This window comes from uncultured Arthrobacter sp., assembly GCF_964021775.1.
GTDB lineage: Bacteria > Actinomycetota > Actinomycetes > Actinomycetales > Micrococcaceae > Arthrobacter.
The window spans coordinates 1-56,850 of sequence record NZ_CAXHZI010000021.1; the positions used below are offsets into that span (position 1 = coordinate 1).

Annotated in this window: 46 protein-coding genes, 3 tRNA genes, 1 pseudogene and 1 riboswitch (1 of these 51 only partly in view); of the genes and pseudogenes, 26 read left to right on the forward strand and 24 right to left on the reverse strand. The window is 69.1% G+C overall.

Translation table 11 applies throughout. From position 1 onward, the window contains the following. Positions 1 to 96: 96 nt before the first annotated feature. The 7 genes from ABIN76_RS14545 to ABIN76_RS14575 form a co-directional block, all read right to left on the reverse strand. On the reverse strand, positions 97 to 942 hold the full coding sequence (locus ABIN76_RS14545; protein ID WP_346960395.1) for an aldo/keto reductase: 846 nt from the start codon (positions 940 to 942) through the stop codon (positions 97 to 99). A gap of 95 nt (positions 943 to 1,037) precedes the next feature. Continuing rightward, entirely contained in the window at positions 1,038 to 1,493 is a 456-nt protein-coding gene (locus tag ABIN76_RS14550) for a hypothetical protein (protein WP_346960396.1), read from the reverse strand. 7 nt (positions 1,494 to 1,500) lie between these two features. Continuing rightward, positions 1,501 to 2,157: a bacterial proteasome activator family protein gene (locus tag ABIN76_RS14555; protein ID WP_346960397.1), complete on the reverse strand. Its 657-nt coding sequence runs from the start codon at positions 2,155 to 2,157 to the stop codon at positions 1,501 to 1,503. A gap of 153 nt (positions 2,158 to 2,310) precedes the next feature. After that, positions 2,311 to 2,502: a YbdD/YjiX family protein gene (locus tag ABIN76_RS14560; RefSeq protein WP_346960398.1), complete on the reverse strand. Its 192-nt coding sequence runs from the start codon at positions 2,500 to 2,502 to the stop codon at positions 2,311 to 2,313. 11 nt (positions 2,503 to 2,513) lie between these two features. Next, positions 2,514 to 4,805, reverse strand: a complete 2,292-nt coding sequence (locus tag ABIN76_RS14565; RefSeq protein ID WP_346960443.1) for a carbon starvation CstA family protein — start codon at positions 4,803 to 4,805, stop codon at positions 2,514 to 2,516. Positions 4,806 to 5,011: 206 nt separating this feature from the next. Then, positions 5,012 to 5,545, reverse strand: coding sequence for a PadR family transcriptional regulator (locus tag ABIN76_RS14570; RefSeq protein WP_346960399.1), 534 nt, complete (start codon positions 5,543 to 5,545; stop codon positions 5,012 to 5,014). Between the two features lie 141 nt (positions 5,546 to 5,686). After that, the gene (locus ABIN76_RS14575) at positions 5,687 to 6,670 is read right to left on the reverse strand and encodes an NAD(P)H-quinone oxidoreductase (protein WP_346960400.1); all 984 of its coding nucleotides are present in this window, start codon (positions 6,668 to 6,670) and stop codon (positions 5,687 to 5,689) included. 160 nt (positions 6,671 to 6,830) lie between these two features. Here ABIN76_RS14575 and ABIN76_RS14580 point away from each other — a divergent pair. After that, positions 6,831 to 6,918 (forward strand) — tRNA-Ser (locus ABIN76_RS14580). Between the two features lie 308 nt (positions 6,919 to 7,226). On the opposite strand, the gene ABIN76_RS14585 is transcribed toward ABIN76_RS14580, so the two are convergent. After that, on the reverse strand, positions 7,227 to 7,484 hold the full coding sequence (locus ABIN76_RS14585) for a hypothetical protein (protein ID WP_346960401.1): 258 nt from the start codon (positions 7,482 to 7,484) through the stop codon (positions 7,227 to 7,229). A 230-nt stretch (positions 7,485 to 7,714) separates the two neighbouring features. Here ABIN76_RS14585 and ABIN76_RS14590 point away from each other — a divergent pair, with 230 nt between their 5' ends. From ABIN76_RS14590 to ABIN76_RS14620, 7 genes are all read left to right on the forward strand, one after another. After that, on the forward strand, positions 7,715 to 8,413 hold the full coding sequence (locus tag ABIN76_RS14590) for a TetR/AcrR family transcriptional regulator C-terminal domain-containing protein (protein ID WP_346960402.1): 699 nt from the start codon (positions 7,715 to 7,717) through the stop codon (positions 8,411 to 8,413). A gap of 22 nt (positions 8,414 to 8,435) precedes the next feature. After that, on the forward strand, positions 8,436 to 8,666 hold the full coding sequence (locus ABIN76_RS14595) for a zinc-ribbon domain-containing protein (protein WP_346960403.1): 231 nt from the start codon (positions 8,436 to 8,438) through the stop codon (positions 8,664 to 8,666). A gap of 118 nt (positions 8,667 to 8,784) precedes the next feature. After that, complete coding sequence (locus tag ABIN76_RS14600; RefSeq protein WP_346960404.1) at positions 8,785 to 9,237, forward strand: universal stress protein; 453 nt, start codon at positions 8,785 to 8,787, stop codon at positions 9,235 to 9,237. A gap of 51 nt (positions 9,238 to 9,288) precedes the next feature. After that, entirely contained in the window at positions 9,289 to 9,726 is a 438-nt protein-coding gene (locus ABIN76_RS14605) for a helix-turn-helix transcriptional regulator (RefSeq protein ID WP_346960405.1), read from the forward strand. Positions 9,727 to 9,736: 10 nt separating this feature from the next. Continuing rightward, complete coding sequence (locus ABIN76_RS14610) at positions 9,737 to 10,138, forward strand: VOC family protein (protein WP_346960406.1); 402 nt, start codon at positions 9,737 to 9,739, stop codon at positions 10,136 to 10,138. Between the two features lie 145 nt (positions 10,139 to 10,283). Then, positions 10,284 to 11,087 (forward strand): VOC family protein, encoded by an 804-nt coding sequence (locus tag ABIN76_RS14615; protein ID WP_346960407.1) that lies wholly within the window; start codon positions 10,284 to 10,286, stop codon positions 11,085 to 11,087. A 360-nt stretch (positions 11,088 to 11,447) separates the two neighbouring features. Then, positions 11,448 to 15,974: an ExeM/NucH family extracellular endonuclease gene (locus ABIN76_RS14620; protein ID WP_346960408.1), complete on the forward strand. Its 4,527-nt coding sequence runs from the start codon at positions 11,448 to 11,450 to the stop codon at positions 15,972 to 15,974. 150 nt (positions 15,975 to 16,124) lie between these two features. On the opposite strand, the gene ABIN76_RS14625 is transcribed toward ABIN76_RS14620, so the two are convergent. Then, positions 16,125 to 18,119, reverse strand: a complete 1,995-nt coding sequence (locus tag ABIN76_RS14625) for an FAD/NAD(P)-binding protein (protein ID WP_346960409.1) — start codon at positions 18,117 to 18,119, stop codon at positions 16,125 to 16,127. 74 nt (positions 18,120 to 18,193) lie between these two features. Here ABIN76_RS14625 and ABIN76_RS14630 point away from each other — a divergent pair, with 74 nt between their 5' ends. The 3 genes from ABIN76_RS14630 (at position 18,194) to ABIN76_RS14640 (ending at position 22,379) form a co-directional block, all read left to right on the forward strand. After that, entirely contained in the window at positions 18,194 to 20,446 is a 2,253-nt protein-coding gene (locus ABIN76_RS14630; protein ID WP_346960410.1) for a prolyl oligopeptidase family serine peptidase, read from the forward strand. Between the two features lie 83 nt (positions 20,447 to 20,529). Further along, positions 20,530 to 20,617 (forward strand) — tRNA-Ser (locus tag ABIN76_RS14635). 142 nt (positions 20,618 to 20,759) lie between these two features. Then, positions 20,760 to 22,379 carry an NAD(P)/FAD-dependent oxidoreductase gene (locus ABIN76_RS14640; protein ID WP_346960411.1) on the forward strand — a complete coding sequence of 540 codons (1,620 nt, stop codon included), beginning with the start codon at positions 20,760 to 20,762 and terminating at the stop codon, positions 22,377 to 22,379. A 79-nt stretch (positions 22,380 to 22,458) separates the two neighbouring features. Here ABIN76_RS14640 and ABIN76_RS14645 read toward each other — a convergent pair whose 3' ends face one another. Further along, positions 22,459 to 24,648, reverse strand: coding sequence for a RecQ family ATP-dependent DNA helicase (locus ABIN76_RS14645; RefSeq protein WP_346960412.1), 2,190 nt, complete (start codon positions 24,646 to 24,648; stop codon positions 22,459 to 22,461). A gap of 125 nt (positions 24,649 to 24,773) precedes the next feature. On the opposite strand from ABIN76_RS14645, the gene ABIN76_RS14650 reads away from it, so the two are divergent. From ABIN76_RS14650 to ABIN76_RS14665, 4 genes are all read left to right on the forward strand, one after another. Next, positions 24,774 to 26,192, forward strand: a complete 1,419-nt coding sequence (locus tag ABIN76_RS14650; RefSeq protein WP_346960413.1) for a phosphomannomutase/phosphoglucomutase — start codon at positions 24,774 to 24,776, stop codon at positions 26,190 to 26,192. A gap of 5 nt (positions 26,193 to 26,197) precedes the next feature. Then, on the forward strand, positions 26,198 to 26,707 hold the full coding sequence (locus ABIN76_RS14655; RefSeq protein ID WP_346960414.1) for a hypothetical protein: 510 nt from the start codon (positions 26,198 to 26,200) through the stop codon (positions 26,705 to 26,707). A gap of 14 nt (positions 26,708 to 26,721) precedes the next feature. After that, positions 26,722 to 27,171: an Rrf2 family transcriptional regulator gene (locus tag ABIN76_RS14660; RefSeq protein ID WP_346960415.1), complete on the forward strand. Its 450-nt coding sequence runs from the start codon at positions 26,722 to 26,724 to the stop codon at positions 27,169 to 27,171. 184 nt (positions 27,172 to 27,355) lie between these two features. Beyond that, positions 27,356 to 28,516 carry a globin domain-containing protein gene (locus tag ABIN76_RS14665; RefSeq protein WP_346960416.1) on the forward strand — a complete coding sequence of 387 codons (1,161 nt, stop codon included), beginning with the start codon at positions 27,356 to 27,358 and terminating at the stop codon, positions 28,514 to 28,516. A gap of 127 nt (positions 28,517 to 28,643) precedes the next feature. On the opposite strand, the gene ABIN76_RS14670 is transcribed toward ABIN76_RS14665, so the two are convergent. After that, a complete protein-coding gene (locus ABIN76_RS14670; RefSeq protein WP_346960417.1) occupies positions 28,644 to 30,023 on the reverse strand; it encodes an FAD-binding oxidoreductase in 1,380 nt (459 codons plus the stop codon). A 248-nt stretch (positions 30,024 to 30,271) separates the two neighbouring features. Continuing rightward, positions 30,272 to 32,104 carry a phosphoenolpyruvate carboxykinase (GTP) gene (locus tag ABIN76_RS14675; RefSeq protein WP_346960418.1) on the reverse strand — a complete coding sequence of 611 codons (1,833 nt, stop codon included), beginning with the start codon at positions 32,102 to 32,104 and terminating at the stop codon, positions 30,272 to 30,274. Positions 32,105 to 32,383: 279 nt separating this feature from the next. On the opposite strand from ABIN76_RS14675, the gene ABIN76_RS14680 reads away from it, so the two are divergent. Then, positions 32,384 to 32,457 (forward strand) — tRNA-Arg (locus ABIN76_RS14680). A gap of 150 nt (positions 32,458 to 32,607) precedes the next feature. On the opposite strand, the gene ABIN76_RS14685 is transcribed toward ABIN76_RS14680, so the two are convergent. Further along, positions 32,608 to 33,339: an FCD domain-containing protein gene (locus tag ABIN76_RS14685; protein WP_346960419.1), complete on the reverse strand. Its 732-nt coding sequence runs from the start codon at positions 33,337 to 33,339 to the stop codon at positions 32,608 to 32,610. Between the two features lie 113 nt (positions 33,340 to 33,452). Between ABIN76_RS14685 and ABIN76_RS14690 the strand changes: the two genes are divergently transcribed. The 4 genes from ABIN76_RS14690 (at position 33,453) to ABIN76_RS14705 (ending at position 38,462) form a co-directional block, all read left to right on the forward strand. Beyond that, complete coding sequence (locus ABIN76_RS14690; protein ID WP_346960420.1) at positions 33,453 to 34,910, forward strand: NAD(P)/FAD-dependent oxidoreductase; 1,458 nt, start codon at positions 33,453 to 33,455, stop codon at positions 34,908 to 34,910. 194 nt (positions 34,911 to 35,104) lie between these two features. Next, positions 35,105 to 35,782 carry an ABC transporter ATP-binding protein gene (locus ABIN76_RS14695; RefSeq protein WP_346960421.1) on the forward strand — a complete coding sequence of 226 codons (678 nt, stop codon included), beginning with the start codon at positions 35,105 to 35,107 and terminating at the stop codon, positions 35,780 to 35,782. Then, positions 35,779 to 37,824: a YhgE/Pip family protein gene (locus tag ABIN76_RS14700; RefSeq protein ID WP_346960422.1), complete on the forward strand. Its 2,046-nt coding sequence runs from the start codon at positions 35,779 to 35,781 to the stop codon at positions 37,822 to 37,824. The genes ABIN76_RS14695 and ABIN76_RS14700 overlap by 4 nt, the downstream gene beginning before the upstream one ends. After that, on the forward strand, positions 37,821 to 38,462 hold the full coding sequence (locus tag ABIN76_RS14705) for a TetR/AcrR family transcriptional regulator (RefSeq protein WP_346960423.1): 642 nt from the start codon (positions 37,821 to 37,823) through the stop codon (positions 38,460 to 38,462). The genes ABIN76_RS14700 and ABIN76_RS14705 overlap by 4 nt, the downstream gene beginning before the upstream one ends. A 773-nt stretch (positions 38,463 to 39,235) precedes the next feature. Here ABIN76_RS14705 and ABIN76_RS14710 read toward each other — a convergent pair. From ABIN76_RS14710 to ABIN76_RS14735, 6 genes and pseudogenes are all read right to left on the reverse strand, one after another. After that, positions 39,236 to 40,102: pseudogene (locus tag ABIN76_RS14710) on the reverse strand (EamA family transporter); the annotation flags it as partial. 27 nt (positions 40,103 to 40,129) lie between these two features. After that, positions 40,130 to 40,744, reverse strand: coding sequence for a hypothetical protein (locus tag ABIN76_RS14715; protein ID WP_346960424.1), 615 nt, complete (start codon positions 40,742 to 40,744; stop codon positions 40,130 to 40,132). 112 nt (positions 40,745 to 40,856) lie between these two features. Continuing rightward, entirely contained in the window at positions 40,857 to 41,384 is a 528-nt protein-coding gene (locus ABIN76_RS14720) for a histidine phosphatase family protein (protein WP_346960425.1), read from the reverse strand. 57 nt (positions 41,385 to 41,441) lie between these two features. Further along, on the reverse strand, positions 41,442 to 41,645 hold the full coding sequence (locus tag ABIN76_RS14725; RefSeq protein WP_146335814.1) for a dodecin family protein: 204 nt from the start codon (positions 41,643 to 41,645) through the stop codon (positions 41,442 to 41,444). Between the two features lie 456 nt (positions 41,646 to 42,101). Continuing rightward, positions 42,102 to 42,971 (reverse strand): winged helix-turn-helix domain-containing protein, encoded by an 870-nt coding sequence (locus ABIN76_RS14730; protein ID WP_346960426.1) that lies wholly within the window; start codon positions 42,969 to 42,971, stop codon positions 42,102 to 42,104. 551 nt (positions 42,972 to 43,522) lie between these two features. Continuing rightward, entirely contained in the window at positions 43,523 to 44,428 is a 906-nt protein-coding gene (locus ABIN76_RS14735; protein ID WP_346960427.1) for a hypothetical protein, read from the reverse strand. Between the two features lie 263 nt (positions 44,429 to 44,691). On the opposite strand from ABIN76_RS14735, the gene ABIN76_RS14740 reads away from it, so the two are divergent. The 5 genes from ABIN76_RS14740 (at position 44,692) to ABIN76_RS14760 (ending at position 51,894) form a co-directional block, all read left to right on the forward strand. Then, positions 44,692 to 45,432 carry a response regulator transcription factor gene (locus ABIN76_RS14740; RefSeq protein WP_346960428.1) on the forward strand — a complete coding sequence of 247 codons (741 nt, stop codon included), beginning with the start codon at positions 44,692 to 44,694 and terminating at the stop codon, positions 45,430 to 45,432. Positions 45,433 to 45,453: 21 nt separating this feature from the next. After that, a complete protein-coding gene (locus ABIN76_RS14745) occupies positions 45,454 to 46,983 on the forward strand; it encodes a HAMP domain-containing sensor histidine kinase (RefSeq protein WP_346960429.1) in 1,530 nt (509 codons plus the stop codon). A 125-nt stretch (positions 46,984 to 47,108) separates the two neighbouring features. Then, positions 47,109 to 48,623 carry a bifunctional glycosyltransferase family 2/GtrA family protein gene (locus ABIN76_RS14750; protein WP_346960430.1) on the forward strand — a complete coding sequence of 505 codons (1,515 nt, stop codon included), beginning with the start codon at positions 47,109 to 47,111 and terminating at the stop codon, positions 48,621 to 48,623. Continuing rightward, positions 48,620 to 50,662: a glycosyltransferase family 39 protein gene (locus tag ABIN76_RS14755; protein ID WP_346960431.1), complete on the forward strand. Its 2,043-nt coding sequence runs from the start codon at positions 48,620 to 48,622 to the stop codon at positions 50,660 to 50,662. The genes ABIN76_RS14750 and ABIN76_RS14755 overlap by 4 nt, the downstream gene beginning before the upstream one ends. Before the next feature lie 293 nt (positions 50,663 to 50,955). Continuing rightward, positions 50,956 to 51,143: riboswitch (cyclic di-AMP (ydaO/yuaA leader) on the forward strand. Then, positions 51,142 to 51,894 carry a hypothetical protein gene (locus ABIN76_RS14760; protein WP_346960432.1) on the forward strand — a complete coding sequence of 251 codons (753 nt, stop codon included), beginning with the start codon at positions 51,142 to 51,144 and terminating at the stop codon, positions 51,892 to 51,894. Its footprint overlaps the riboswitch before it by 2 nt. A 115-nt stretch (positions 51,895 to 52,009) precedes the next feature. Here the strand turns inward: ABIN76_RS14760 and ABIN76_RS14765 are convergent, their stop codons facing one another. The 3 genes from ABIN76_RS14765 to ABIN76_RS14775 form a co-directional block, all read right to left on the reverse strand. Continuing rightward, positions 52,010 to 52,387 carry a glyoxalase superfamily protein gene (locus tag ABIN76_RS14765; protein ID WP_346960433.1) on the reverse strand — a complete coding sequence of 126 codons (378 nt, stop codon included), beginning with the start codon at positions 52,385 to 52,387 and terminating at the stop codon, positions 52,010 to 52,012. Between the two features lie 92 nt (positions 52,388 to 52,479). Then, positions 52,480 to 53,115 carry a uracil phosphoribosyltransferase gene (gene upp, locus ABIN76_RS14770; RefSeq protein ID WP_346960434.1) on the reverse strand — a complete coding sequence of 212 codons (636 nt, stop codon included), beginning with the start codon at positions 53,113 to 53,115 and terminating at the stop codon, positions 52,480 to 52,482. Positions 53,116 to 53,127: 12 nt separating this feature from the next. Next, positions 53,128 to 53,943 (reverse strand): phosphatase PAP2 family protein, encoded by an 816-nt coding sequence (locus ABIN76_RS14775; RefSeq protein ID WP_346960444.1) that lies wholly within the window; start codon positions 53,941 to 53,943, stop codon positions 53,128 to 53,130. 98 nt (positions 53,944 to 54,041) lie between these two features. Here ABIN76_RS14775 and ABIN76_RS14780 point away from each other — a divergent pair, with 98 nt between their 5' ends. After that, positions 54,042 to 54,545, forward strand: a complete 504-nt coding sequence (locus ABIN76_RS14780; protein WP_346960435.1) for a nucleoside deaminase — start codon at positions 54,042 to 54,044, stop codon at positions 54,543 to 54,545. Between the two features lie 54 nt (positions 54,546 to 54,599). On the opposite strand, the gene ABIN76_RS14785 is transcribed toward ABIN76_RS14780, so the two are convergent. Both ABIN76_RS14785 and ABIN76_RS14790 read right to left on the reverse strand, forming a co-directional pair. After that, complete coding sequence (locus ABIN76_RS14785; RefSeq protein ID WP_346960436.1) at positions 54,600 to 55,841, reverse strand: DNA glycosylase AlkZ-like family protein; 1,242 nt, start codon at positions 55,839 to 55,841, stop codon at positions 54,600 to 54,602. A gap of 61 nt (positions 55,842 to 55,902) precedes the next feature. Further along, positions 55,903 to 56,850 carry the 3' portion of a glycosyltransferase gene (locus ABIN76_RS14790; protein ID WP_346960437.1) on the reverse strand. The gene runs 132 nt beyond the window's last position, so 948 of the gene's 1,080 nt are visible here — the last part of the coding sequence; its start codon lies beyond the right edge, outside the window — the gene reads right to left on this strand; the stop codon is at positions 55,903 to 55,905.

A 56,850-nucleotide genomic window follows, 5' to 3' on the forward strand; every position in this document is an offset into this window, starting at 1 on the left:
GGCCCTCGCGGCTTAGGATCTTACTTGGCCAGTCCAACTTTCGGGGACCAGTTCACCAAGGCCCTGGACCGCTCTTTTAGTTACCGACTGGACCGATTAGGCGAAGTCGGAGACCGCCGGGTCTGCACCGATGCGGCCGGCGCCCTCGGCGGAGCGGTCCAGGCCGTTGATCGCCTCGACATCGGTCTGGTCGAGGGTTACGTCCAGTGCCGCGTAGTTCTCGCGGATGCGTGATTCGGTCACCGACTTGGGGATCACAACGTTGCCGATCGCGAGGTGCCAGGCGATGACCACCTGCGCCGGGGTGGCATTGTGCTTGGCCGCGATCTGGGCGATGACCGGGCTTTCCAGCAGCTCGCCGCCCTGGCCCAACGGCGACCAGGCCTCGGTGAGGATGCCATGGGAAGCGTTGAATTCACGCAGCTCCGCCTGGTTGAAGAAGGGGTGCAGCTCGATCTGGTGAATCGCCGGGACCACGCCGGTTTCGTCGATCAGGCGCTGCAGCCCTTCCTTGGTGAAGTTGGAGACGCCGATGGTCTTGACGCGCCCCTGCTTCTGCAGTTCGATGAGCGCCTTCCAGGTGTCCACGTACTTGTCCTGCTTCGGCTGCATCCAGTGGATGAGGTAGAGGTCCAGGGTCTCGAGGCCGAGGCGTTCCATGGATTCCTCGAACGCCTTCAGCGTGGAGTCATAGCCCTGGTCCGCGTTCCACAGCTTCGTGGTGATGAAGATTTCCTCCGGCTTGAGCCCGGAACGGGCGATGGCGCGGCCCACGCCGGCTTCGTTCCCGTAGATCTTGGCGGTGTCGATGTGCCGGTAGCCGGCCTCGAACGCCTGGACGACGACCTTTTCGGCCACGTCGTCCTCAACCTGCCATACCCCGTAGCCGAGCTGCGGGATGGTGTTACCGTCGTTGAATGTCAGTTCAGGAGAAGAAGTCATCTTTTTATCCTGCCAAGTCACACCGGCTGATGCCAGTGTTTTGCCCCCGCTAAGCTAGGCGCTTAACCCGGAATATCCGGCCCCGGTGCCCGCCGTCAGGGTTCTGTGGGCGCCTCGGCGAGGCGGCGTTCGGCGTCGTCAATGTGTTCCACGACCGTCTCCGCGCGGCGCCGCACCGATGCGGCGCCCACCGGCACCGGCCCGACGGCGAGGCGGAGCATGGCCGCCGCTTCCGCCGTCATGGCCAGTGAGTTCCCCGCCGTCGACAGCGAGCGGTGCACGCCGGCCAACGCCCCGGGGATGTCGAGGCCGTCGCTGGGCGAGCGGCGCTGCGCTTCCATGCAAATCTGCCGGACCCGGACGGCAAGTTCGGAGAGCTCGTTGGCGATCTCGACCAGTTCTGCGTAGAGCGCCTCATCCTCGACGCCTTCGAGCACCTGGTGGTACCGGTCCAGTCCCCGGACGAACCGGTCGTGGGCGCGCCGCCACAGGCCCTTCCCGAGTTCCGCGTCGTCCTTGCGTCCCTGCCGCGCGGCGCTGAAGAATCCCAATTGTGGCCTAGAGGTACTGGCCGGGACCGTGGTCCGGATCGGCCGGGCGGGCGGGTTGCGTCGGATCCGCGCCGGGCTGTGGCTCGGCGGCCCGCTGGGGTTCACCGTTTTCCCCGATGATGACGCCGGGCGCGATCATGGTGCCCGGCGGCAGCTGGCGGAGCTGGAGCTGCGCGGCCGCGTGCTCCCGGGCGGCGTGCTGGGCAGCGATCGCCGTCTGGATCCCGTGGAAGAGGCCTTCGAGCCAGCCGACCAGCTGGGCCTGGGCGATGCGCAGTTCAGCGTCGGAGGGGGTGCCGTCCTCGGTAAACGGCAGGTGGATCCGTTCAAGCTCCCGGACCAGCTCGGGGGCCAGCCCGTCTTCGAGTTCCTTGATGGAGCGTTCGTGGATTTCGGCCAGCCGGATCCGGGCCGCATCGTCCAGCGGGGCGGACTTCACTTCGTCCAGCAGTTGCTTGAGCATGGTGCCGATGCGCATGACCTTCGCCGGTTCGTCCACCAAGTCCTGCAGGTGGCTTGCGCGGCCGCGCGGGCCCGGCCCGGCTGAATCGGAAAGGCGCGGGGCCGGTGCGCCGGCCGCGGAGGCATCCTGCGCTGCCGCGGGCGTGGTGACGCCCTCCATCGGGTTGTCGTCGCCGGACTGAGTGTCGATCGGATCGCTCATGGCTTCATACTCTCACGCGCGGAGGCAGAGGGCCGAGGCACATGACGATCGGTTCCGGGTCCGGCGTCGTACCCGGAACCGGCGCCGAAAACGGGCGAAGGCGCCGCCGGGAACGGGTGTTCCCAGCGGCGCCTTCGGCAGGCAGAGGCCCACTTAGCAGCAGCGGCCCTGCGGGTTGCTGTCCTGGCGGTCCGTGTGGTCCCGCCAGAAGTCGCGCTCACACATCGGCGGACCGTCGTGGCCAGAGGCCTGGTGGTGCTCCAGGTACTTCTTGTAGGCATCGGCTCCGAGGACACCGCTGAAGTACTCGGCGAAGCCGCGGAATCCCGCTACGAGGGCATTCATGGCCGCAACCGTCAGTGCCGTGCGGAGTGTTCGAGCCGCTGGTCTGCCGGCAGCTTCTTCCACTCCGCGTCCAGTTCGCGCTCCGCCGCGGTCGGGAACAGCCCGGCCGGCGCGAAAACGCGGGACGGCTGCGCCGGATCCTCGTACTCAACGTTGGCAATACCGGCCGAGGCGTTGCGGAAGGCCTTGGCGGTGGCGATCAGGGCCGTGACGATGACGATGATGCTCAGCACCACAAAGATGATCGAGAGCCAGCCCTGGATCATCGTGTTGCGGACCACGGCTTCCATGGCAGCCTGCGTCTTGGCCGTGCCGAAGGAGGTCTTCCCGTCGGCAAGTGCCTTGGCGAACGCTGCGTTGTTGGCGAAGTACCCGACGGCCGGGACCGGCGAGAAGATCTTGTAGAAGCTCGCGGTGATGGTGACGACGGCCGCGAAGGCCAGCGGGAGCGCCACGATCCAGAGGTACTTGAAGGTGCCGCGCTTGGCCACAATGGCCAGGACCACCGACAGGGCGATGGCTGCGAGCAGCTGGTTGGCGATGCCGAACAGCGGGAACAGCGTGTTGATGCCGCCCAGCGGGTCGGTGACGCCCATCAGCAGCACGGCGCCCCATGCGGCGACCATCACCGCGGTGGCGAGCCAGGCCCCCGGCCGCCAGGAGTGGTCCTTGAACTTCGGGACGAAGTTGCCGATCGAGTCCTGCAGCATAAAGCGCGCGACGCGGGTGCCGGCGTCGACCGCCGTCAGGATGAAGAGCGCTTCGAACATGATCGCGAAGTGGTACCAGAACGCCATCATGGCGGTGCCGCCGATGAACTGCTGCATGATGTGGGCCAGGCCGACGGCGAGGGTGGGGGCGCCGCCGGAGCGGGAGATGATGCTCTGCTCGCCGACGTCCTTGGCGGTCTGGGCGAGGACGTCGGGGGTCATGTTGACCCCGGCCAGACCCAGGCTGTTGACCCACTGCGCAGCCGATTCGACCGTGCCGCCGGTCAGGGCGAGCGGCGCGTTCATGGCGAAGTAGATGCCGCGGTCGATCGAGATCGCTGCGACGAGCGCCATGATGGCGACGAAGGATTCCATCAGCATGCCGCCGTAGCCGATGAGGCGGGTCTGGCGTTCCTTCTCGATGAGCTTCGGCGTCGTGCCGGAGGAGATCAGGGCGTGGAAGCCGGAGAGTGCGCCGCAGGCGATGGTCACGAAGAGGAACGGGAAGACGGCTCCGGCGAAGACCGGTCCGTTGTCGCGGGAGGCGAATTCGCTGAATGCGGGCACGGTAATCTCGGGCCGAACCACGATGATGGCCAGGGCCAGCATCACGATCACACCGATCTTCATGAAGGTGGAGAGGTAGTCGCGCGGTGCGAGCAGCAGCCACACGGGCAGGATGGCGGCGATGAAGCCGTAGATGATCAGGCCCCAGGCGATGGTGACCTTATCCAGGTGGAAGAATGCGGCACCCCACTCGGTGCCGGCCACGGCGCCGCCGCCGATGATGGCGGCCATCAGCAGCACGAAGCCGATGAGGGAGACTTCCATGACCTGGCCGGGGCGGAGGTAGCGCAGGTAGACGCCCATGAACAGGGCGATCGGGATGGTCATGCCCACGGAGAAGACACCCCAGGGGCTTTCGCCGAGGGCGTTGACGACGACGAGCGCCAGGATGGCGACGATGATCACCATGATGAGCAGCGTGGCGATGAGGGCGGCGGTGCCGCCGATTACGCCGAGTTCCTCACGGGCCATCTGGCCGAGCGAGCGGCCGCCGCGGCGCATTGAGAAGAAGAGGACCAGGTAGTCCTGGACGGCGCCGGCAAGGACGACGCCGATGATGATCCAGATGGTGCCGGGCAGGTAGCCCATCTGGGCCGCGATGACCGGGCCGACGAGGGGCCCGGCGCCGGCGATGGCGGCGAAGTGGTGGCCGAAAAGCACGTTGCGGTCGGTGCGGACGTAGTCCTTGCCGTCTGCCTTGTATTCGGCGGGGGTGGCGCGGCGGTCGTTCGGCTTGGTGATGTACCGCTCGATGACCTTGGAATAGAAGCGGTAACCGATCAGGTAGGTGCAAACAGAGGCGAACACAAACCAGATTGCGTTGACCGTCTCGCCGCGGACGATCGCGAGCATGAACCAGGCGACGCCGCCCAGCAGTGCGATGGCCACCCAGAGGGCGATTTTCGCGGGTGTCCACTTGCGCTCTTCAGCTTCGCGGACGGACTCGTCGACGGCCGTGGGCGGAAGGCCCGGTACCGGTGTGATGCCGTCGTCGATTTGTGCGGTGTTTGGTCCGCCGTCTGGCATTGTGCCCATGTCTCCTCCTTGAGAAACCCCGGGTGACAGATCAGCAGTCGGATCTGCCCCATGGCACCTTATCAACGCGGCTTCCCGATGGATACGGCCGCGGGCCCGCCGCGCCGCGCCGCTCGCCGAGCGGTGCGGAGTCCGCGGTGAACGGCATCACACCGAGCCGTTGTCAGGCCGGGCCGGTTGTCAGGCCGGGCCGGTTGTCAGGCCGGGCCGGCCAGCTGCATCAGGCGCGCCTCGCAGAGGTCCAGCCACCGGACTTCAGCCTCGGTCTGGAAAATGAGCGAGTCCAGGACCAACAGCCTGGCCGTGTCCTCCGGGCGCGGGTGCACAACTGCCTCGCGCCGGGCTTTGGTGTACTCCTGCAGCGCCCGGATTGAGACGGCGCGCTGCGCCTGGATGAGGGCGCCGACGTCGACGGCGGGCAGCGTGAGAGCGAGAGCGAGCTTGATGGCGAGTTCGTTGCGCGGCGGGTTGGTGCGGCCGACGGGGGCGCGGAACCAGTCCCGGACCTCGTCCAGCCCCGCCGGGGTGATGCTGTAGATGACATGGCCTTCGCCGTCGGCGCCGTCCTTTTGGATCAGGCCGTCGCGTTCAAGGCGGTCGAGGGTGGTGTAAACCTGCCCGATGTTCAGCGGCCAGGACGCGCCGGTGCGGTCCTCGAACTCGGTCCTGAGCTGGTACCCGTAGCGGGGCCGCTCCTGCAGCAGCGCGAGGAGGCTGTGACGGATAGACATGGTGCCCCCGAGGCTAGCAGGACGACGTTATACACGCGCCCCAAGACGCGTGTATACCGCGTATGGAATTACATTATCGTTATTTGCCGCAGGCAGCGACCCGGCATATGCCACTTCGCGCATGCTTTGCGTCACGTCGGTCTAGGTGACGAGCAGGACCTTGCCGACGTGCTCGCCGGAATCGAAGTAGCGGTGCGCCGCCTGGACCTGGTCAAGCGGGAACGTCTTGGCCACCAGAGGCCGGATCCGCCCGTCGGCCACCAGTGGCCAGACGGCGTCGCGGACCGCGTTCATGATGACCGTCTTTTCCTCCACCGGCCGGGGCCGGAGCGAGGTGGCGATGATGGCAGCGCGCTTCCGGAGCAGCATATTGAGGTCAAGTTCAGCCTTGGTGCCGCCCTGCAAGCCGATGACGACGAGCCGTCCGTAGTCGGCCAGGGCGTCCACGTTCTGCCCGAGATACTTGGCGCCGACAACGTCGAGGATGACATCGGCCCCCTTGCCGCCGTTCTGGGCGCGCAGGCTCTCCGGGAAGCTCTCCTCCGCGTAGTTGATCGCGATGTCCGCGCCCAGGAACGCTTTCGCGGTGCCGACCTTCTCCGCGGTGCCCGCTGTCGTGGCCACGTGCGCGCCGAGGGCCTTGGCCAGCTGGATTGCCATGGTGCCGATACCGCCGGTGGCCCCATGGATCAGCACGGTCTCCCCCGCCTGCAACTGGGCCGTCATCACCAGGTTGGAGTAGACGGTCGCCGCGACCTCCGGCAACGAGGCGGCAGTCACGAGGTCCACGCCGTCGGGAATCCTCAGCACCTGACCGGCGGGCACCGCCACTTTTTCGGCGTAACCGCCACCGGCCAGCAGGGCGACAACCTTGTCCCCCACGGAGAACGGCTTGGTGACACCGGGGCCGAACCCGGCGATCCGTCCGGAAACTTCCAGGCCGGGAATGTCGGAGGCGCCCGGCGGCGGCGGGTAGAACCCCTTGCGCTGCTGGACGTCCGCCCGGTTGAGGCCGGCGGCGACGACGTCGATCAGCACCTCGCCCGGGCCCGGAACGGGCGCGGGGACCTCACGAAGCTCCAGGACCTCCGGACCACCGGGCGCGGAGATGTAGACAGCCTTCATGAAGTACTCCCGATTCCTAACTAATTGCGTGCAGGCGGGGCGCCCGCAGCACAGGGTGCGGGCAACGCCTGCTTCCAGAGTATGTGGCCAACCCGGCGCCGCAAGCGAGCGCCGCCGCTTTTTTGTGGCTACTGACCGGCTATGAAACACTACTCGTTAGGGAAGGTTGTCCGAGCGGCCGATGGAGCTGGTCTTGAAAACCAGTGTGCGGTAACCCCGTACCAAGAGTTCGAATCTCTTACCTTCCGCGGGTGCGCAACGATTGCGCGGATTTGAGGCCGGTGGCGGCGATCGAAAGATTGCCGCCACCGGCCTCACCTGTTCCGTCGGCGGCTAATGGCCGCGGCAAAGGTCGCGGTGGTCGCCAGGACCCGGGAGAGACCGCAGCGAGTGCAGGTCACAGCCAGAGCCAGTGTTTCGTCGCGGGCATCAAGGACCGCGGCGGAACCTGCGAGGAGGTGCCGGTCACTGTGGCAGTCGGCGCACCAGGGCCGGCGGCCGCGGGGCTGGTGGGCGCTAACCGGCCGGTAGGTGCCCGAACTTGCAGCCATCCGCCTCACACCAGTCCGGGGAAGCTGGAGAGAATGTAGTCCGCCGCGGCGGGGCCCTTCATGCGCAGCGGAGTGCGCCCGGGACGGATCCTTTTCTCCTTCATGGCTGCCCAGAAGGCATCCTCGGGCCGGGGCACGCTCCGGGACAGGAAACACCAGCTGGTATACACGCCGTAAAGGCAGTCCCGTCCTAGAACGGACCCGGATGCGGCGTCAGTGGTGGTGGCTTCTTGAAGGAACTGGTCGTATTGCGAATCTGCCATGATGGCTCGTTTCCGCCGGGTGCGTGTTAATGCCGCCGAGGGCTACAGCAGCAGCTACTTGAACGCCACGCACGGGCCGCCAAGCGGTTTGGGATCCCGCAGGGCGGGATCCGGAACTTCTCTACACTGTAGACAATAGGCGTAGACTTCATTGTAGGCAAGCTTGCTGACTCACCTCCGGGGACGGCCCCCTAAATCGGGCCGGCCCCGCACAACAGGATCGGAAACCCATGTCCCCCGCAGAGAAGCTGGCGCCCTCCCCGGCCCCCGGCCCGAAGACGCGACTCAGCCGGGAACTGGTGCTGTGCACGGCATTGACGCTGGTTGATTCCGAAGGCCTGGAGGCGCTCACCATGCGCCGGCTCGGCCAGGAACTCGGCCGGGACCCGATGAGCCTGTACCGCTACGCCGAAAACCGCGCCGCCCTGCTGGACGGCGTCTCCGAGCTCGTCCTGAACGAGTTGGCCATCTTCCCCGATGACCCGGACTGGCAGGCGCAACTGCGGCGCATCGCCCACGATCTCCGTGACCTCGCGCTCCGGCACCCCAATGTCGTTCCCCTGCTGGTGACCCGCCCCCTGTCGACACCACTGGGCCTCCGACCGCTGGGCACCCTGCGTCCGCTGGAACAGATTCTTTCCCTGTTGATCGACGCCGGCTTCGCCCCGTCCGACGCGCTGCACGTTTACCGCGCCTACTACGGCTACTTGTACGGCCACATCCTCAACGAGCTGCAGGAATTCATTGTGGATCCGGAGGAGAACGAAGCACTCTTGCGCCTGGGCCTACACCGGCTGCCGCCAAAGGACTTCCCCCGACTCCGGGCCCTCGCGCCGGTCCTCGCCGATTACGACGGTAAAGCCGAACTGGACGAGGGCATCACCATCCTGCTCACGGGCCTCGCCGCCCGTCTCTCGCCGAGGGCCTGACCACCCGCGAAAGGTGCCACCCATGTTTCTACTTTTTGGCCTCAAGACCGTGCTGAACGAGTTGCCCGGCCGACCGGCCACCTGCCAGCGCTGCCGCCAGTTCGTGCAGCACCGCCTGCAGCAACGCGCGACGAAGTTCACGCTGTTCTTCATCCCCGTCTTCACCACGTCCAGGAGCTACCGGATCACCTGTTCGAACTGCGGCCAGACATCTGCGATCAAACCGCACCAGGCAAAATCCTTGGCCTGGTGACTTGGCCTGGTAACTCCGGCTGGTGGCTTTAAAGGGGCCCCCTCCCGGTTCACCGCCGGCAGTGCCAAGATGGGGTATCCCTGCAGTTCCCGGGACCCATCGATGAAGCGGAGGTCTAATGGCCGGCAACGGGGTATTCAGGATCGTAGTCGGGGTCGATGGCTCGCCGCAGTCCCAAGCCGCCCTGGACTGGGCGGTTGACGAAGCCAAATTACGCGGCGGCCAGGTGCTGGCCCTGGCGGCCTGGAGCTTCCCCTACGTCAGCGACGCCCTTGGCCAGGCCTGGGATTACGGGATCTTCGAGTCGGACGCCCGGATAGTCCTCGAGGCGGAGCTGGCACGCGTCGGCGACCAGGGCGTGGAGATCACCGGACGCCTGGTGCAAGGCAACGCCGCCGCGGCGCTCGTGGACGCCTCACGGGAAGCCGAGCTGATTGCCGTGGGCTCACGCGGCCACGGTGGATTCGCGGGCATGCTGCTTGGCTCCGTGTCGACCCACACCGTCCACCATGCCCACTGCCCGGTGCTGGTCTTCCGCGAGCGCGCCGCGGAGCCGGGCCAGCCTTCGTAGGCTGAGCGGACCCCCTGACTATCCCTTCGTCGTCGGCGCTAAACTGGCGGCATGACCCCGCAGGAGCTGGCAAACCTGGCCCACCTGCGCCGGGCGCGGGACCTGATCGACCGCAACTACGCCCGGCCGCTGGACGTGCCCACCATGGCCGCTGGCGCCCTCATGTCCCCGGCGCACTTTTCCCGGCTGTTCAAGGCGGCCTACGGCGAAACACCCTACAACTACCTCATGACCCGGCGGATCGAGCGTGCCATGGCGCTGCTGCGGGCCGGTGCCAGCGTGACCAACGCCTGCATGGACGTCGGCTGTACGTCCCTGGGCTCGTTCAGTTCCCGGTTCACCGAGATCGTCGGCATGCCGCCCAGCGCATACCGGGCAAGGGAGCACCACGCGGTCAAGGCGATGCCGCCGTGCGTGGCACGGCAGCACACGCGGCCTCCGCGAAGGCCGAGCAGGATTGAAGAAGCATCATTTCCGCCGCTCCCCTAGCGTGGGAGCCATGAACATTTCATTGCAGTACGCACAAATCACCGTCAACGACGTCGACGAGTCGCTCGCCTTCTACCGCGATGCGCTTGGCCTGGAGGTGCGCAACGACGTCGGCTCGGACGGCCACCGCTGGGTCACCCTGGGCAGCACTGCCCAGCCCGATCTGGAGATCGTGCTTTCTCCCCCGCACGCCGGCCGTTCCCAGGACGACGGCGACGCACTCCAGCAGTTGCTCACCAAGGGGGTGCTGCCCGTGATCGTGTTCCGCACGGATGACCTCGATGCCACGTTCGAAGCTGTCCGCGCAGCCGGGGCGGAGGTGCTCCAGGAACCCATCGTGCAGCCGTGGGGGCCGCGGGACTGCGCCTTCCGCGACCCCTCCGGCAACATGGTCCGCTTCAACCAGGCCTGAGCGCAGGCGCAGCCGGGGCGTCCCGGGGGCGCACCATTGAAACTGTCTGCCTCCGGGAATAGTCTCTCCTTGCCCGGCCCATCCACCAGCAAGCTGCGGCCACCGGGGAAGCACGCACGGGGGCCGCGCAAGGCAGGAGAACGCTATGCCCACCCCTGACATCACCCCCGGCGCACCGTGCTGGATCGACCTCATGACCTCGGACACGGAGCAAGCCAAGTCCTTTTACGGCGATCTCTTCGGCTGGACCTTCGAAACCGGCGACGAAGTGAAATACGGCGGCTACATCACCGCTGCGAAGAACGGTAAGTCCGTGGCCGGGTTGATGCAGAAGATGGCGGAGCAGGCCGGCTCCCCTGATGTGTGGAGCACGTACCTGCGCGCCGACGACGCCGCCGCAACCGCCGAGGCCGTGAAGGCGCACGGCGGGCAGGTTTACCTGGAACCGATGGACGTGCCCGAACAAGGCAAAATGGCCATGTTCGCCGATGCGACCGGCGCCTCGATCGGAGTGTGGGAGCCGCGCGAAATGCAGGGGTTCGAACTAGCGGCCGAGCCCGGTGCCCCGGCCTGGCACGAACTGCACACCAAGGAGTACGCCGCGGCCGTGAAGTTCTACCAGGATGTGTTCGGCTGGGACACGGATGTTATGAGCGACACCCCGGACTTCCGCTACACCACGCTCGGCGCGGGCGACGCCGCCAAAGCCGGCATCATGGACGCCTCCGGCTACCTGCCGGCCGGGGTTCCCTCCCACTGGCAGGTCTACTTCGCCGTCCAGGACGCAGACGCCACCGCTGCCAAGGCCGAGGCGCTGGGCGCAACGGTCGTCAACGCCCCCGAGGACACCCCGTTCGGCCGGATCGCCACCCTCAGCGATCCCTCCGGCGCCCTGTTCAAGATCGTGGCGGACACCGCCCGGGAAGGCTCCGGCACGGGAAACGCCTGAGTCCGGGCGCCAAGTAAATCCTTTGGAAAAATTGCTGTAAGAAATACCGGCCAACCGCTTCCCCTGCGGCTACTGGCCGGTATTCTTTTGAGTGCCCGGGCCGGGGGAAGGCCGGGCTGACAAAAATGCTCTACCAACACCGTCGCTGGGGCACCTTGTTGGGGTTCCGTGCCGGCTGTGAGGCGTTCCGCTGGGGGCCGTCTCGCCGAATGCACATGCAATCCATCTTGTGTTCATTCACCCCTGTTTTGCTGTGCCGGATTCTGCTTGACCAGGAGCAGACCGGCCGGTCCGCGGGCCATTGACCCGGACACACTCCACCCAGCCCTTACCCGGGCACCCTCATGAGAGTTAGAGCGGATGAAAATAACACCTTGGAAAACAGCGCTGGGCACAGCCCTGTCCGCGGGGCTCATCGCAGCGCCGCTGACGGCTCTGCCCGCCGCCGCACTGGAGGTCTCACCGGCGGCCGCCGGAACTTCGCCAGTCGTCATCAACGAGGCCTACCTCAGCGGCGGCAGCGCCGGCGCGGCCTACAAGAACAAGTTCGTCGAGCTGTACAACACCTCGGATGCCCCGGTCACGCTGGACGGCTGGTCCGTCCAGTACCGCTCCGCCACGAGCAGCGTCGCGCCGAGCACCACGGTGCCCCTGTCCGGCACCGTCCCCGCCAAGGGGTATTACCTGCTCAAGGGCGGCAGCAACGGCACTGCCGGACTGGACCTGCCCGCCGCCGACGCCACCGCCACCGGGTTCAACCCGGCCATCGCGGGCGGAACGATCGTCCTGGCCAAGCAGTCCACGGCCTTGAACCCGCTGGCGACCGGCTCCGTCGTCGAACCCGCGAACGTCGCCGACCTGCTGGGCTACGGGACCTCCACCACGTTCGAAACCCAGGCGGCAACGGCGCCGTCGGGCACCGGGGACGTCAAGAGCCTGAACCGCAGCAACGGCGTTGACAGCAACAACAACGCCGCGGACTTCGCCCTCAACGCCGCGATCACCCCCAAGGCCGTCAACGGCGAAGCCGCCCCGGTTGAGCCGGCACCGGTCACTCCCCCGGTCTCCAAGAGCATCGCGGAGATCCAGGGCACCGGCACGGCCAGCCCGCTGGCCGGCACTTCCGTCAGCACCCGCGGCAAGGTCACCGCGGCCTTCCCGACCGGCGGATTTGCGGGCTTCTACCTGCAGACCCCCGGAACCGGCGGCGACCTGACCCCGGCCAACCACACCGCCTCGGACGCCATCTTCGTCTATGCACCGGCCGCGGTGGCTTCGGTGCAGATCGGCGACTACGTCGAGGTCACGGGCAGTGTTGCCGAGTACTACGGCATGACCCAGCTCAACGCCACGGCGGTCGCCAAGCTGACCGAGGCCGCCCCCGAGGTCAAGGCCACCGGCTTCGCCCTCCCGGCCGACGAGGCGTTCCGCGAATCCCTGGAAGCCATGCTGCTGACGCCGCAGGGTCCGGTCACCGTCGCGGACAACTACTCGCTCAACCAGTACGGCGAAATCGGCTTGGCCGGCGGCACCACCCCGCTGGAGCAGCCCACCGCCGTCGCCCCCTATGGCTCCGCCGAGTACACCGCCACCGTCGCGGCCAACGCCGCCCGCGGCATTAAGCTCGACGACGGCGCCAGCACCAACTTCCTCAAGGACGCCGCCAACAAGGCGCTGACCCTGCCGTACCTGACCCCCGCGGATCACGTCCGGGTGGGCGCGCCGGTGACGTTCAAGACCAACGTGGTGCTCAGCTACGCCAACGACTCCTGGAAGTTCCAGCCGCTGACCCAGCTGACCGCCGACAACGCGGACACGGTCCAGCCGGCCGGCTTCGGCGCCACCCGCGCGGAGGCCCCGACGGCGGTGGGCGGCAACCTGAAGCTTGCCTCCTTCAACGTGCTGAACTACTTCCCCACCACCGGCGACCAGGTCGCCGGCTGCACGTTCTACACGGACCGCGCGGGCAACCCCATCACCGTCAGGGGTGGTTGCGACGTCCGCGGCGCCGCCAACGCCGAGAACTTCAAGCGCCAGCAGGACAAGATCGTGGCCGCCATCTCCAAGTCCGGCGCCGACGTCGTCACCCTGATGGAGGTCGAGAACTCTGCCCAGTTCGGCAAGAACCGGGACGACGCCCTGGCCAAGCTGGTGGACGCCCTGAACATCGCCACGCCCGGCATCTGGGACTACGTCCGCACCCCCGCCAACGCGCCCCCGCTGTCCGACGAGGACATGATCCGCACCGCCTTCATCTACAAAAAGGCCGCGGCCGAACCGGTGGGCGAATCCATCATCCACAACGACACGGTGGCCTTCGCCAGCGCCCGCAAGCCGCTGGCCCAGGTGTTCAAGCCCGTGGGCGCCGCCGATGACAAGAAGTTCATCGCGATCGCCAACCACTTCAAGTCCAAGGGCTCCGCAGCGACGCCGGATGACACCGACAAGGGCCAGGGCAATTCGAACCTCGCCCGCACCGCCCAGGCGCAGTCCCTGCTGGCCTTCGCCGACGAGCTGCAGAAATCCAAGGGCACCGACAAGGTCTTCCTGATCGGCGACTTCAACTCCTACGCCAAGGAGGACCCGATCAACGTCCTCACGGCGGCGGGGTACGTCAACCAGGACGACAAGGCCAAGAACGCCGACGGCACGGCCAAGCACTCCTACCTCTACGGCGGCCTGGTGGGCTCGCTGGACCACATCCTCGCCTCACCGGCGGCGAACGCCGTCGTGACCGGCGCGGACATCTGGAACATCAACTCGGTGGAATCCGTGGCGCTGGAATACAGCCGCTACAACAACAACGTCACTGACTACTATGCTCCGGACCAGTTCCGCGCCAGCGACCACGATCCGGTCGTCGTTGGGCTCAACCTGCCCGCGACCCCGGCCAGCGTTGACCTGAACTTCCTGGGCATCAACGACTTCCATGGCCGCATCGATTCCAACACTGTGCTGTTCGCGGGAACCATCGAGAAGCTCCGGGCGGCCGCGGCCCCCGGCGCCACCGCGTTCCTCTCCGCCGGAGACAACATCGGCGCTTCGCTGTTCGCCTCGGCCGTTGCCAAGGACCAGCCGACCATTGATGTGCTGAACGCCCTGGAGCTGCGCACCTCGGCCGTGGGCAACCACGAGTTCGACGGCGGCTGGGCCGACCTGCGCGACCGGGTGGTCGCCGGCGGCAGCAACGCGAAGTTCCCGTACCTGGGTGCCAACGTCTACAAAAAGGGCACCACCGAGCCGGCCTTGCCGGAGTACACCGTGCTGGACATGAACGGGATCAAGGTCGCCGTGATCGGCACCGTGACACAGGAAGTACCCTCACTGGTCACCCCCGCCGGCATCGCGGACCTCGAATTCGGCGATCCCGTCGAGGCCATCAACCGCGTCGCCGCGAAGCTCAAGGCTGACAAGCTCGCCGACGTGATCATCGTGGAGAACCACGACGGCGCCGGTTCCGGCACGCCTGAAGGCGCCACCCTGGAGCAGGAAATCGCCGCCGGCGGCCCGTTCGCCAAGATGGTCCAGGAAGTCACGCCGGATGTTGCCGCGATCTTCAACGGCCACACCCACAAGCAGTACGCGTGGGACGCACCCGTGCTGGATGCAGCCGGCCAGCCGACGGGCAAGACCCGTCCGATCGTTCAGACCGGCAACTACGGCGAGTTCATCGGGCAGATCCAGCTCACCATCGACACGAACACCATGTCCGTCACCGGCTACAAGGCGGCCAACGTCAAGCGCACCACGGACCCGGCCGCCGACCTGGTCGCTGCCTACCCGCGGGTGGCCGCGGTCAAGGCCATTGTGGACAAAGCGGTCGCCGACGCAGCCGTGATCGGCAACCAGCCGGTCGGCAAGGTCACCGCGGACATCACGACGGCGTTCGGCGGAACCCCCGCCGTGCGTGACGACCGCGCCAGTGAATCCACCCTGGGCAACCTCGTGGCGGACTCCCTGGTCGACGCGCTCAAGGCACCGGAGCTCGGCGCCGCCGAGATCGGCGTCGTCAACCCCGGCGGCCTGCGCAACGAGCTGTACTACGCCCCGGACGGCACCATCACCTACGCCGAGGCCAACGCGGTGCTGCCGTTCGTGAACAACCTCTGGACCACCACGCTCACGGGTGCGCAGTTCAAGACGTTGCTGGAGCAGCAGTGGCAGACCAACCCGGACGGCACGGTCCCCAGCCGCGCCTACCAGCAGCTGGGCCTGTCCAAGAACGTCAACTACACCTACGACGCCGCCCGCGCCGCGGGCGACCGGATCACCGCGATCCGGGTCAACGGTGCGCTGATCGACCCGGCGAAGTCCTACCGGATCGGCACGTTCAGCTTCCTGGCCACCGGTGGCGACAACTTCCGCATCTTCAAATCCGGGACCGGCACCAAGGACTCCGGGCTGGTGGACCGTGACGCGTGGATCAAGTACCTGCAGACGCACAACCCCGTCTCGCCGGACTTCGCCCGCCGCTCCGTATCCGTGGTGAACACCACCGCGGCCGAGGTCAAGAGCGGGGACCCCATCACCCTGGCGGTCTCCAAGCTGGACCTCACCTCGCTGGGCAGCCCGGCCAACACCTCGCTGCGTATCGAGTTCACCGACGCCGCGGGCACCGTGACCGGGCTCGGCATCGTGCCGGTGACCGCCGGTGCGGCCACCGTGGATGTGAAGGTGCCTGCCGGCGCCGCCGCGGGCACGGGCACCCTGGTGCTCACCGCCGTCGAATCCGGCACCGTGGTGAAGGCGGACGTGCTGGTCGCGGCCAGCGTCCCCGTCCCGCCGCAGTGCACCGCGCCGGTGAAGCCGAAGCGGCCCGCGGACCTCGTGGGCCAGGCCAACTACGGCACGGCGATGGCCGCCTACCGGAAGTGCCTGAAGGGCTAGTTCTGTAGCCCTGCCTCAGTGAGCATGCCCCTCCCCTGGCCGGAGCGGCGGACATAGTGTGCAAGTGTCCACCGCCCGGCCCGGGGAGGGAGCATGCTCATTTTTTGTGCGCGGTTTTAACGGGGTCCGGCTGCGTGGCAGCCCGGTGCGCTACCGGCCCAGGATGTCCCGGGCGATCTCGTCCGCGTCGCGCAATGTCCGCTGGCCGCTGCGGTAGACCGGTCCCCGCTGCTGCCGCGCCTCGGCCGCGATGGCAGTGCCCCATTGCGACGCGGAGAGCTGCAGCCCCAGCACGTAAATCCCGTCCGTGACGGACCCGTTCGCGCCGACGGGCCGGTACGGGCGCGGAACAACGTCCAGCCCGGAACTCTGCACGGGCGTCCCTTCCGCGCTCATCATCAGGCGCGGGCGGACCAGGCCGTCCGCGAGCAACTGCTCCAGCAGCGGGGACGCGTTGATGGCCACCCGGTTGGCCGGGGCCAGCGCCTCGACCAGCACCGTGGCCTGCACCTTGCCTCCGCCGTCCCCGTCCCGGCCGGCCACCCAGGGCGAGGCGGCCGTAAACACTTTCGTCTTCCGGTCGACGTCGAATTTGGGGTCGGGGCCCACAAAGCTGACGACGCCGGCCCGGGCCAGGGCCGCGAGCTGCTCGGCGCGCAGGGCCGGCGGGCCGCTGGCGAGCCCTTCCACGAACGATTCGAACCAGCCGCGCAGGCCGGCGACCCATGACGCGTCGGTGATGCCGCCGTCGGCCACCGCCGTTTTCAGCACCGCCCGGCCGTGGTGCAGGGCGCCGATCGCCATCTTGACCGGGTCGTCCTCGCCGAGCGCGGAGCGCCGGGCGTCGTCGAGCAGATAATCGACGACGGCAGCATCCAGGTCCGCCCGGGAGGCGAAGTTGCGGCCGGCGAGCGGCGCGGCGAGGCCCAGCAGGTCCAGCCGGTAGGTCTGGCGGACGTGCGCATCGATCACGGCGCCGGCGGCTTCCTCCCACTTGACCGTGGAGTGGGCGTGCGGCTGCAGCGCTTCCTCCAGCGCGTCCAGGAATCCCGCCGGATCCGCGCCGACCGCCTCGGGCTGCGAGCGCGCCAGGGTGGAGTAGTACGCCCACACGACGTCGCGGTGCAGCAACGGCCAGAGGTCGTGGTCAAACGCGGGCAGGATCCCGGTGGCGGCAAACTTCGAGACCGCGTCCTCGGTGCAGTACCTGAGCGACACGGCCGCCGGGTAGTAGCCGGCCAGCGCCGCCTTAGCCCGGTACGGGGTTCCGCGGCGCGAGGCGGCGATGATGAACGGTTCCCTGCCGGACGGCAGGTAGGCCAGTCCCGCCCCGTCCGGCGCGGGCAGGAATTTGCCGCCGCGGCCTTCGGTCAACTGGCCCATCACGTCGAAGAAGTTCAGGCCCATGCCGCGCACCAGGACCGGCTGCACCGCCGGGATCCCGGACCAGTCGACGTCGGCGGGGGCGGCCGGCGGCAGGTACTTCAATCCCAGCTCGTCCGCCGCCGCCTGCAGTTCGCGCTGCTCGGGGTTGAGCCGCGACTCCAGGTGGCCGAGGGCCAGCACCACGGACCCGGCGCCCAGCACGGTCCCGTCGTCGAGCGTGACGTCGAACCCGGCGCTCCCCGGGCCGGCGCTCCCCTGGCCGGCGCTCCCGGGGCCGGCGGCCGGCCGGACCGACGTCGCGGTGGCCTGATGGAAATCCACGGTGACGCCGGCGGGCAGCTTCGCCAGCAGTTCCTCGAGCGTGGACCTCAGGTAGCGCCCGTACAGCGCGCGGCTGGGGAAGTCCGCGGACCTGAGTCCGGCCAATTCGGTGCGTTCCTCGGCGGACAGCGCCGGGTGCGGGTCCCGGCGCTGCCGGTCCCGCCACTGGTCGAAGGTGCCCCCGGCCAGCGGCGCCGCCAGCTCCGGATCCTCCGGCACGACGGTGGGATAGAAGGACTGCGTGTTCATCAGGTAGAGCCGGGACTGTCCGGGCTGCCAGACGTGGCCCGGACCGGCCGGGTAGGGGTCGACCACGTCAATGTGCAGGGTCGCATCCGGCGTCGCGGGGGCCCAGTTGGCGAGCAGCCGCTCCAGCACACTGGTGCCCCGGGGTCCGGCGCCGATCAGTGCCGTCCGGATGCTCTGCGATTTACCCACGGGATCCAGCGTATCCGCATCCGGGCTGCCGCCTTGACTTGCCTGCCCGGCACCGGTGTTGCTTGGATGGGCGCATGACCACCTCTTCAGCTGAGTACCCCACCGCGCCCGGCGAGCCCTCCGGCGCGCTGCCCGGGACCGCCCCCGAGCCCGTCGACGAGAACATCTGGCTGGAGGAAATCTACGGCGAGGAGCAGCTGGCCTGGGTCCGGGAACAAAATGCCCGCACCGAGGAGCTGCTGGAGGACGCCGAATACGGCGAGCTCGAAAACCGGATCCTGGAGGTCCTGGACTCCACCGACCGGATCGCCATGGTGGGCAAACACGGCCAGTGGTACTACAACTTCTGGAAGGACCGCGACAACCCCAAGGGCCTGTGGCGGCGCACGGACTGGGCGAGCTACCGGGACGGTACGCCCGCGTGGGAAATCCTGCTCGACGTCGACGCCCTGGCCGCTGCCGAGGGCGAGGAGTGGGTCTTCCACGGCGCCAGCTTCCTCCGCCCCGCCGCCGGGCAGCCGCACCGGCTGGCGTTGCTGGCGCTCTCCCCCGACGGCGGCGACGCGAACCGCTACCGCGAGTTCGACGTCGAGACCCGCTGCTTCGTTGACCCTGCGGAGGGCGGCTTTGACCTGCCGACGGCGAAGGGCAACGTCTCCTGGCTGGACGCCGACACCCTGCTGGTCGCGACCACCGCCGAGGGGCTGCCAAAAACCAGCTCCTCCTATGCCCGGACCGGCGTGGTCCTGCGGCGCGGAGAGTCCCTGGCCGCGGCCGAGCTGCTGTTTGAAATCCCGGAAGACCACATGATGGCGCTCCTGGCGCACGACTCCACCCCCGGCTTCGAGCGGACCTTCGCCGTGGACTGGATCAGCTTCTTCGAAAAGCGCACCTCGGTGCTGCGCCACGGCGTCTGGGTCGAGCTGGAGGTGCCCGCGGACGTGAACCTGAGCTCGCACCGGGAATGGCTGCTCTTCCGGCCCCAGGGCGAGTGGACCGTCAACGGTACGAGCTACCCGGCCGGGTCGCTGCTGGCGGCGGACTTCGAGGACTTCCTGGCCGGCAGCCGGGAGCTTTCCGTGCTGTTCACCCCGGATGCGCACACCTCCCTGCAGTCCTGGAGCTGGACCCGGGACTTCCTGTTGCTGAACCTGCTCCGCGACGTGTCCTCCGAGATCCGGGTGCTGGATCCGCAGCGGCCCGGCATGGACGTCGCCTGGGCCTCCAGTGTGCTGGACGCCTGCCCGCCCCTGCATGACGTCAACGCCTACGGCGTCGACGACGAGGATGGCAGCGGGGACGACGGCGGCGCCGGCACTACCGGCGCCGACGACGCCGGGAACGACTTCTGGCTGGTGGCGACGGGGTTTGCGACGCCGAGCACCCTGACCCGCGGCACCCTGACGCGCGCCGGCGTGGACGGCGTCGTCAGCACGCACGAGGTGGTCCGGACCGCGCCGTCCTTCTTCGACGAGGACGCCTACGAGGTCCAGCAGCACTTTGCCGTGTCCAAGGACGGCACCCGGGTGCCCTACTTCCAGATCGCCGCGCGGGACCTGGTGCTGGACGGGCAAAACCCCACCCAGCTCTCCGGCTACGGCGGATTCGAGATTTCCCGCACCCCCGCCTACAGCGGCGCCGTCGGCCGGGCCTGGCTGGAGCGGCGCACCGAAGAATCCGCGGGCGCCGACGGGGAGGCCCCGCACAGCCGCGGCGGGGTCTACGTCGTGGCGAACATCCGCGGCGGCGGCGAGTACGGGCCGTCGTGGCACCGCGCCGCGCTGCAGGACAAGCGGCACCGGGCGTACGAGGACTTCGCCGCCGTCGCGCAGGACCTGATCTCGCGCGGCGTGACGTCCCGGCAGCGGCTCGGCTGCGTGGGCGGCTCCAACGGCGGCCTGTTGGTGGGGAACATGCTCACCCAGTACCCGGAACTGTTCGGCGCCGTCTCCTGCGGGGTCCCGCTGCTGGACATGCGCCGGTACAGCAAGCTGTCCGCCGGGTACTCCTGGATTGCCGAGTACGGCGACCCCGACGTGCCCGAGCAGTGGGAGTTCATCCGGACCTTCTCGCCCTACCACCTGCTCCGCGACGGAGTGGAGTACCCCGAAACCTTCATCTGGACCGCCACCTCGGATGACCGGGTGGGTCCCGTGCAGGCCCGCAAGATGGCCGCCCGGATGCAGGCCATGGGCATCCCCAATGTCTGGTTCCACGAAGCGCTTGAGGGCGGCCACGCGGGAGCCTCAGACAACCGCCAGGCCGCGGCGCTGCAGAGCCGCAGCCAGCATTTCCTCTGGCGCGCCCTGGCGGGCCGGGCCGCTTGAGTCCCCGCGCCGGCGCCGTGCGCCGACCGTTTTGCACTGCATGGCCCCTTCTGCGTATCCTTGGTTGGCTAGTAATAGCAATTGGAGACGTGCCAGAGCGGCCGAATGGGCTTCACTGCTAATGAAGTGTGGGGCACAACTCCACCGGGGGTTCAAATCCCCCCGTCTCCGCGTTTGGCCCCGGTCCTGGACCGGGGCCTTTTGCGTTCCCGGCTCCCAACGCTCCCTCACCTCCGGCGCCAACCAACCCAACGCTCCCTCACCTCCGGCGGGCTTCGGACGGGCCGGCGTGTCCGGGTGGCAGGATGGGCCCATGTCGATCAACCACGCGTTTGACGCGATCATCGTAGGCGGCGGCCACAACGGCCTGGCCGCGGCAGCGTACCTGTCCAAGGCCGGCCGGAGGGTCCTGCTGTTGGAAAAGCTCGACCACCCGGGCGGCGCCGCGGTGTCCGCACAGGCGTTCGACGGCGTGGACGCCCGGCTCTCGCGCTATTCCTACCTCGTCAGCCTGCTGCCGCAACAGGTCATCGACGACCTCGGCCTGCAGATCACGCTAGCGCGGCGACGGTACTCCTCCTACACCCCGGACCCGGCCAACCCGGGCCGGGCGCTGCTGGTCGACAATGAGGACGCCGCTGCCACGGCCGCTTCGTTCACCGCGATCGGGGCGTCCGACGACGAGTTCCGCGCCTTCAACGAGTTCTATGAGAGCTGCGGGAAACTCACCCGGGCCCTCTGGCCCACCATGACGTCGCCGCTGCCCACCCGGTCCGCGGCCCGGGAGCTCGCCGTCCGGGCCGGGGCCGGCGACGCGTGGGAAGCCATGGTCGAACGGCCGGTGGGGCATGCCATCGCCCGGGCGCTCCGGCATGACCTGGTCCGCGGCGTGGTGCTGACCGACGCGCTCATCGGCACCTTTGCCCGCGCCGACGACGACGACCTCCAGCAGAACATCTGCTTCCTGTACCACCTGATCGGCGGCGGCACCGGTGACTGGGACGTGCCCGTGGGCGGGATGGGCGCGGTGTCCGGGGAGCTGGAACGTGCCGCCCGGGATGCAGGCGCGACAATCCTGGCGTCGGCGGAGGTCACGTCAGTCCGTCCTGGCGGCATCGTCAGTTACCGGCACGACGGCGCCCTGCACACCGTTTCCGCGCCTTGGGTGCTGTCCAACGTGGCCCCGGTGGTACTGGACCGTTTGCGCACCGCGGAGCCGGCCGGCGCCCTGCACGCCACGCAGAACCCGAACCACCTCCGCGAGGGCGCCCAGGTCAAGGTGAATCTGCTGCTCAAGCGGCTGCCCCGGCTGCTGGACGACGCCGTCAGCCCGGAAGCAGCCTTCGGTGGTACCTTCCACATCAACGAGACGTGGCCGCAGCTGGATGCGGCCTACCTCAGCGCCGCGGCCGGGAATGTTCCGGACCCCTTGCCGTGCGAAATCTACTGCCATTCGTTGACCGACCCCAGCATCCTTTCCCCGGAGCTGCAGGCGGCCGGCGCGCAAACCCTCACGGTGTTCGGCCTGCACGTCCCGGACCGGCTGGTTACCGCGCAGAACAACGAGGACCGCCGGGCCGAACTGCAGGATGCCGTGCTGCGGTCGCTGAACAGCGTCCTTGCCGAACCGGTCGAGGAGCTGCTCCTGGCCGGTCCGGACGGCCGGCCGTGCATCGAAACCAAGACCACACTGGACATCGAACGTGCCGTCGGCATGCCGCGCGGCAACATCTTCCACGGCGGCCTCGACTGGCCTTTCGCGGACGACGATGCGTCCCTGGACACTCCGGCGCAGCGCTGGGGTGTGGCCACGGACGATCCGCAGCTCCTGCTCTGCGGCTCCGGGGCCCGCCGCGGCGGCGCGGTCAGCGCCATCGGTGGCCACAACGCCGCCATGGCCGTGCTTGAGTCCGAGCAGCCGCCCCGCGGCTAGGCGCGCCCCGGCCTCGCTGGTCCCCGCTTGGCCGGGCGGGGAGCCCAGCCGGGCTGGGCCGGACTCGGCCGGGCGTGGATCAGCCGGCCTGGCCCAGCACGAGCGGCAGCACCGCGCCGGCGCCCGCAAGCCGGAGGGCACGTCCGGCCACGGTCACGGTCCAGCGGCTGTCCACCAGGTCATCCACCAGCATGACACTCTGGCCGTGGATCCCTGCCAAGGCAGTTGCGAGCTCCGGTCCCACCACGAGGCGGTCCCAGACGCCGGCGAGCCGGTAAGCGCTGTTTCCGCCGCGGCCGCCCGTGGGGCCGCCGTGCGCCAGCTGCAACTGGCCCAGATACGGGATCCGGCCGATCTCGGAGATCCCGCGGGCCAACGACTCCACCAGCTCGGGCTTGCCGCGGGACGGAATGCTGACGATCGCTGCCGGGCGGCCGGCACCGCTCCAGCCCGGATTGCGGGTGTCGCCGGTGCCCCACTCGCGCAGGACCTGCACGCAGGCCTGCAGCATGCCCGGATCCACCGAGCGGTCGGGGGCGCCGGCGGCGAAGGTTTCCCGCAGCGCCCCGCCCCAGCCCAGGTCCGTCAGCCGGGCCAGCACGCGGCCGTTGGCCAAGCTCTCCTCCGGTTTGATCTTGCCTTTGACGTTGACTCCCAGCCGGTCCATGCCGCTGGGCCACTGCAGCCGCGGTTCCAGCACCATCCCGGCCCGGTTCAGGGTCGCCCCCGCCGCTTCGGTCGCGTCGGCGGCAATGTCGGCAGGGAACCACCGGCCGGCGCAGTTGTCACAGCGTCCGCACGCCGTCGCCGTCTCGTCGTCGAGGACCGAGGTGATGTATTCCATCCGGCAGCCTGCCGTGTCCTGGTAGATCACCATGGAATCCTGCTCGTCAACACGGGCCTCGGCGATCCGGCTGTACCGCTCGGCGTCGTAGGTCCACGGCTGGCCGGTGGAGCGCCACCCGCCGCCCACACGCTCAACCGCACCGTCCACGGCCAGCACCTTCAGCAGCAGTTCCAGCGGCGTCCGGCGCAGGTCGACGCGGGCCTCGAGCGCCACGGTCGACACGGCCGTGCCGGCCTCAGCCAGGGCGGTCAGGACGGCCGAGGCTTTTTCCTCCGACGGCATCGACGCGGTGGCGAAATACTGCCAGATGTCACGGTCCTCGGAACCGGGCAGCAGCAGCACGTCGGCATTCGCGGCGCCGCGGCCGGCGCGGCCGACCTGCTGGTAGTAGGCCACCGGGGACGACGGCGCGCCGAGGTGCACCACGAAGCCGAGGTCAGGTTTGTCGAAGCCCATCCCGAGCGCGGAGGTTGCCACCAAAGCTTTCACCTGGTTGTCCTTGAGTAGCTGCTCGGCGCGCTCCCGGTCCGCGGGGTCGGTCCGGCCGGTGTAGGCGAGCACTTCATGGCCGGCCTCCGCCAGCAGGCGGGCGGTGTCCTCCGCAGCGGACACCGTAAGGGTGTAAATGATGCCGCTGCCGGGCAGGTCCTTCAGGTGCGTGAGCAGCCAGCCCAGCCGTTCCCTGGAATCGGGCAGCCGCAGCACGCCCAGGCGCAGGGATTCACGGCCCAGGGCGCCGCGAATGGTCAGCACGCCCTCGCCGAGCTGTTCCTCGATGTCGTGGACCACCCTGGAGTTGGCGGTGGCGGTGGTGGCCAGGACCGGGACACTGTCCGGCAGCTGGGTGATCAGGTCCGCGATCCGGCGGTAGTCGGGGCGGAAGTCATGGCCCCAGTCCGAGATGCAGTGCGCCTCATCAATCACCAGCAGCCCGGTCCGGCGGACCAGCTCAGGCAGCTGGTTCTCGCGGAACGACGGGTTAGTGAGCCGCTCCGGGGAGACCAGGAGCACGTCCACTTCGTCGGCCGCCAGCTGTTCGCGGACGGTGTCCCAGTCCAACTGGTTGGCAGAGTTGATCGCCACCGCGCGGACTCCGGCCCGCGCCGCGGCAGCGACCTGGTCGCGCATCAGCGCGAGGAGCGGGGACACGATCAGGGTGGGACCGGCACCGCGGCGGCGCAGCAGCAGGGACGCGACGAAGTAGACGGCCGATTTACCCCAACCGGTGCGCTGCACCACCAAAGCCCGGCGGCCGCCGTCGACCAGGGCCTCGATGGCCTCGAACTGTCCGTCATGGAACTCCGCGCCGGGGTGCCCCACGAGTTCACGCAGCACGGCCTGGGCCTGGTCACGGGTCCCGGTACCCCCGGCGGGGACGGGCTGGGGAGCGGACAGGACTGCAGCGTTCTGGTTATTGGCCATTGATTCAGTATCCCAGCCCCCTCCGACAGCCGCGAAGCCGGGCGGAGCCGTATGTGGATAAGCTGCGTCCACATACGCCGCCAGCCCCGGACAGCCTGCAGAGGCTTCCACGTAAGATAGGAGCCGTGACTAGCGACCAGACGAAAACTTTTGACCTCTCGGCTTCCTTCAAGGCCTACGACGTGCGCGGGATTGTGGGCGACTCCATCACCGCGGAGATTGTCGAGGCCGTGGGAGCCGCTTTCGTGGACGTCCTGGATCTGGCGGGGCAGACCGTGCTGGTCGGCGGCGACATGCGCCCCTCTTCCCCCGAGTTCAGCCGGGCCTTCGCCAACGGCGCGGCAACCCGCGGCGCCAATGTCCAGCTCCTAGACCTGATCTCCACCGACGAGCTGTACTACGCCTGCGGCGCCCTGAACGCGGCCGGCGCCACTTTCACCGCCAGCCACAACCCGGCCGAATACAACGGCATCAAGATGGCCAAGGCGGGCGCCGTGCCGATCTCCTCCGAAACCGGGCTCAAGGAGATCCAGGCCCTCGCCGAGGAATACCTCAACACCGGCACCATCCCCGCCAACGGCCCCCGCGGCGTGATCAGTGTCCGCGACGTGCTCAAGGACTACGCCGAGTACCTGCGCAGCCTGGTTGACCTGAGCGGATCCCGGCCGCTCAAGGTCGTCGTGGACGCCGGCAACGGGATGGCCGGGATGACCACGCCGGCGGTGCTGGGCGACACGCTGCTGCCCAAGCTTCCGCTTGAGATCATCCCGCTCTACTTCGAGCTGGACGGGTCCTTCCCGAACCACCCGGCCAACCCGCTGGAGCCGGAAAACCTCCGCGACCTGCAGGCCGCCGTCGTCGAGCATGGCGCCGATCTCGGCCTGGCATTCGACGGCGACGCCGACCGCTGCTTCGTGATCGACGAAAAGGGCGAGCCCGTCTCGCCGTCGGCCGTCACCGGCATGGTGGCGCGCCGGGAAATCGCCCGCGCCAAGGCCAACGGCGAGGAAACACCCACGATCATCCACAACCTCCTGACGTCCAGGGCGGTGCCCGAACTGGTGGTCAAAGACGGCGGCCGCGCCTTCCGCACCCGCGTGGGACACTCCTTCATCAAGGCCGTCATGGCCGCCGAAGGGGCGATCTTCGGCGGCGAGCACTCCGCCCACTTCTACTTCCGCGATTTCTGGAATGCGGACACCGGCATGCTGGCCGCCATGCACGTCCTGGCTGCCCTCGGCGAGCAGGACGGCCCGCTGTCCGACCTCGGCCGCGAATACGAGCCCTACCAGTCCTCCGGCGAGATCAACTCGGAAATCGAGGACAAGGCAGCCGCCGTAGAGCGGGTCCGGCTGGACTTCCACAACGAAGACGTTGAGGTGGACTACCTCGACGGCAGCACCTTCATCGCGGCGGACGGAAGCTACTGGTTCAACCTGCGTCCATCCAACACCGAGCCCTTCCTCCGCCTGAACGTCGAGGCCACGGACCTGGCCACCATGGAACGGGTCCGCGACCGGGTCCTGGCCCTGGTCCGGGGCTGAACGCCATGACCGACTCATCCGAAGCCCAGGGCGCAGTCCTGCAGCCGGCTGACCCCGCCGAGGACTCCTGGCGCGGCTCGGTGCCGGATGCCAGCGCCACCGACCTGGAGAACCTGCTCGGCACCGGCGTGGGAGCAGCCCAGGAACAGCTGGAGCGCAACGGCGGTTTCCTGCCCTTCGCCCTGGTCGTGGAAAACGACGGCGAGGTCCGCCTCGTTGCGGTTACCCCCGCGGACGCGGCCGGGGACAGCGACGCCGACTTCGACGCCGACGGCATGATCAATGACCTCACCGAGCTGCTCCGGCAGCACCGGGACGAGTTCCGCGCCGCCGCGGTTGTCTGCGACATCACCTTGCTGGAAGAAGAGTCGGACGCGATCCACGTCGCCGCCGAGCACAGGGACGGCTCCGTATTCGCGGCGGTGCTGCCCTACGGCGCCAACCCGGAGACGCACGAGCTGGTGTTTGGCGAACTCTCCGCCGATAGCAACGACCCCGCCGTCTGGGTGGACTAGACCAGGCCGGTGCCATGAAGATCAACGCCTTCGCGGACGTGAGCCTGCGCGCCATGATGGTGCTCGCGGCCGCCGCCGACGGCGAACTGCTCACCACCCAGAGCATCGCGGACGCCGTCGGCACGCCCTACAACCACGTCAGCAAGGCGATGGCGAAGCTGCGCGAACTGGGCCTGATCGACGTCGAACGCGGACGGAACGGCGGGTCCCGGCTCAGCGGCGCAGGCCGCTTGGCCACCGTCGGGCAACTGCTGCGCGCACTGGACACCCGGGCCGACCCGGCCGACTGCGTCGCCGCCGCGGGTACCTGCCCCCTGATCAACGAGTGCCGGCTCCGCGGCGCCCTGGGCCGCGCCCGCGAGGCCTTCTACCGTGAGCTTGACGACATTGTCGTCGCTTCGCTGCCCACCTCGCGGCAGATGAATCCCGTCTTCCAGGCGATCGGCCTGCGTCCCGGCCTGTAGCGGCCCCTGCCCACGGTAGCGGTCGCCGAGGAGCGCGACAGCGGGCGCCACGCCCGGGCGGCGCTCCGATTTGAAACTGTTTTCTACGACGTGTAGAACTGAGGCATAAATACTCGTATTTCAAATGCAGGTATTTCAGCACGGTCCGGTTGAAGACCCCGGGCCACTACCTCAGGAGTCAGCAATGCTCTCGGACAAGTCCTTCCCCGTCATCGAGGCCACCCTGCCGCTGGTCGGCTCCCGGATCGGCGAGATCACCCCCAAGTTTTACGCCCGGCTCTTCGGCGCGCACCCGGAACTGCTGGACGGACTGTTCAGCCGTTCCAACCAGCGCTCCGGCAACCAGCAGCAGGCCCTGGCCGGAAGCATCGCCGCTTTCGCCAGCCACCTGGTGAGCAACCCGGGCACCCTGCCGGAGACCGTGCTGTCCCGCATCGCGCACCGCCACGCCTCGCTCGGCATCACCGAACCGCAGTACCAGGTGGTTTACGAGCACCTCTTCGCCGCCATCGCCGAGGATCTGGCGGAAGTCATCACCCCGGAAATCGCCGAAGCCTGGACTGAGGTCTACTGGCTGATGGCCGACGCGCTGATCAAACTCGAGAAGGGCCTTTACGCCAGCCAGGCCAACGGCAAAATGTGGACCCCGTGGAAGGTCGCTGCGAAGACCCCCGCCGGCACCGGCTCCATGACGTTCACCCTGGAACCGGCCGACGACACACCCATCACGCCGGCGCTTCCGGGCCAGTACGTCAGCGTCAAGGTCACCCTCCCGGACGGCCTGCGCCAGGTCCGCCAGTACTCGCTCTCCGGCGACGCCGGCACCAGCCGCAGCTTCACCACCAAGCTCGACGACGGCGGCGAGGTCTCCCCCGTGCTGCACCACCACGTCGAGGTCGGCGACGTCCTGGAAATCTCCAACCCGTACGGCGAAATCACGCTCAAGGAAAGCGACGGCCCCGTGGTCCTGGCCTCCGCCGGCATCGGCTGCACGCCGTCCGCCTCGATCCTGCGCTCCCTCGCCGAGTCCGGCTCGGACCGCCAGGTCCTGGTCCTGCACGCGGAAAGCACCCTGGACAGCTGGGCGCTGCGCTCCCAGATGACGGACGACGTCGAACGCCTCGACGGTGCCGAGCTGCAGCTCTGGCTTGAGCGGCCCGAGGCCGGGGCCAGGGAAGGGTTTATGTCGCTGCGCGACGTGGACCTGCCGGCCAACGCCTCGCTGTACCTGTGCGGTCCGCTGCCGTTCATGAAGAACATCCGCAACGAGGCCATCAACGCCGGCATCCCCGCCACGAAGATCCACTACGAGGTCTTCGGCCCGGACATCTGGCTCGCCAACTGAAGCACGCATCGGCTGCTCCGCAACCGATGAGATCACGACGGAGGCCCGCACCTTTCGCAACAAGGGTGCGGGCCGCCGTCGTTGTTAACCGGACCAGGCTCCCCCGTCCGGGCCGCGCCGCGTCAGGTCACGACGGCACAGCGGTGATCGCATGGCCGAACCGCAGGAGGTTGCCAGGGTCGTAGCTGGATTTCGCCGCCCTCATCCGTTCGTAGACGGCGGGAGACCAGGCCCTGGCCCGGTCAGCCTCATCGCCGGGTTCGCCGTGGAAGTTGACCAGGGTAAATCCCGTGGAGTGCGGGGCCATCGCGGCCAGGACCGTGCGGATGGCTGACGAGACGGCCTCGGCAACCGGCGGCATCTTGAACCCGACGAGGAAGAGCAGGAACGCCGCGTCCCGCCCGGACACGGCATTCGGAAGCGCCCCGGCGCGGGCCAGGGCTCCTCCCAGCGGCCGGATTTCGACCAGCAGCAGCGGACAGTCCGAGCCTTCGCCGGTGTGTTTCAGCAACTCGGCCAGGGTCTCGTCGCCGAGGTCTTCCAGCATCGCCCCGCCGGCCGTGAAAGGGAGCGGATCCGCCGGATCCATGTGGATCTGGTCCACGTCGAGGTAGCTCATGGGCCCGGCCGTGTCCATCAACGGGGTCGAGACGGCGCGCATCGGGGCAAGCAGCGCGTCACCGGCGTCCCGGTTCCCCATCAGGGCGAAGCGGAGGTGCACCACGAACTGGCCCCGCAGCGGCCCGGGGACGAACTCCATGTCCGGAAGCCGCAGCAGCGAGATCGAGGGCGAGGCGTGATCCGGCAGCGCGGGAAGCCATTCACGGAAGGCAGCCAGGATGAGGGCCGCATCGGCGCCCGGATAGATGATGCCGCCGCCGTAGAACTCGCCCAGCGGAAAGAGGCTGAACTCGAGTTCGGTAACAATCGCGAAGTTGCCCTTGCCGCCGAGCATCAACGCGAACAGCTCGGCTTCGGCCTCGGCGTCGATCCGGCGCAGCGCACCGTCCGCGGTGACCACCTCCATGCTGCGGACATGGTCCGCCGCAAAACCGTGGGCGCGGCCCAGCACCGGAAGCCCTCCACCCACCGTGTACCCCACGACGCCGACGTCGGTGCTGGAGCCGTGCAGTCCGACCAGCCCGAGCGGGACACTCGCTTCCAGGACGCTGCGCCACTTCACCCCGGCGCCCACCCGCGCAGTGCGTTCCACCGGATCGATGTGCAGCCCCTGCAGCCGCCTGGTGTTGATCAGCAGGCCGCCCTCGACCACTGAGTCGGCGCCGTGCCCGGTGGCCTGGACCGCCACCGGGAGCCGGCGTTCTGCCGCCCATTTGACCCCGGCGGCGACATCCTGGGCGGTGCTGGCGCCCAGCACCACGTCGGGCCGGTGGACGGTGGCGGCGTTGAACGCGAACGTCTCGGCCGCGTATTCGGGGCTGTCCGGCAAAGCGACCGGGCCGCTGACAGCTGCGGACAGGGCCTGGATATCGTCAGTGACAAGCATGATGTGCTCCTGGGGTCTCGCCTACCGCGGCAGGCGGAGGGCGCGTCACCGTGCGCCCGGAATGTTCCCCCGCATCCCCGACAGTCAGCGGCCGGCCCGGCTGATGAATGCGATGAGCCTAGGGGCCCTCCCGGCTGCGTGCTAGGGGCCTAAGTCCCTGCAGCCGCTGCCTCCCGCCCACGGGAAAAACGACGGCGGCCCCGCACCTTGCGCAAGGTGCGGGGCCGCCGTCGGTGGATCAGCGCCTGCTAGTGCGCCGCCATCCGTTCCTTGAGGGAATCGAGCTCCGAGCGCAGCGCTTCCGGGAGCGAGTCGCCGAACTTGGCGTACCACTCCTCGATGGAGGCCAGCTCAGCGTCCCATTCCTCGCGGTCAACACGCACGGCGTCTTCCACGTGGGCGTGGGTCAGGTCCAGGCCGGTCAGGTCCAGCGAGTGGCCGGTCGGAACGAATCCGATGGGCGTTTCGACCGCGTCGGCTTTGCCCTCGATGCGTTCGATGGCCCACTTGAGGACTCGGGCGTTGTCGCCGAAGCCGGGCCAGGCGAAGTCGCCGTCGGCTGTGCGGCGGAACCAGTTGACCAGGAAGATGTGCGGCAGCCGCTCCGGGTTGGCCTTGCCGGAGACGCTGATCCAGTGCTTCAGGTAGTCGCCGGCGTCGTAGCCGATGAACGGCAGCATGGCCATCGGGTCGCGGCGGAGCACGCCGACCTGTCCCGCGGCGGCAGCCGTGGTCTCCGAGGAGAGCGTGGAGCCCATGAAAATGCCGTTGGTCCAGTTGCGGGCCTGGGTCACCAGCGGAACCGTGGTCTTGCGCCGGCCGCCGAAGAGGATCGCGGAGATTTCCACGCCCTCGGGGTTGTAGTACTCCTCGGCCAGCATGTCGACCTGGGAGATCGGGGTGCAGAAGCGGGAGTTGGGGTGCGCGGCGGGCTGGTCCGACTCCGGGGTCCAGTCGTTGCCCTGCCAGTCGGTCAGGTGCGCCGGAACCTCGTCGGTCATGCCCTCCCACCACACGCCGCCGTCGTCCGTGAGGGCGACGTTCGTGAAGATGCTGTGGCCCTTGGCGATGGCGCGCATGGCGTTGGGGTTGGTGCCCCAGCCGGTGCCGGGGGCGACGCCGAACAGGCCCGCTTCCGGGTTGGTGGCGCGCAGTTCGCCTTCCTTGCCGATCCGCATCCACGTGATGTCGTCACCCAGGGTTTCGACGTCCCAGCCTTCGATGGTCGGATCGAGCAGCGCCAGGTTGGTCTTGCCGCAGGCCGACGGGAAGGCCGCGGAGATGTAGTAGTTCTTCTTCTCCGGGGAGGTCAGCTTGAGGATGAGCATGTGCTCCGCCAGCCAGCCTTCGTCCCGGGCCATGACCGAGGCGATGCGCAGGGCGTAGCACTTCTTGCCCAGCAGGGCGTTGCCGCCGTAGCCGGAACCGAAGGACCAGATGGAGCGCTCTTCCGGGAAGTGCACGATCCACTTGTCCGGGTTGCAGGGCCAGGCGACGTCGGCCTGGCCGGGGGCCAGCGGCGCGCCCAGGGAGTGCAGCGCCGGGACGAAGAAGGCGTTGGTGGCGGTGATCTTGTCCAGGACTTTGGTGCCGATCGTGGCCATGATGCGCATCGAGGCGACAACGTAGGCGCTGTCCGTGATCTCCACGCCGAACTTGGGGTCCTCGGCGTCGAGGTGGCCCATAACGAACGGGATGACGTACATGGTGCGGCCGCGCATGGAGCCGCTGAACAGGCCGCGCAGCTTGTCCTTCATCTCTGCCGGTGCCATCCAGTTGTTGGTGAAGCCGGCATCGCGTTCGTTCTCGGAGCAGATGAACGTCTGTTCTTCGACGCGGGCGACGTCGGCGGGGTCGGAGAACGCTGCGAAGGAATTGGGGAACAGCTTCTCGTTCAGCCGGGTCAGGGTGCCGGCGGCCACGAGCTCGTCCGTGAGCCGGGTGTTCTCCTCCTCCGAACCATCAACCCAGTGGATCCGGTCCGGCTGGGTCAGTTCAGCAACCTCTTCAACCCATGCCAGCAGCCCGGCATGTGTGGTGGGTGCTTTCTCAAGCAGCGGCAGTCGCGCCAGATCGCCCATTACGGTTCCCTTCCTCGGGTTCAGTGGTGTGTCCTAAATGCTAGGTCTCGCCGAGGCCTCAGCTTCAGGGCCGAATACGACTTGACGATGAGCCGCCGATCCAAAATCCGCGGAAAATCAAGGTTTGTCCTCGAAGCGCGGCTTCGTTTTTGTGACTAAGGTCACGTAGACCGGTCTAGTCGGGCAGATTACAGGGCCTTCGATTTGGAACTACGGGCCCATCTCGCGTAAAGTAATTCGAGGTTCGGGGGAGCGAGAAGATCCCGAAGAGCCAAGAATGCGCCCATAGCTCAGCTGGATAGAGCGTCTGTCTACGGAACAGAAGGTCAGGGGTTCGAATCCCTTTGGGCGCACAGAGAAAAGATCCGCACCGGTCCGCCGGTGCGGATCTTTTGTTTTCCGGCGTGATCCGGGAATCCGCGGCGGTTTCGGACCAGGGCAGGCCGGATCCGGGCCGCACCGGTCCTGAACGGTAGCGGAAACGCGGGCAGCGGCCCGGCACCCTACTCCCCCACGGCGGCCGCGACCTGGCGGCGCATCGCGTCAAAGTGGCTGCCCAGGCGTTCCGCGGCCAGAACCGCGTCGCCCGCGGCCACGGCTTCGTAGACGCCCCGGTGCAGCGCGGCCCCCGCGGCAGGGTCGACGGCGCCACCGCCGCCAAGTTCGAGCTGGATCCGGCGGTAGACGGTCCGGAACGCATCCACCAGGCCGAGCAGCAGCCCATTGCCCAGCGGCTTGAACAGTATGCGGTGGAAGTCGGCGTCGGCCTCGACAAAATGTTCTCCGGCCCCGGCGAGGGCCTCCATCCTGAGCACGGCGGCCTCAAGTTCCCCCAGCCGGTCCGCCGTCATCAGCGCCATGGACGCACCGATCAGCCCGGATTCAAGCAGCCGCCGGGCGTCGATCAGCTCCAGCGCCTCCTGCCCGCGGTGCCGCAGCGACATCCGCGCACGGAAGGTCAGCCCGTCGGCAAGGGCATCGAAGTTGCTCGCGGCCACGAACGTGCCGAAGCCGTGCCGGATCTCAATCACCCCTACGGCCTGGAGCACTTTCAGTGCCTCCCGCAGCGTGTTCCGGCCGATGTCCAGCACGCCGGCCAGCTCGATTTCGGTGGGCAAAGGATCGCCCGGCTCCAGCTCGCGCTCGAGGATCAGCTCGATGATGTCATCCTGCAGGGCGCGCAGCCGGGCCTGCGCGCCGAACCGGCTGCGCGGCCCGGTGCTGCCTGCATTCAACCTGCCTGCACACACGGCTGGCTCCTCCCCAAGATGATCCTCAGGGTAGCGGACGTCCCACCTCCTGCACAGGCTGCCGTCAAAGCGGTTCCCGCCGGGGTTAGGCTGTTGCCATGACGGCACATTTTGAGCGTGAATTCGATGTCATCGTGATCGGGGCCGGCGCGGTGGGCGAGAACGTGGCCGAGCGTGTGGTCCGCGGCGGATTGACGGCCGTCCTGATCGAGGCGGAGCTGGTGGGCGGCGAATGTTCGTATTGGGCCTGCATGCCCTCAAAAGCCCTGCTCCGACCCGGCACCGCGCTCCATGCCGCCCAGACCGTGCCCGGCGCCGAGCAGGCAGTCACCCGGGTACTCGACGCCGAAGCCGTGCTGAAACGACGGGACTACTTCACCTCCAACTGGCAGGACGACAGCCAGGTCAAATGGGTCGAAGACACCGGAATTGACCTGATCCGCGGCCACGGCTGGATCACGGGCCCGCGCCGGGCGGAGGTGGCGGGGCTGGACGGCAACAACTACGCGCTGGTGGCTCGCCACGCCGTCGTGCTGGCCACCGGATCGCGCCCCAGCATCCCGCCGATCGAGGGCCTTGACGACGTCGACTACTGGACCACCCGGGAGGCCACGTCCGCCCGGGAGGTCCCGCCGCGGCTCGGTGTGCTCGGCGGCGGCGTGGCCGGCACCGAACTCGCCCAGGCCTTTGCCCGGCTGGGGTCCGCCGTGACGGTGGTAGCCCGCGGCGGCCTGCTGGGCGCGTTTCCGGACCCGGCGTCCGAGCTGGTCCAGGCGGGACTGCGCGCCGACGGCGTCAAACTCTACCTCCGCACCGGCACCCGAAGCGTCCACGAGAACGACGACGGTTCGCTGACGCTCGCCCTGGACGGCAGCGGCAGCGTCACAGTGGACAAGCTCCTGGTCGCCACCGGCAGGCAGCCCGCACTGGAAGGGCTTGGCCTGGAAAACGCCGGCCTGTCCGCCGACGACGGGAAGCCCCTGCGGCTCGAAACCGACGCCAGCGGGCTGGTCCGGGGAGCCGACGACAACGACGCCACCCCCTGGCTCTACGCCGTCGGGGACGCCGCGGGCAAGGTCCTGCTGACCCACCAGGGTAAATACGAGGCCCGCGCCACCGGCGATGCGATCGCCGCCCGCGCCAAGGGCACGCTCTCCGGCGAGCCGGCCCCGTGGAGCCCGTACGCCCACACGGCCGACGAGCACGCCGTCCCCAATGTGGTCTTCACCGATCCGGAGCTGGCGAATGTGGGCCGCAGCCTGGCGCAGGCCCAGAAGGACGGCTACCGGGCAAAGTCAGTCCAGCTCCCCATCCAGGTGGCCGGATCCTCGCTGCATTCCGAGCACTACAAGGGCTGGGCCCAGCTGGTGGTCGACGAGGACCGCAAGGTGCTCCTGGGGGCGACCTTCGCCGGACCGGATGTGGCAGAGCTGCTGCATGCGGCGACGGTCGCCGTCGTTGGCGAAGTCCCGCTGGACCGGCTCTGGCACGCGGTCCCCTCCTACCCGACCATCAGCGAGGTCTGGTTGCGGCTGCTGGAGGACTACGGCCTCTAAGCGCGAACGGACACTTGGGGCCCCGGAATCTTTGGATTGCGGGGCCCCAAGTGTCCGTTCGCGCTTGATCACGGGCCGCAAGTGTACGTTCGCGCTTAATAACGGGCCGCAAGTGTCCGTTCGCTCACATCTATTTGAACTGACCGGTCAGTTTAGTTAGCCTTGAAGCAGATCATCTCTGCGAAAGGCTTACCTTGCTCTGCGTTCAACAGCTCCATGTGAAGGGCCGGCGGGACTCCCTGCTCCCGCCCACCTCGCTGCAGGCAGCCCGGGGTGAGCTCCTGCTCGTCACCGGCAAGCGCCAGGACCAGCGCACCGCCCTGGCGCTGACCCTGAGCGGCCGGATGAAGCCGACCGACGGCACCCTCGAATGGGACGGCGGCACCCGGATCAAGCAGCTGCGGCAGGCGAGCGCCGTCGTGGACGCCCCCGGCGTGAACGAGCCGGAGCAGCACCTGAGCGTCCGCGACCTGGTCACCGAGGACCTCGCCCTGATCCCCCGCCGCTACCGCGGCGCGCTGCTCAGCACGCCCTGGCTCAAGGTCAACCGCTTCGAGGACATCGCCGGGCGCTGGGCCGAGGAGCTGCCCGCGGGCCGCCGGCTGGAGCTGCTGACTGCGTTGGCCCTGGCCAATCCGCTCACCGACCTGCTGGTGGTCGACTCCCCGGACCGTCACAGCGGCGATCCGGCCGACTGGCTGCCGCGGCTTCAGGAGCTGGCGTACGACGCCGGCCGGCCGCTCGCCGTCGTCGCCACCGTCGGCAGCCTCCCGCCGGGCTGGACCGGTCCAGTCGCGGAGATCGGCAACGCCGGCCCCGCGCCGGAACCGGCCGACGCTCACCAAGACCCCGAAAGCGAGGACGCCCGATGACCGTGCTGCGGCTGGCCCGTTCCGAACTGAAGCGCATGACCGGCGGCCTGCTGCCGAAGCTGACCATCGTGGCCCTGACCCTGGTGCCGCTGCTCTATGGGGCGGTATACCTCTACGCCAACTGGGATCCCTACGGCAAGCTGGACCAGATCGACGCGGCCCTTGTGGTGGAGGACACCGGTGCCACGTCCGCCGACGGCACCCGGCTGGAGGCAGGCCGGAAGGTCGCCGACAGCCTCGTCGACGGCCACGTCTTCAACTGGCAGAGCGTCTCCAGCGCGGAGGTCGCGGACCAGGGCGTGAGCAGCGGCCAGTACGCGTTCGCACTGAAGATCCCCCGGGATTTCTCCGCGAACCTCGCCTCGCCGGGAAGCTTCGACGCCGCCAACCAGGCCATGCTGAACGTCACCACCAACGACGCCAACAACTACCTGCTCGGCACGATCGTGGACAAGCTCACCACCGCCGTCCACACCACCGTGGCCAAGGAGGTGGGCGAGGAGACCGCCAACCAGCTCCTCACCGGCTTCGGCACCATCCACTCCCAGATGCTGAAGGCGTCCGACGGCACCCGGGACCTCGCGGGCGGGGTGTCATCGCTGCACGACGGCGCGGCCAGCCTGCACCAGGGTACGTCATCGCTCAGGAACGGCGCCGGCGAACTCGTGGCCGGGCAGCGGAAACTCCTGGACGGCGCCAACACGCTGAACGCCGGGGCCGGGCAGCTCGCCGCCGGCCTGGGCCAGCTCCAGGACAAGACCGCCGCACTGCCGGCGGATTCCCAGCGGCTGGCCGACGGCGCCGCCCAGGTGGCCGCCGGAAACGCCGCGCTCAACACGAAGCTGCAGGGCATGGCGGGCCAGCTCGCATCCGCGGAACAGGCCGCGGCGAAGGCACAGCGCAGCCGGGTCGTGGCCTCCAATGACCGCCTGGTCGCCGCCGGCGTTATCAGCAAGGCTCAGGCGGACGCCATCCTCGCCGACTACGATGCCACCGCCGCGCCGGCGCCGTCCGGAGCGGGGGCGGCCCTCAAAGGCGCGGCGGCCCAGGTGCAGCAGCTGGCGGACGGCTCCGCCGCCGTCAGCGCGGGTGCCCTGCAGCTGGCCGGCGCGGCCCCGGCCCTGAGCGACGCCGTCGGGAAGGCCTCCGGCGGGGCGGAGCAACTGGCCGGTGGCACCGCGGACCTCGCCGCCGGAGAGCAGAACGCCCTGGCCGGCACGGAAAAACTCGCCCAGGGCGCCCGGCAGCTCGACGACGGCGCCGCGCGGCTTGAGAGCGGCTCGGCCAAGGCGTCCGACGGCGCCGGCACCCTCGCGGGTGAACTGGCCAAGGGCGCCGGCAAGGTTCCGAACCCGGACGGCGCGCAGAAGGACAGCCTCGCCAAGGTCATGGCGGACCCCGTCGCCGTCAGCAACGTCTCGCAGGCCAAGGCGGGCTCCTACGGGGCCGGACTGGCACCGTTCTTCCTCACCCTGGCCCTGTGGATCGGCATCTTTATGCTGGTCCAGGCGATGCGGCCGGTCACCCAGCGCGCCCTGGCCTCCAACGCGCCGTCGTGGAAGATCGCCGTCGGCGGCTGGCTGCCGTTCCTGGCGGTGTCCGCCGTCCAGGCCAGCCTGCTGACCCTGGTGGTGGATGTGGGGCTGGGCCTTGACCCCGCCCATCCCGTGCTCATGTGGGTCCTGATGCTCGCCGCCGCCATGGCCTTCAGCGCGATCATCCAGGGTGTGGTGGCGCTGCTCGGTTCGCCCGGCAAGCTGGTGGTGCTGATCCTGCTGGTCCTCCAGCTGGTCTCCTCCGGCGGCACGTTCCCCTGGCAGACCACCCCGCAGCCGCTGCACGTGGTGCACCAGCTGCTGCCGATGGGCTACGTGGTCAACGGCATGCGCCACCTGATCTACGGCGCCGAGCTGGCCAGCATCCTGCCCACCATGCTGGGCCTGGTTGGCTACACTTTGCTGGGACTGGCGATGTCCGCCGTCGCCGTCCGGAAGCACAAGTTCTGGACCCTGAAGACCCTGAAGCCGGAGATCGCCGTATGAGCACCCAGCCCCGCGAGGCCGCGGCGCCCGACGCCGAGGGCGGCAAAAAGCTGCGGCCGGGGCGCACCAACGCCACCAAACAGAAGTTGTTCGAGGCGTCGATGGAGCTGATCGGCGAGCGCGGGGCCGCGGGCGTGACGGTGGACGAGATCGCCGCAGCCGCGGGCGTCTCCAAGGGCACGGTGTATTACAACTTCGGCAGCAAATCGGATCTGATCGCGCAGCTGCTGCGGCACGGGGTGGACATCCTGATGGCGCGGCTGCTCAGTGTAAAGGACGGCTCGGCGGACCCGCTGGAAGCCATGGACGAGATGATCGGCCAGGCCATGGACTTCATGGCCGAATACCCGTCCTTCGCCCGGCTGTGGGTCAGCGAGAACTGGCGGACCCCCAGCGAGTGGCAGGACACCTTCGCCGAGCTCCGCGGCCGCCTGCTGGGGGTGATCGGCGCCGCGATCGAGGCCGTGGCCGCCAAGTATCCGGTGGACCCCGCACTGTCCCGCGGCAGCCTGGAGACGGCCATCTTCGGCGCCTGCTTTGTGGTGGGACTGGACCGCCAGACCTACAACCCGGAGCGCACCAGGGCGCAAAGTGTCGCCGCAATCATGGCGATCATGCGTGGCTACGTTGTGAAGTAGCCGCGCTCGGGGATGATTGTTCACATGCGCCACATGGGTAACAGCGGAAAGACTGCCATCGGAGCGTCCGTCGCCGCCGTGGCCCTGCTGGTCCTCACCGGTGCCACGCTGCACGAAACGGTGGGGCTGTGGTTCCTGGCCGCGGCCGCCGTCGCCTACATCGCCTGCGTGGCCGAGGTGCTGGTGCGGCGGCGGTACAAGACGCTGCTGGCGAGCGGGATCGGCAGCATTCTCTTCATCGCGTTCGGCATCGCGTTCCTGCGGCAGTGGGGGCTGGCCTTCAATCCGGACCCGAACGCGTTGTCCACCAACGTGGACACCGAGCATCCGGACCTGTACTTCTACCTCGCGGCTGCCGCGGGGACGGTGACGCTGCTCCTGCTGCTCGCCGGCACCGTCGTGCCCGGCCGACGCCCCGCACCGCGGCCCGGCTACGCGTCCCGGCGCCCGGCGTCCGCGGCCAGGGGCCCGGCCCCCCGCAGGCCCGCCGCACGCGGGGCAGCAACTTCCGCGGCACGCGGGGCGGCACCGCGTCCCCCGGCAGCACGTTCCGCCACGCCGTCCGCCGCGGCAGCACGGTCCGCCACGCCGCGGTCGTCGACGCCGCGGAACCCGGCTGCGCGGACGTCGGCACCGGCCGCAAAGCGCCCGGCGGCTCCGTCGTCCAAGCCGACCGCCACGTTGCCACTCAAACCGGCGGCCAAGGCCCCAGCGCGTCCGGCAGCCAAGTCCCCCACCCGCCGCTGACCGGCCGCGGCCGCGCCGCCGCGCGGACCGCGTCCCCGCAGCACGGCGGTCGCCACCCCGGCCAGCAGCAGCAGCCCGCCGGCCACTTCCGCCGCCGAGGGCACCTCGGACAGGACCAGCCACGCCGTCGTCATGCCCACCACCGGGACGAGCAGTGTGAAGGGAACAACGGCGGAGGACGGATACAGCCCCAGCAGGCGGTTCCAGATGCCGTAGCCGATGAGTGAACCGAAAACGGCGGTGTAGAGCGCACTGAGCATCGTCACCGGTTGCAGCCCCACCAGCGCATCCGAGACGGCAGCAGGCCCGTCCACCAGCAGCGAGAGTCCGGCAAGCGGCAGCGGCACGACGGCGCCGGACCACACCACGAGACCCAGACCGGACGCGGCCTTCGCCTTCCGCGCCACAATGTTGCCCCCGGCCCAGGACAGCGCAGCGGCCAGCACAATGATCAGCGGCAGGACGGGGGCCACGAGGCTGCGGCCCACGGCCACGACGGCGAGCCCGGCAATCCCCAGCACGACGCCGGCGAGCTGGCGGCGGGTGGGCCGCTCGGCCAGGATCCCGGCCGCCAGCAGGACGGTCAGCAGGACCTGGGCCTGCAGCACGAGCGAGGCCAGGCCCGCGGGCATGCCGAGCGCCATGGCCAGGTAGAGCAGGCCGAACTGGCCCGCGCTCATCAGGAGCCCGACGCCGATGATCGCCTTCCAGCTGACGTCCGGTTTGCGGATGAAGAAGATGCAGGGGAACACCACGAGGGTGAAGCGCATGGCCACGAACAGCAACGGGGGCATCTGCGCCCCCACCGGGTGTAGGCCAAGGTCAATGGCGACGAAGTTGACGCCCCACAGGATGGCGACGAGCAGGGCCAGCCCGGAATGACGAGGGGTCACCGCGCCGGCCGCTGCCGCTGCAGGGCCTCAGAGATTGCGCGGCCGTTCGCCGTGCGGGCCGTCGGTGTCGCGGCGCTCCTTGACCGTTTCCTCGCGGATCCCGGCGGTGTCACCGGCGCCTGCCGTATCTGCTGTCCCACCGGCGCCTGCCGTGTCTGCCGGGCGGGTGCGGTCGCCCCGGTCCCGGCGGAGTTCCTCGTGCGGGTGCAGTTCCTCGTGTGTCTGGGCGTCGCGGATCTCGGCGTTGCGGGCCTCCGTGTTGCGGGTCTGCGCGTCGCGGCCGGCGGTGTCAGCGTCGCCACGTTCGGTGGTCACGACGTCCGGATCGACGTCGTCGGCCCGGCGGAGCTGCTCCTCGGCGCCGGCTCGGACAGTCTGCGCCTCCTGCTGCGTGCCTCGGGCCTGCATGCGCAGCCGTTCGGCCTCGACTTCGGCCGCCTTCGCGTCGGCTTCCGCCCGCGCCGCCTTGGCCTCATGTTCCCGCGCGGCCAGCTGGTCGGCCTGGGCCTTTTCACGCATTTCCGCGGCCCGGTTCCGGTCCGCGTCCGTCTTGCGTTTGCGGCCCAGATAGATTGCCACCGCGATGATCGCGAGCACCACCACGATGCCGACGATGATCCCTACGAGTTGTCCTGAATCCACGCTGATCCACCTTTTCCCTCGGTCGTTAAGAAAACACCGGCAGTAAAAGCAATAACAGCATCAGTAAACAACACAATCATCGTGCTGACCATCAAGCTGCCGCCGGCAGCGCCTACTTCGCCCGGGGAACCTTGAAGTGCGTGAGCCGTGCATCCTGGCCGTCCAGCTCGGCCCAGGACTTCTCCGTCTCGAAGACCGTCAGGCCGCTGGTGGGATAGCGGGTGGCCGCGTCCATGTAGGCGTCATGGTTGGAGTCCCGGGAGGCCAGATGCATGGCGAGGTCCTGCACGCCGGGCATGTGCGAGATCACCATCAAAGTCGTGACGGTGTCCGGGACGTGGTTGATGACCGCCAGCATGCGCAGCGCCGAGGCGCCGTAGAGGCCGTCCTCGAGTTTTGGCGTCGGGGCCTTGTCCCCCAGCGCACTGCACACCCAGGTGCAGGTCTGCCGGGTCCGCAGGGCACTGGAGCAAAGAATGAAGTCCGGGACCACGCCGTGCTTGAGAAGCCATTTCCCGGCCAGCGGCGCCTCCCGGTGCCCGCGCTCTTCCAGCGGCCGCTCGTGGTCCGCCACGCCGCCGGGCCAGTCCGCCTTGGCGTGCCGCATGAGCACCAGCCGTTTCATGTGATGCGCGCTCATGGCTCAATCCTAGTGCGGGCGGGCTTCGCCACGGGCGCGCTCCACCGCGGACGCCCCTCAGTCGTCCAGGACGAACGTCACCTCCAGCACCACATGCCAGGCCACGACGGCGCCGTCGCTGATTTCGACCTTCTGCTCCTTCACCCAGGCGCCGGTGACGTTCCGCAACGTCTTGTTGGCCCGGTCGACGCCTTCCTTGATCGCGGCATCAAACGAGGTCTTGGAGTTGGAGCTCAGGGTAGTAATTCGTGCAACAGACATGATTCCTCCCGATAGTCGGATCGACGGGACCGAGACTACGCCGAAGCCCCCAAACGCAACAGAGTCCAAAAGCCGCGGAGCCACCGGCGGCGGCTTCGCCGGATTTGGGGCCGTGCCCGTCCCCAGCCGCTCCCGGCTCTCGCAAGCTCGAGTCGGGGCCCTCGCGGCAGTGGGCCCCCGCGGTGCCCGCCACGCCGCGGCCCCAAAATCCGGCCTCGCCGCCTCAGCCGCGGAGCCCGGCCTAGTAGCGTTCCGGCGACTGCGGGTGCTGCAGCGCAGCGGCACATCCCGAAAGCGCCGTTGTTGCGTGGGGCCACGCCGCCAGGGTCCCCTGGCCGAGCTTGCGAGGCTAGGGAGGCGGTGGGGAGGAACGAGCGCAGGCGCCGAGGGATCGTGCCGCGAAAGCGAAAGCGCCCGCCTCAAACAAGGGACAGGCGCTTTGGCGTGAAGCTAAGGCTAGATGGAGTACTCAGGAGCGGCCCAGACAACAACCTCGGGGTGCTCGTAGAACCGGTAACCCTGGCCGCGGACAGTGCGCACGGTATTGGCGAGCCGGCCAAGCTTGGAGCGCAACCGGCGGATGTGCACGTCGATGGTCCGCTCGTTGGGCACCTCTTCGGCGTTGCGCCACAAGCCCTCGAGGAGCTCGTCGCGGCCCACGGTGCGGGTGCCGTTCTCCACGAGGTAGTTGAGGAGCTCGAATTCCTTGAACGTGAGGTTCAGCGATTCGCCGTCGAGCGCCACTTCACGGCGGGCGAGGTCGATCAGCACGCCGGACGGGCGCGGGTCCTGCGGCTGCTGCAGGCGTGCGTTCTCGGCACGCTGGCGGGCACCGGCGGTCGGGTCGCCGAAGGTGGACCGGACGACGTCGAGCGCGGAACCCGGCGCGGACGCCGGGGCGACGGCGACGGCGGCGTAGCTTTCGGCGCCGGACACCAGGGACTGGGCGTAGGCGCGGATCTCCTGGGCCAGCTTGGCAATGGAGGTTCCGGCGGCGGCCGCGGTTTCCTCATCGATGCCCATGTAGAGCACGAAGCCGCGGGCCACGTTGTCGTTGGGCACGGGGCGGACCGCACTGCCGTTGCCAGGTGCAATCACCGGGGTCGGGGCGGTGGACGGGGCCGGTTCGGCCGCGGGGACGGCGCGAAGCTGGCCGTAGGAGTTGGGGTTGTAGCCCTGCGCCGCGTAACCGGGAGCGGGGAAGCTGTTGCCGGAGCCGGCGGGGCCGAAGCTCGGCCGTCCGCCGAAGCCCTGGCGGAGACCGGCCTGTCCGGCCTTGTTGGCGTTACGGACGGAGATGTGGACGTATCCGGATGCAACTGACATGGAATGCTTACCTCAATGTGAATGGCCGTCATCGCGGCTCGAATGCTGGTTCCCCGCAATGAGAACTGGGGAGGGGCGCCCGACGCTGGGCTGGGGGCGAATGCCTAGAAACGTTCTGGGGTGTAGAAGTTAGGCGTGCATTCGACAACAGGGCATCTCAGTACCAGCTGGTGCGCTGATCCAGGAAGCTGCGGCTGCAGGTGCTGTTGAGTTCTTGTTCACAATTGAAGTGTGCAACGTAACAATAAGAACTAGCAAGTAACAATGGACTCCAAAGTCCGCATCGTGAGACGAAAACGCCGATTGTAGCGCAAATCACAATTTTGGTAAGCCAACGAATCAATACGTGTTTTGTCGAACGAGTGCCCTTTTGGGCCTCCTAGCCGAAGATTCTTCGCCACTCCTCACCTCAGGTCGGAAATCGTTCACTGATGGGATAGATGGAGGAATTCTCCAGGAAGAGTTCCGCCGCCGTCACCAGTCCACGGAGTGGGCATGCTGCCGGGCCCGCTTGGCCCGGCAGCCCCACCCGCTACGGAAGTTCGCGCAGGTCAGTTGGTCTGGCCGGTGCCGGTGGCCGCCACGATCTGGACCGACGACGCCGTGTAGCCGGCGCCGGCCTTGGCGGCGACCACCCGCACGGTCCCGCCGGCGACGATATCCGCGACGCTCAGCTGGGTGCCGGTGCCGCCGGCCTGCTGACGCCGCTGTTGCGCGTGGCTCACCACCACATCGCTGCCCAGGGCGTAGCTGCGCGTGAAACCGTCGCTGCTCTTGACAGTGACCGAGGACGAACTCACCTCGCTGACGGTCCCCAACTGCTCGGCCGTGGTGGTGTACTCGCTTCCGTTCAGGACGACATATTCGGCGTGCACCGCGGAGGAGAGTCCGCCGGCCATTCCGCCCACGCCTCCGGCGTCGAAGTCGTCATGACCGCCCGGCCCGGACAGCCCGCCGTCGTCGAATCCGCCCTGCTGCGCGCCGGGCATCCCCGGAACGGACCCCTGGCTGCCGCCCGGTCCGCCGGCCGCCCCCGCGGCAGTATTGCTGGCGGCCGCCGAACTGGACGTGAGGGCATAGACCCCCACCCCGGCGCCGGCTGCCAGGACAACTGCTGCGCCGGCGACGGCGAGCCCCCGTTTGAGGGTCCACGGCTTGTCCGCGGAGATCCGCGGGGCTGTCCCCGACGGCGCGCCCCACCCCGGGGCGGCCGGCGCGCCCCAGCCGGCAGCGGCCGGTGGCGTCGATTCGTGGCCGGGCATCGCCCACGCCGGGTCTGGGGCGTGGTTCGTCGAGGCGGCCGGAGCGCCCCAGCCCGGTGCCGCGCCGACGTCGGGCTGACCGGCTGCCGCCGGCTGTCCCGCAGGGGGCGTGGTCACGGGAGCCGGTCCCTTTTGCACGCCGGTGCCGGGGTCGGGCGTTGGCCGGGAGCCGGCTCCGGGGTTCTGATCGCTCATCATGTCTCTCCTGTCGGGGTGCGGATTCGTGTCCACCCCAGAGTCGTAAGCGATCCTGTGCCCGGGCTGTGCGTGCCGACAGCCGTGGCTGTGACCTTCCCCGGGGCCCTGCGGGACCCTACGGGAGCGGGGTTGCGGGCGGGAACCGGGGCGAATGGGTCCGCTCGCTCCCCGGGCGGCATCCAGCTCGGTAGTCTGGGATTCACAGGTGCCGCACAGGGTCCCCAAAGCCGCGCCTCAACGGCAGATCGGAGAGTCTTTCCATGGCCACTTCGCACTCCATGACCAACAACCTGCCCCAGCTGACGCACCCGGACGGGTCCCCCATTCGCGCCCTGGTGGTGGACGACGAGCCCAGCCTGTCCGAGCTTATGAGCATGGGGCTGCGGATGGCCGGCTGGTCCGTGGCCGTGGCGGCGGACGGCCCGGCCGCGGTCAAACTCGCCAAGGATTTCCGCCCCGACGTGCTGGTCCTGGACGTGATGCTCCCCGGGTTCGACGGCGTCGAACTCCTCAGCCGCATCCGCGCGTTCGCGCCGGAAGTCCCGGCCCTGTTCCTCACCGCGAAGGACGCCGTCCAGGACCGCATCGCCGGCCTGGCAGCCGGCGGCGATGACTACGTCACCAAACCGTTCAGCATGGAAGAGGTCCTGCTTCGCCTGCACCGGCTGGTGCAGCGTTCCGGGGTGGCCGCCATGGACACCGCCGAGCTGGTGGTGGGTGACTTGGTGCTCAATGTGGACACCCGGGACGTCACCAGGGCCGGGGAAGAGCTGCATCTGACTGCCACGCAGTTCGAGCTGCTGCGCTACCTCATGGAAAACCCCAAGCGGGTCATCAGCAAAGCCCAGATCCTGGACCGCGTCTGGGACTACGACTTCGGCGGACAGGCAAACATCGTGGAGCTCTACATTTCCTACCTCCGCAAGAAGATCGACGCCAAGCACGCACCCATGATCCACACCGTGCGCGGCGCCGGCTATGTGCTGAAACCGGCGGACTGATCCGTGCCCACACTTTCCGGCGTGACACCCGTATCCGGGCACGACTGGCGCAACCCGTCCACGTGGCACCTGCGCACCCGGCTGGTCCTCGTCGCCATGGGACTGCTCGTGGCCATCTGCGGCGCGGTGGGAGTGTTCAGCTACGCCTCGATGGACGTTTTCCTCACCCAGCAGCTCGATAAGCAGCTCGCCAGCGCAGCGCACCGTTCCAGCGAGTTCGGCCGGCCGGAATCCGACAACCCCGGCGGCCGGCCGGATCCCCTCGAAGCCAGGGGGCAAGGCATCGGCACGCTCAACGCACGCGTGCTGAACGGCACCGTGGCCAGCGCCGGTTTCCTGGCCGGGGACGCCAGCCGCGAGAGCCTCTCCTCCGCGGACAATGCCGTCCTCCTGGCGCTCACCCCGAACGGTGCGCCCGTGGACCGCACCCTTTCGGCCGGCGACTACCGGCTGACCGCGGTACGGGCGCCCTACGGGGACGTCATTGTCACAGGGCTCCCGCTGGCGGAAAAGCAAAATACGCTGGCCTCGCTGGTGTGGACCCTGGGCGTGGTATCCGCGGGCGGCCTGGTCCTGATCGGCCTAGCGGGGACCGCCGTCATCCGCCGCACCATGAAGCCGCTGGAACAGCTCTCCGAGGTGGCCACCAAGGTCTCCCGCCTCCCGCTGGACGCCGGCGAGGTGGCGCTGGGAGTGCGCGTCCCAGAGTCGGCAGCCCATCCGGGAACCGAGGTGGGCAGCGTGGGCTACGCGCTGAACCAGATGCTGGAGAACGTCTCCAACGCCCTTGAAGCGCGGCAGGAGAGCGAAATGAAGGTGCGGCAGTTCGTCGCCGACGCCTCGCACGAGCTGCGCACGCCGCTCACGGCCATCCGCGGCTACACGGAGCTGATGCGGATGACCGAGCACTTCACGCCCGACGGGGAGAAATCCCTGGCCCGGGTCCAAAGCCAGTCCGAGCGGATGACCACCCTGGTGGAGGACCTGCTGCTGCTGGCACGCCTGGACGAGGGGCAGCCGCTCAAGGTCACCGACGTCGACCTCACCCAGCTGGCCATCGAGAGCGTGAGCGACGAGAAAGTCATGGCCCCTGACCGCCTCTGGCAGCTGGAACTCTCGGACGAGCCCGTGCTGGTGCGCGGCGACGCGGCCCAGCTCCACCAGGTCATCGCCAACCTCCTCTCCAATGCCCGCAAGCACACGGCGCCCGGAACGAAGGTGGTCACGGGCGTCACGCGGTCGGCGGACGGCAGCGCCGTGGTCACCGTGACGGACAACGGCAGCGGCATCGCCCCTGAATTCCTAGGCCGGGTCTTCGCCCGCTTCGCGCGGGCGGACGCCGCACGCACCAACCCGGTCACCGAAGCCGGGACCTCGACGACGGCGGTCGCGACGGCGGTGGCGGCCGGGGCCTCCGAGGGCACCAGCGGACTGGGCTTGTCCATTGTGCAGTCGATCGTGGAGGCCCACGGAGGAGCCGTCGAGGTGACGTCCCGGCCGGGCCGGACGGAATTCGCCGTCCGGCTGCCCGCGGTACCGCCGGCGGCGTAGCCGGCTCAGCCGGCCAGCCGGCCGCGAGGCTTCCGGATCTCGACGTCAACGCAGGCCCGGACTTCCACAGGCCCCGCACAGCTTGGCCCTAAAGCCCTCATATGGGCCGCCGGGAAAGTTGAGCCATGACGTTCACAGACCAGGCTCCAGGAACCCCGCCCCACCCTGCGGCGGCGACGCCGGCCGGACCGGCAACAGCCGGTGCGACCGAACCGCCCGAAGCGGCCGCCGGAGTTGCGGCCGCCGGCCCCGCCCCCGGCGGAGTCGCCCTGGCCGACGCGCCATGCCCGGACCCGCTCGCCGCAGCGTTCACCGGCACTGCCGGCAGGCGGTTCCCGGTCGATACGCGCCCCACCGCACCGCTGCTGGATGTCACCATCCCGGTCTTCAACGAGGAACGGGACCTTGAGGCCTGCCTGCGCCGGCTCCACGCTTATCTTGTCGGGTTCTTCCCGCACTCCTTCCGGATCACGGTGGCGGACAACGCCAGCACCGACGGAACGCTCCAGACGGCCGAACGCGTGGCCCGGGAGCTCCGCGAGGTCAACGTGGTCCACATGGCCGAAAAGGGCCGCGGGAACGCGCTGCGCAAGGTGTGGCTCGCCTCGCCGTCGCCGGTCCTGGCGTACATGGACGTGGACCTGTCCACCGATCTGGCGGCGCTCGGCCCCCTGCTGGCCCCGCTGATTTCCGGCCATTCCGACCTCGCGATCGGGACCCGGCTGACCCGCAACTCGCGCGTGGTCCGCGGGCCCAAACGGGAATTCATCTCGCGCAGCTACAACCTCCTCCTGCAGTCCTGCCTGGGCGCCCACTTCAGCGACGCCCAATGCGGCTTCAAGGCCATCCGGGCGGACGTGGCCCGGCAGCTGCTCCCCCACACCCTGGACAACGCCTGGTTCTTCGACACCGAGCTGCTGGTTCTGGCCGAAAAATGCGGCCTGCGCGTCCACGAAGTCCCGGTGGACTGGACCGACGACCCGAACTCCAGCGTGGACATCGTCCAGACCGCCCTCGCGGACCTGCGCGGCATGGCCCGGCTGAGCCGGGACCTGGTCTCGGGCCGGATCCCGGTTCCCGAGCTCCGGGCCGCCCTGGCCCGCGGACCGCTGCCGGCCACCTCGCGCGGCCAGGAACAAAGCCCGGGCGGAAGCCTCTTCGGCCAGCTCGTGCGTTTCGGCAGCATCGGGGTGGCTTCCACCCTCGCGTACCTGCTGATCTTCCTGCTCTGCCGCGGAATCATGGACCCGCAGCTGGCCAACTTCCTCGCGTTGCTCAGCACGGCCGTGGCCAACACCGCGGCCAACCGGCGGTTCACCTTCGGCATCCAGGGCAGCAGCCAAGCGGCACGCCACCACTTTGAGGGCCTGCTGGTGTTCGGGATCGGGCTGGCCCTGACCTCCGGCTCACTTGCCCTGGTCCACGGCGCGTCCGGCGGCACCCCGGACCGCTGGCTCGAGCTGGTAACCGTCACCGCCGCCAACCTGACCGCCACCGCGGTCAAATTCCTGCTCTTCCGGCTGGTGGTCTTCCGCCACCGGCCCGACCCGGCGGCTCCGAAGCCCGGCGCCCTCGCCGCGGCTTCGTCGCACGGCTCTACCGACTCCGCCCTCCCCCACACAGAAACGCCAAGTAAATGACCGCAACCATCAACCCCGCCACCGGAGCCCCGGCCGGCAGCCCGCACGCGTCGGCGGGCGGGCCCACAACGACGCCGGCTAACCCGGCAGCTCCCTTGCCGCCCGCCGTGCAGGGCCGCCGCGCACGCCTGCTGTTCGGGCCGCAGCCGCGGTGGGTGCGGCCCTCGGCGGCCCTGTTGCTGGTCCTCACCGCAGTGTTGTACCTGTGGAACCTGAAAGCCACCGGCTACGCCAACTCCTTCTACGCCGCGGCGATCCAGGCCGGCACCAAGGACTGGACCGCGCTGCTCTTCGGCTCGCTCGACGCCGGCAACGCCATCACGGTGGACAAGCCGCCGGCCGCGCTCTGGATCCCGGCCCTTGCCGGGCGGATCTTCGGCTTCTCGGCGCTGAGCATGCTCATTCCCCAGGCGCTGATGGGGGTGGCCGCCGTCGGGCTTCTGTACCTGACGGTCAAACGGGTGTCCGGTCCGGCGGCAGGCCTGCTGGCCGGCGGCGCCCTGGCGCTGACGCCGGTGGCCGCCCTGATGTTCCGGTTCAACAACCCGGACGCCCTGCTCACCCTGTGCCTGGTGCTGGCCGCCTACCTCACCACCCGGGCCATCGAGAAGGCTGGCTGGAAGTGGCTGGCCGCCGCCGGCGCCGTGATCGGCCTGGCCTTCCTGGCCAAGATGCTGCAGGGTTTCCTGATTGTGCCCGGACTGGCTCTGGCTTACCTGTGGGCGGCGCCCGCCACCCTGGGCCGGCGGCTCCTGCACCTGCTCGCCGCCGCGGCGGGGATCGCCGTCGTGGCCGGAAGCTACCTTGCACTGTTCCAACTGACGCCCGCCTCCGCCCGGCCCTACATGGCGGGATCGGAGACCAACAGCTTCCTGGAACTCACGTTCGGCTATAACGGGCTGGGCCGGATCACCGGATCCGGCGACGGGATGCCCGGCGGCGGGTTGGGTGGTAACGCCGGCGGGCCGGGCGGCAGCGGCAACGTGGGCTTCGGCGGCGCGGCCGGGATCACCCGGATGTTCGGCGCCAGCTTCGGCGGCGAGGTGTCTTGGCTGCTGCCCGCGGCCCTGATCCTGCTGGCCGCCGGGTTGTGGTTCACCCGCCGCCAGGCCCGGACCTCGGCCACCCGCGCGGCGCTGTTGCTCTGGGGCGGCTGGCTGCTGGTCACTGCCGGCATCTTCAGCTTCATGAGCGGCACCGTGCACCCGTACTATGCCGTGGCGCTGGCACCGGCCATCGCGGCGTTGGTGGGCATCGGTTCCGTGGGACTGTGGCGGGGCCGGTCCTACTGGCCGGCGCGGATGGTGCTGGCCGTGACGGTGCTGGCCACCGCGGTGTGGTCCGCCGTGCTCCTTGGCCGCGACCCGGCCTGGCTGCCCGGGCTTCGGGTGATCGCCGTGGTCCTGGGCGTCCTGGCCGCCACGGCGCTGCTGTTTCGGGTGGACAGCCTGGCGGCGCTCCCGGCCCGGTTCCGCAAGGCTGCCACGGCCGGCGTCGTGATCCTCTCACTGCTGGCGGGCGGCCTGGGCACCACGGCCTGGACGCTGGCGACGGCGGCCCAGCCGCACTCCGGGTCGATCCCGACGTCGGGGCCCACCGCCTCCGCGATGGGCGGCGGCTTCGGGGCGGCCGGCAGGCCGGAGGGCGACGGCGGAAGCGCCGGCACCAGCGGCGGGGGCCCCGGCGGACCCGGCGGACCCGGCGGGGAAACGTCTTCGGCGGAGCTGACCGCCCTGCTGAAGTCCTCCGGCGCCAAGTGGTCCGCGATTGTCTCCGGCGCCACCCAGGCCGCCAGCCTGGAACTCGCCACCGGCACCAGCGTGATCGCGCTGGGCGGCTGGAACGGCGGCGACCCCTACCCCACGCTCGCGCAGTTCCAGGCGATGGTGGGCCGCGGCGAAATCGGCTACTTCATCTCCGGCGGTATGGGCGGAATGGGCGGGGGCCGCGGCGGCAACTCCGAGGTCGCCAACTGGGTCGCGGCCAACTATCAGGCGCAGACCGTCGGCAACACCACCGTCTACAAGCTGGGGGCCTAGCCGCCGTGAAGGACACCCTGAACCTCCGCACCGGCCCGACGCCGCACCGTCCCCGCTCGCGGACTAGGCAGGCCGCTGGGCGGCGCACGCGTTAGCCCCGCCGTTTCGACGGTTCCCCGCGCACCCGATGCTTCCCATCAGCTGGTGGGCAGGGAACCGTCGAAACGGGCCTGCCCGCCGCGGACCTGAAAGCAAGACGCCACTCCGCCGCAGCCATGTGCCGTTACCTAAATGTGACATCTGAGTGGAAGTCCGGTACCGTTTTAGGGTGCGGTCATCGATCTAGCCGCATATCCGGGCTGACGCCAAACTCTGCCGCTTCCCGGATTCCCATGGACCAGGCAGAGACGGGGAACCCAGAGTTCCCGGGCATTCTGCATCCATGCACCCTTGGGGTTAAGCCGCCACGTCGAAATTCCGTGCGGCCGGATTTCGCATCCGAACCCGACAGCTAACTCCGTAGGCGTTGAGAGGCGAACATGACTGAATTCAAGGTACCCGCACGCCCAGAAGGCGCTAAACGCACGTCCGACGCCGAGAGCGCGCGCCACCGCGCCGAGCCGGCGAAGCGCGTTTCGGCCCTGTCCCGCGCCGGGCTCAGGACCAACGGCAAACGCGCCGCCGTCGTAGTGTCCGCTTTTGCGGTCCTGCTGGGGGCAGGCGCGGCGGGCCAGGCGTCCGGCACGGCCGCGCACACCGCCGACGCGGCCAAGGACACGGCAGCGTCCCTGCAGACCCTGGACTTTGAACGCGTCGGCAGTAACGCTCCTGCATCCCCCGCCGCCGCGAACGTGGAGGCCCAGGCGGCCAAGGTCGCGCCCGCCAAGGCGAAAGCCCCGGCCAAACCAGCTGCCAAGGCCCCGGCAGCGAAGGCCAAGCCCGTAAAAGCCCCGGCGCCCGCTCCGGCGAAGCCGGTGGCCGTCGACGATCCCGCCGGCGCGCAGGCCTATGCCGCCGCCCAGCTGCCCGCGCACGGCTGGGCAGCGAGCGAGATGCAGTGCCTGCTGAAGCTGTGGACCAAGGAATCCGACTGGAAGACCACGGCCACGAACCCCAGCAGCGGCGCCTACGGCGTGGTGCAGTCCCTGCCGGCCGAGAAGATGGCCAGCGCCGGCGCAGATTACCGGACCAACTACCGGACCCAGATCAACTGGGGCCTGCAGTACGTGCAGGACCGCTACGGTTCGCCGTGCGGCGCCCTGAACTTCCACTACGCGAACAACTGGTACTAAGCCACACGCACCGCGGGCCTTGCGCCCGGCTGGAGGAGGCCCCGGATCCACAGGATCCGGGGCCTCACGTGCGCCTGCCGCCGCGCGGCCCGCGGAATACGGGGCCAGTGGACGGCTAGCCGCCTGAACGGCTGGGGATGTATTGCACCGCCCATTTGTTGCCATCCGGATCGGCGAAGTAGACGAAATGCCCCCAGTCCTGAACGTCGATGTCGCTGACGTCGACACCGTTGTCCTTGAGCTGCCGGTGCGCCGCCTGGATGTCGTTGACCACCAATTGCAGGCTGGGGGCGGTGCCGGGCGGGGCATCGTTGAGGCCCTCGCCGATCGCGATAGAGCAACCGGAACCCGGCGGCGTCAGCTGGACGAAGCGGATGTTCTCCGCGGGGCGTTCGTCGTAGTCGGCGTTGAAACCGACCTTGTTCACATAGAAGTCTTTGGCCCGGTCCACATCCGAGACGGGGACAAACACGAGTTCAAGTTTCCAGTCCATGGGCACAGGCTAGTCCCGGACGCGTGCCGCCGGAACCCTTGACCGCAGGACCTTTTAACCGCACCTCGAGGGGCGGCACTGAACCCCGGTGGCTAGACCGCGATGCCGTACAGGCGGTCTCCGGCGTCGCCCAAGCCGGGCACAATGTAGGACTTCTCGTTCAGCTTTTCGTCGATGGAGGCCAGGACAATGGTCACGTTGGCGTCCGAGAGCTCTTCTTCCAGCTTGGCCAGGCCCTCCGGGGCGGCCAGCAGGCAGATGCAGGTGACGTCCGAGGCGCCGCGCTTGAAGAGGAACTTGATCGCCTCGCGGAGCGTGCCGCCGGTGGCCAGCATCGGGTCCAGGACGAAGATCTGGCGGTCCGTCAGGTCCTCGGGCAGGCGCTCGGCGTAGGTGATGATGTCCAGCGTCTCTTCGTCGCGGGCCATGCCCAGGAAGCCCACCTCGGCGGTGGGGACCAGCTTGGTCATGCCTTCCAGCATGCCGAGCCCAGCGCGCAGGATCGGGACCACCAGCGGGGTGGGCTTGGTGAACGCGGTGCCGATGGTGGTGCTGACCGGCGTCTCGATGGTCACCGGTTCGGTGCGGACGTCCCGCGTTGCCTCATAGGCCAGGAGCGTGACGAGCTCCTCGGTGAGCTGGCGGAAGACCGGGGACGGGGTGTTCTTGTCCCGCAGAACGGTGAGCTTATGGGCGACCAGCGGGTGGTCCACAACGAGAGTGCGCATGGGTCAAAACTATCACCCGGACGCTGAGGACCGTCCCCCGGAGCCGGGGGTATCGGCGTCGGCGGCGGCACCAGCGGCGGCGTCGTCCGGGGCGGGGTCGCGCAGGTGCGCCTCGTTGTCGAACGTCGGCGCGGGGCCGGTGTGCTCCCGGTGCCGCAGCACATGGAACAGCCGGTGGGCCAAGATCACGATCCCCACCCAGCCCAGTCCCAGCGCCCAGCCGAAGATCACATCGGTCATCCAGTGGTGGCCTAGAAAGACGCGGCTCATGCCCATCAGGAAGATGAACACCGCGCCGGCCGTGATGAAAGCCACGCGGGCCACGGTTCGCTGCACCTGCAGGCAGGCAAGGTAGACCACCAGCCCGATCACCACCGTGGTGTTCAGCGTGTGGCCGCTGGGGAACGACGGCGAATCCTCGTAGGGCGGCACCGCGTCGGCGTGGTCGGGGCGGGTGCGGCCGATCAGCTTCTTGCCGACGGTGGTCGCGGTGATGGAAGCGGCGGCGGCGCCGCCGATCAGGATCAGCGGCCGCCAGGTCCGGGAGACCCAGATCAGCCATGCCGTCAGGATGCTGGCCAGGATTGGCATGCCGATTCCGCCGCCGATGTTGGTGAAGCCGGTGACGAACGCGTCCAGCCCAGGGCTGCGCAGTTGTTGCATGAACGACAGCGTCGGCTTGTCCAGGCTGGCCAGGCCGGCGTCGTCCACGACGTCGTCGTAGACTTCCGCGCTCGTCAGCGCGAGGGCGACGACGACGACGCCGCCGATCAGCATCGTGATCCACAGCGCGGCGTACGGGACCACCCACCTGCCCCAGCGCCGCATCAGCCAGCTCTCAGTCTTGGTGCTCAATGCCGTCTCCCGACTTCCCGGTGCACCGGCCAGGTGCACAGCTTGCTTAGTGTCGAAACTATCATTGAGCCATGACTACCCCCGAGCCCCGCCATGCCGAATGGATGGGCCTGGCCCTGGCCGAGGCTCGCCGGGCGCTGGCTACCGCGGACGTGCCGATCGGCGCCGTCGTGATCGGGCCGGACGGTTCGGTGCTGGGCGCCGGCCGCAATGAACGGGAGGCCCTCGGGGACCCGACGGCGCACGCCGAGATGGTGGCGATCCGGGAGGCTGCGGCCCGGTTGCGTTCGCGCCGCGCCCTGGCGGGCCTGCACGACGACGGCTGGCGGCTGGAGGACTGCACCCTGGTGGTGACGCTGGAGCCGTGCGCCATGTGCGCCGGCGCCGTGGTGCTGGCCCGGATTCCGCGGGTGGTCTTTGGCGCCTGGGACGAGAAGGCCGGGGCCGCCGGGTCCGTTTTCGACATTCTCCGCGAGCGCCGGCTCAATCATTGGGTGGAAGTGTACGCCGGAGTCCGGGAGCAGGAGTGCGGTGCGCTGCTGCGGGATTTCTTCGCCGGTCACCGCGGAACCTGATGCTCCCATTCGGACGGCGCCGCACGTAACGCCTCACGTAGCGCACCGGCCCGGCTACCGCTCGGCGGTGGCCGTGGTGGACGCCCGCAGCGCGTCGATCCGCTTCTGCCGTGACGCCGGTGAGTCCAGGCTGAAGGCGCGGAAGTCGCCCACGTCCTCCCTGATCCAGGCCTCCACCTCGGCGATCCGCTGAGTCACGGCCGCCGTCGGTGTGCCGAACACCCAGGCGGCGATCTTCTCCAAGCCCGGATCGTACTGCCACAACCCGATGATCCGGCCGCGGTCAAGAATCGGATGGTCCGGCAGGTCGGCCTGCAGCGCCAGCGAACCCAGCGCCTTCTTGTCCTGGTCCTCCGCGGCCAGCAGCTCCGCCGCGTTCCGGCGCAGCAGCACCAGGGAATCGGTTCCGGCGAGCAGCTGGATTTGCTCCTCCCCCGGCTCCTCGAAGGCGGCGAGGCGTTCGACGTCGTCGGGCAGCATCCAGAGCGGGTCCCCGCCGGCGGCGGTGGGAACCTCGACGGCGCCGACGGCGGCGAGCGCCGCTCTGCTCTGCGCGACCGTGAAACCGGTGAACCACTGCGACTGCTTGAACGTGGCTCCTCCGGTCCAACCGAGGTGCCGCCGGATCAGTTCCGCGCGGATTTCCTCGTCGCTGAGCGTGCTGGGCTGCAGCCCCCAGGGTTCGTAGGCGTAGCGCTGCTGGTCCAGCCGGCCGTTGGCGGGGACGCGGCGGATCCGTCCGTCCGCCTGCAGGATGCCCAGTGCGGTGGGCAGCGTGGTGGTGGCACCCTTCTTCTTGCCCTCCTCGCCGAGGTTGCGCACCGAATCGCCGAGTTCGTCCTTGAGTTGCCGAGGGTCCATCGGCACGCCGGCCTCCGCCAGGGCGTGCAGCACCTGCTCCTCCAGCAGCGCGATTTCGCCGCGGTCCACCCCGAGCCGGCCGGCGACCTTGAAGCTGGCCTCGGCGGCGTCCCGTCCCAGCCGCAGCGCCCAGGCGAAGTCGTCGGCGCCCAGCACGTAGGTGCAGCCGCGCGCCGTCGGGAGTTCCAGGATCCGGTGCGCCAGGACGTCCCGGTCCACCTGAGACCGCCGGATGCCGGCCCGGGCGAAGAGCGTCAGGTACGGGTTGGCGCCGCCCACGGAGCGTGCCCAGCCGGCCCGGGCGAACACCTGTTCCGCCGTGCACCCGGCCAGCGAGCCGTCCAGGCCCTGCCGGTGCCACGACCACGCCCGGAGCCGTTCGGGGGTGAGGCTCTCCGCGGGCGGCAGTTGCACAGTCATGGGCTCGGTGGTCATGGGGTCATTCTGCACCAGCTTCCCCGGCGGCGGTATCGATCCCGGGGTCCGTTTTTCGCCGCTATTTCGTGGGGCGCGCGGCCAGGACGGCCAGCACGGCCTGCGCCGTGGCGTCCCAGCCGGGTAGGTGATCCCGTGCGGCCCGGGCGGCGGCCCGCCATTGGGCGCGGAGTTCCGGGTCGGTAAGCCAGCGGCGGAGCAGCGCTGCCAGCGGCGCGGGGTCCGCGTTGAGTTCGACGGCGGCGCCCGGCAGCGCCGTTGCTTCGGCTCCGGGGGTGCCGGCGGCGGCCTCGGGGGTTCCGGTAGCGAGCGCCTCGACGGCACCCGTGCCTTGCCGGACGATCACCGGCACGCCGCGGGCCAGGGATTCGGTGACCACCAACCCGTACGTTTCGGCCCGGGAAATCAGCAGACTGAGGTCGGCGGCAGCCCACTCGGCGTCCAGCGCGGCTCCGCGCAGCTCGCCGGGCAGGCGGACCCGCTCCGTCAGGCTAAGGCGTTCCGATTCCTGCCGGAGCAGGGCGGCGTAGCCGGGATCCGCGGTGTCCGAACCGGCGAGGGACGCCGTCCAGGGAAGGTCGGTGACGCCGGCCAGGGCGCGGAGCAGCAGCAGCTGGTCCTTGTTGGGCAGCAGCGCGGCCAGTGCGAGGAGGTGCGGCGGCTCGGATCCGGCGGCGGCCGTGGCGGGCTCGGTGCCGGGGAGCGCCACGCTGATTCGGGCCAAGCCGTGCAACCCGTGCCGTTCCTGCACGGCCGCCGCGGCGGAGGTGCTGGTGCAAATGACGCCGGCTGCGGCCTGCAGGGCCCGGCGTTCCAGGTCCTGGTGCGCGGCCAGCGGCATGTGCAGCAGGATCCAGGCCGCGGCTCCGGCAGCGGCCGCCGCTTCCAGCTCGTCCGGCGCCCCGCAGGCCACCAGGCCGTCCACCAGGGTGACCCGGCCGGCGTCGGACTCCGTGAGCAGGCGGCCGAACCGGTGCCGGTCCGCCGCGCTGCCGACCGGCCAGTCTCC

What these genes read in the sequence shown, in the direction of transcription:
- ABIN76_RS14545 (WP_346960395.1), bottom strand. Translation starts at nt 942, where the DNA reads ATGACTTCTTCTCCTGAACTGACATTCAACGACGGTAACACCATCCCG.
- ABIN76_RS14555 (WP_346960397.1), bottom strand. Translation starts at nt 2,157, where the DNA reads ATGAGCGATCCGATCGACACTCAGTCCGGCGACGACAACCCGATGGAG.
- ABIN76_RS14560 (WP_346960398.1), bottom strand. Translation starts at nt 2,502, where the DNA reads ATGAATGCCCTCGTAGCGGGATTCCGCGGCTTCGCCGAGTACTTCAGC.
- ABIN76_RS14565 (WP_346960443.1), bottom strand. Translation starts at nt 4,805, where the DNA reads ATGCCAGACGGCGGACCAAACACCGCACAAATCGACGACGGCATCACA.
- ABIN76_RS14570 (WP_346960399.1), bottom strand. Translation starts at nt 5,545, where the DNA reads ATGTCTATCCGTCACAGCCTCCTCGCGCTGCTGCAGGAGCGGCCCCGC.
- ABIN76_RS14575 (WP_346960400.1), bottom strand. Translation starts at nt 6,670, where the DNA reads ATGAAGGCTGTCTACATCTCCGCGCCCGGTGGTCCGGAGGTCCTGGAG.
- ABIN76_RS14585 (WP_346960401.1), bottom strand. Translation starts at nt 7,484, where the DNA reads ATGGCAGATTCGCAATACGACCAGTTCCTTCAAGAAGCCACCACCACT.
- ABIN76_RS14590 (WP_346960402.1), top strand. Translation starts at nt 7,715, where the DNA reads ATGTCCCCCGCAGAGAAGCTGGCGCCCTCCCCGGCCCCCGGCCCGAAG.
- ABIN76_RS14595 (WP_346960403.1), top strand. Translation starts at nt 8,436, where the DNA reads ATGTTTCTACTTTTTGGCCTCAAGACCGTGCTGAACGAGTTGCCCGGC.
- ABIN76_RS14600 (WP_346960404.1), top strand. Translation starts at nt 8,785, where the DNA reads ATGGCCGGCAACGGGGTATTCAGGATCGTAGTCGGGGTCGATGGCTCG.
- ABIN76_RS14605 (WP_346960405.1), top strand. Translation starts at nt 9,289, where the DNA reads ATGACCCCGCAGGAGCTGGCAAACCTGGCCCACCTGCGCCGGGCGCGG.
- ABIN76_RS14610 (WP_346960406.1), top strand. Translation starts at nt 9,737, where the DNA reads ATGAACATTTCATTGCAGTACGCACAAATCACCGTCAACGACGTCGAC.
- ABIN76_RS14615 (WP_346960407.1), top strand. Translation starts at nt 10,284, where the DNA reads ATGCCCACCCCTGACATCACCCCCGGCGCACCGTGCTGGATCGACCTC.
- ABIN76_RS14620 (WP_346960408.1), top strand. Translation starts at nt 11,448, where the DNA reads ATGAAAATAACACCTTGGAAAACAGCGCTGGGCACAGCCCTGTCCGCG.
- ABIN76_RS14630 (WP_346960410.1), top strand. Translation starts at nt 18,194, where the DNA reads ATGACCACCTCTTCAGCTGAGTACCCCACCGCGCCCGGCGAGCCCTCC.
- ABIN76_RS14640 (WP_346960411.1), top strand. Translation starts at nt 20,760, where the DNA reads ATGTCGATCAACCACGCGTTTGACGCGATCATCGTAGGCGGCGGCCAC.
- ABIN76_RS14645 (WP_346960412.1), bottom strand. Translation starts at nt 24,648, where the DNA reads ATGGCCAATAACCAGAACGCTGCAGTCCTGTCCGCTCCCCAGCCCGTC.
- ABIN76_RS14655 (WP_346960414.1), top strand. Translation starts at nt 26,198, where the DNA reads ATGACCGACTCATCCGAAGCCCAGGGCGCAGTCCTGCAGCCGGCTGAC.
- ABIN76_RS14660 (WP_346960415.1), top strand. Translation starts at nt 26,722, where the DNA reads ATGAAGATCAACGCCTTCGCGGACGTGAGCCTGCGCGCCATGATGGTG.
- ABIN76_RS14665 (WP_346960416.1), top strand. Translation starts at nt 27,356, where the DNA reads ATGCTCTCGGACAAGTCCTTCCCCGTCATCGAGGCCACCCTGCCGCTG.
- ABIN76_RS14670 (WP_346960417.1), bottom strand. Translation starts at nt 30,023, where the DNA reads ATGCTTGTCACTGACGATATCCAGGCCCTGTCCGCAGCTGTCAGCGGC.
- ABIN76_RS14675 (WP_346960418.1), bottom strand. Translation starts at nt 32,104, where the DNA reads ATGGGCGATCTGGCGCGACTGCCGCTGCTTGAGAAAGCACCCACCACA.
- ABIN76_RS14690 (WP_346960420.1), top strand. Translation starts at nt 33,453, where the DNA reads ATGACGGCACATTTTGAGCGTGAATTCGATGTCATCGTGATCGGGGCC.
- ABIN76_RS14700 (WP_346960422.1), top strand. Translation starts at nt 35,779, where the DNA reads ATGACCGTGCTGCGGCTGGCCCGTTCCGAACTGAAGCGCATGACCGGC.
- ABIN76_RS14705 (WP_346960423.1), top strand. Translation starts at nt 37,821, where the DNA reads ATGAGCACCCAGCCCCGCGAGGCCGCGGCGCCCGACGCCGAGGGCGGC.
- ABIN76_RS14720 (WP_346960425.1), bottom strand. Translation starts at nt 41,384, where the DNA reads ATGAGCGCGCATCACATGAAACGGCTGGTGCTCATGCGGCACGCCAAG.
- ABIN76_RS14725 (WP_146335814.1), bottom strand. Translation starts at nt 41,645, where the DNA reads ATGTCTGTTGCACGAATTACTACCCTGAGCTCCAACTCCAAGACCTCG.
- ABIN76_RS14730 (WP_346960426.1), bottom strand. Translation starts at nt 42,971, where the DNA reads ATGTCAGTTGCATCCGGATACGTCCACATCTCCGTCCGTAACGCCAAC.
- ABIN76_RS14735 (WP_346960427.1), bottom strand. Translation starts at nt 44,428, where the DNA reads ATGAGCGATCAGAACCCCGGAGCCGGCTCCCGGCCAACGCCCGACCCC.
- ABIN76_RS14740 (WP_346960428.1), top strand. Translation starts at nt 44,692, where the DNA reads ATGGCCACTTCGCACTCCATGACCAACAACCTGCCCCAGCTGACGCAC.
- ABIN76_RS14750 (WP_346960430.1), top strand. Translation starts at nt 47,109, where the DNA reads ATGACGTTCACAGACCAGGCTCCAGGAACCCCGCCCCACCCTGCGGCG.
- ABIN76_RS14755 (WP_346960431.1), top strand. Translation starts at nt 48,620, where the DNA reads ATGACCGCAACCATCAACCCCGCCACCGGAGCCCCGGCCGGCAGCCCG.
- ABIN76_RS14760 (WP_346960432.1), top strand. Translation starts at nt 51,142, where the DNA reads ATGACTGAATTCAAGGTACCCGCACGCCCAGAAGGCGCTAAACGCACG.
- ABIN76_RS14765 (WP_346960433.1), bottom strand. Translation starts at nt 52,387, where the DNA reads ATGGACTGGAAACTTGAACTCGTGTTTGTCCCCGTCTCGGATGTGGAC.
- upp (WP_346960434.1), bottom strand. Translation starts at nt 53,115, where the DNA reads ATGCGCACTCTCGTTGTGGACCACCCGCTGGTCGCCCATAAGCTCACC.
- ABIN76_RS14775 (WP_346960444.1), bottom strand. Translation starts at nt 53,943, where the DNA reads ATGCGGCGCTGGGGCAGGTGGGTGGTCCCGTACGCCGCGCTGTGGATC.
- ABIN76_RS14780 (WP_346960435.1), top strand. Translation starts at nt 54,042, where the DNA reads ATGACTACCCCCGAGCCCCGCCATGCCGAATGGATGGGCCTGGCCCTG.
- ABIN76_RS14785 (WP_346960436.1), bottom strand. Translation starts at nt 55,841, where the DNA reads ATGACCACCGAGCCCATGACTGTGCAACTGCCGCCCGCGGAGAGCCTC.